This window comes from Kitasatospora sp. NPDC001603 (assembly GCF_040298365.1).
Taxonomy (GTDB): domain Bacteria; phylum Actinomycetota; class Actinomycetes; order Streptomycetales; family Streptomycetaceae; genus Kitasatospora.
This window is the reverse complement of record NZ_JBEPAA010000013.1, coordinates 1-57,671: the sequence shown is the minus strand read 5'-3', so window position 1 is coordinate 57,671 and position 57,671 is coordinate 1. Positions and strand designations below refer to the sequence as shown.

34 protein-coding genes and 2 pseudogenes are annotated in these 57,671 nt (G+C 74.7%); 16 read left to right on the top strand and 20 right to left on the bottom strand.

Going from position 1 to position 57,671, the window contains the following annotated elements; all coding sequences use genetic code 11:
- The first annotated feature begins 3 nt into the window (after nt 1-3).
- Genes ABT263_RS11480 through ABT263_RS11470 form a run of 3 tightly spaced genes read left to right on the top strand, consistent with a single transcriptional unit; the run spans nt 4 to nt 1,936 of the window.
- Nucleotides 4-636 (top strand): isochorismatase family protein, encoded by a 633-nt coding sequence (locus tag ABT263_RS11480; RefSeq protein WP_352290102.1) that lies wholly within the window; start codon nt 4-6, stop codon nt 634-636.
- A complete protein-coding gene (locus ABT263_RS11475) occupies nt 633-1,451 on the top strand; it encodes an ABC transporter ATP-binding protein (protein WP_329491527.1) in 819 nt (272 codons plus the stop codon). The genes ABT263_RS11480 and ABT263_RS11475 overlap by 4 nt, the downstream gene beginning before the upstream one ends.
- Nucleotides 1,448-1,936 (top strand): GNAT family N-acetyltransferase, encoded by a 489-nt coding sequence (locus ABT263_RS11470; RefSeq protein WP_352290100.1) that lies wholly within the window; start codon nt 1,448-1,450, stop codon nt 1,934-1,936. Before ABT263_RS11475 ends, ABT263_RS11470 begins: the two co-directional genes overlap by 4 nt.
- A gap of 66 nt (nt 1,937-2,002) precedes the next feature.
- Here ABT263_RS11470 and ABT263_RS11465 read toward each other — a convergent pair whose 3' ends face one another.
- From ABT263_RS11465 to ABT263_RS11405, 13 genes and pseudogenes are all read right to left on the bottom strand, one after another.
- Nucleotides 2,003-3,115, bottom strand: a complete 1,113-nt coding sequence (locus ABT263_RS11465) for a FecCD family ABC transporter permease (protein ID WP_352290098.1) — start codon at nt 3,113-3,115, stop codon at nt 2,003-2,005.
- Nucleotides 3,112-4,173, bottom strand: coding sequence for a FecCD family ABC transporter permease (locus tag ABT263_RS11460; RefSeq protein ID WP_352290096.1), 1,062 nt, complete (start codon nt 4,171-4,173; stop codon nt 3,112-3,114). The genes ABT263_RS11465 and ABT263_RS11460 overlap by 4 nt, the downstream gene beginning before the upstream one ends.
- A complete protein-coding gene (locus tag ABT263_RS11455) occupies nt 4,170-4,997 on the bottom strand; it encodes a siderophore-interacting protein (RefSeq protein ID WP_352290094.1) in 828 nt (275 codons plus the stop codon). The genes ABT263_RS11460 and ABT263_RS11455 overlap by 4 nt, the downstream gene beginning before the upstream one ends.
- Before the next feature lie 118 nt (nt 4,998-5,115).
- A complete protein-coding gene (locus ABT263_RS11450) occupies nt 5,116-6,843 on the bottom strand; it encodes an ABC transporter ATP-binding protein (protein ID WP_352290092.1) in 1,728 nt (575 codons plus the stop codon).
- The gene (locus tag ABT263_RS11445; protein WP_352290090.1) at nt 6,836-8,680 is read right to left on the bottom strand and encodes an ABC transporter ATP-binding protein; all 1,845 of its coding nucleotides are present in this window, start codon (nt 8,678-8,680) and stop codon (nt 6,836-6,838) included. The genes ABT263_RS11450 and ABT263_RS11445 overlap by 8 nt, the downstream gene beginning before the upstream one ends.
- Before the next feature lie 89 nt (nt 8,681-8,769).
- Nucleotides 8,770-8,994: an MbtH family protein gene (locus ABT263_RS11440; RefSeq protein WP_352290088.1), complete on the bottom strand. Its 225-nt coding sequence runs from the start codon at nt 8,992-8,994 to the stop codon at nt 8,770-8,772.
- Nucleotides 8,995-9,030: 36 nt separating this feature from the next.
- Nucleotides 9,031-18,771, bottom strand: coding sequence for a non-ribosomal peptide synthetase (locus ABT263_RS11435; protein ID WP_352290086.1), 9,741 nt, complete (start codon nt 18,769-18,771; stop codon nt 9,031-9,033).
- Nucleotides 18,768-31,253: a non-ribosomal peptide synthetase gene (locus ABT263_RS11430; RefSeq protein ID WP_352290084.1), complete on the bottom strand. Its 12,486-nt coding sequence runs from the start codon at nt 31,251-31,253 to the stop codon at nt 18,768-18,770. The genes ABT263_RS11435 and ABT263_RS11430 overlap by 4 nt, the downstream gene beginning before the upstream one ends.
- A 188-nt stretch (nt 31,254-31,441) precedes the next feature.
- Nucleotides 31,442-32,431 (bottom strand): ABC transporter substrate-binding protein, encoded by a 990-nt coding sequence (locus ABT263_RS11425; protein WP_352290082.1) that lies wholly within the window; start codon nt 32,429-32,431, stop codon nt 31,442-31,444.
- A gap of 91 nt (nt 32,432-32,522) precedes the next feature.
- Nucleotides 32,523-32,783 (bottom strand): phosphopantetheine-binding protein, encoded by a 261-nt coding sequence (locus ABT263_RS11420; RefSeq protein WP_352290080.1) that lies wholly within the window; start codon nt 32,781-32,783, stop codon nt 32,523-32,525.
- A gap of 67 nt (nt 32,784-32,850) precedes the next feature.
- Nucleotides 32,851-34,221: a lysine N(6)-hydroxylase/L-ornithine N(5)-oxygenase family protein gene (locus ABT263_RS11415; protein ID WP_352290078.1), complete on the bottom strand. Its 1,371-nt coding sequence runs from the start codon at nt 34,219-34,221 to the stop codon at nt 32,851-32,853.
- Between the two features lie 136 nt (nt 34,222-34,357).
- Nucleotides 34,358-35,323, bottom strand: a complete 966-nt coding sequence (argB, locus tag ABT263_RS11410) for an acetylglutamate kinase (protein ID WP_502885787.1) — start codon at nt 35,321-35,323, stop codon at nt 34,358-34,360.
- A 335-nt stretch (nt 35,324-35,658) separates the two neighbouring features.
- Nucleotides 35,659-35,778 (bottom strand): annotated as a pseudogene (locus ABT263_RS11405) (siderophore-interacting protein); the annotation flags it as partial.
- Between the two features lie 406 nt (nt 35,779-36,184).
- On the opposite strand from ABT263_RS11405, the gene lanL (ABT263_RS11400) reads away from it, so the two are divergent.
- The 3 genes and pseudogenes from lanL (ABT263_RS11400) to ltrA all read left to right on the top strand — a co-directional run bounded on the left by lanL (ABT263_RS11400) (nt 36,185) and on the right by ltrA (nt 42,000).
- Nucleotides 36,185-39,025, top strand: a complete 2,841-nt coding sequence (gene lanL, locus ABT263_RS11400; protein ID WP_352290076.1) for a class IV lanthionine synthetase LanL — start codon at nt 36,185-36,187, stop codon at nt 39,023-39,025.
- A gap of 525 nt (nt 39,026-39,550) precedes the next feature.
- Nucleotides 39,551-39,886: pseudogene (locus ABT263_RS11395) on the top strand (transposase); the annotation flags it as partial.
- Nucleotides 39,887-40,476: 590 nt separating this feature from the next.
- Nucleotides 40,477-42,000, top strand: a complete 1,524-nt coding sequence (gene ltrA, locus ABT263_RS11390) for a group II intron reverse transcriptase/maturase (protein WP_352290074.1) — start codon at nt 40,477-40,479, stop codon at nt 41,998-42,000.
- Nucleotides 42,001-42,290: 290 nt separating this feature from the next.
- Here ltrA and ABT263_RS11385 read toward each other — a convergent pair whose 3' ends face one another.
- The 5 genes from ABT263_RS11385 to ABT263_RS11365 all read right to left on the bottom strand — a co-directional run bounded on the left by ABT263_RS11385 (nt 42,291) and on the right by ABT263_RS11365 (nt 45,981).
- The gene (locus ABT263_RS11385; protein ID WP_352290072.1) at nt 42,291-43,211 is read right to left on the bottom strand and encodes a phosphotransferase family protein; all 921 of its coding nucleotides are present in this window, start codon (nt 43,209-43,211) and stop codon (nt 42,291-42,293) included.
- An 11-nt stretch (nt 43,212-43,222) separates the two neighbouring features.
- Nucleotides 43,223-44,020: an aminoglycoside phosphotransferase gene (locus ABT263_RS11380; protein ID WP_352290225.1), complete on the bottom strand. Its 798-nt coding sequence runs from the start codon at nt 44,018-44,020 to the stop codon at nt 43,223-43,225.
- 68 nt (nt 44,021-44,088) lie between these two features.
- Nucleotides 44,089-44,223, bottom strand: a complete 135-nt coding sequence (locus tag ABT263_RS11375; protein WP_352290070.1) for a hypothetical protein — start codon at nt 44,221-44,223, stop codon at nt 44,089-44,091.
- Nucleotides 44,224-44,227: 4 nt separating this feature from the next.
- Entirely contained in the window at nt 44,228-45,334 is a 1,107-nt protein-coding gene (locus ABT263_RS11370) for a radical SAM protein (protein ID WP_352290068.1), read from the bottom strand.
- Nucleotides 45,335-45,477: 143 nt separating this feature from the next.
- Nucleotides 45,478-45,981 (bottom strand): ATP-binding protein, encoded by a 504-nt coding sequence (locus tag ABT263_RS11365; protein WP_352290066.1) that lies wholly within the window; start codon nt 45,979-45,981, stop codon nt 45,478-45,480.
- A gap of 264 nt (nt 45,982-46,245) precedes the next feature.
- On the opposite strand from ABT263_RS11365, the gene ABT263_RS11360 reads away from it, so the two are divergent.
- A complete protein-coding gene (locus ABT263_RS11360) occupies nt 46,246-47,565 on the top strand; it encodes a helix-turn-helix domain-containing protein (RefSeq protein ID WP_352290064.1) in 1,320 nt (439 codons plus the stop codon).
- A gap of 24 nt (nt 47,566-47,589) precedes the next feature.
- On the opposite strand, the gene ABT263_RS11355 is transcribed toward ABT263_RS11360, so the two are convergent.
- Complete coding sequence (locus ABT263_RS11355) at nt 47,590-48,402, bottom strand: alpha/beta hydrolase (protein WP_352290062.1); 813 nt, start codon at nt 48,400-48,402, stop codon at nt 47,590-47,592.
- A gap of 207 nt (nt 48,403-48,609) precedes the next feature.
- Between ABT263_RS11355 and ABT263_RS11350 the strand changes: the two genes are divergently transcribed.
- Nucleotides 48,610-49,089 carry an NUDIX domain-containing protein gene (locus ABT263_RS11350; RefSeq protein ID WP_352290060.1) on the top strand — a complete coding sequence of 160 codons (480 nt, stop codon included), beginning with the start codon at nt 48,610-48,612 and terminating at the stop codon, nt 49,087-49,089.
- A 131-nt stretch (nt 49,090-49,220) separates the two neighbouring features.
- On the opposite strand, the gene ABT263_RS11345 is transcribed toward ABT263_RS11350, so the two are convergent.
- Entirely contained in the window at nt 49,221-49,379 is a 159-nt protein-coding gene (locus ABT263_RS11345; RefSeq protein WP_352290058.1) for a hypothetical protein, read from the bottom strand.
- A gap of 251 nt (nt 49,380-49,630) precedes the next feature.
- On the opposite strand from ABT263_RS11345, the gene ABT263_RS11340 reads away from it, so the two are divergent.
- From ABT263_RS11340 to ABT263_RS11305, 8 genes are all read left to right on the top strand, one after another.
- Nucleotides 49,631-50,536: an immunity 49 family protein gene (locus ABT263_RS11340; protein ID WP_352290056.1), complete on the top strand. Its 906-nt coding sequence runs from the start codon at nt 49,631-49,633 to the stop codon at nt 50,534-50,536.
- A 104-nt stretch (nt 50,537-50,640) separates the two neighbouring features.
- Nucleotides 50,641-50,964: a plasmid stabilization protein gene (locus ABT263_RS11335; protein ID WP_352290054.1), complete on the top strand. Its 324-nt coding sequence runs from the start codon at nt 50,641-50,643 to the stop codon at nt 50,962-50,964.
- 414 nt (nt 50,965-51,378) lie between these two features.
- On the top strand, nt 51,379-51,606 hold the full coding sequence (locus ABT263_RS11330; RefSeq protein ID WP_352290052.1) for an amphi-Trp domain-containing protein: 228 nt from the start codon (nt 51,379-51,381) through the stop codon (nt 51,604-51,606).
- A gap of 333 nt (nt 51,607-51,939) precedes the next feature.
- Entirely contained in the window at nt 51,940-52,371 is a 432-nt protein-coding gene (locus ABT263_RS11325) for a hypothetical protein (protein ID WP_352290050.1), read from the top strand.
- Nucleotides 52,372-52,643: 272 nt separating this feature from the next.
- Complete coding sequence (locus ABT263_RS11320) at nt 52,644-53,231, top strand: lytic polysaccharide monooxygenase auxiliary activity family 9 protein (protein WP_329491508.1); 588 nt, start codon at nt 52,644-52,646, stop codon at nt 53,229-53,231.
- A gap of 353 nt (nt 53,232-53,584) precedes the next feature.
- Nucleotides 53,585-53,752, top strand: a complete 168-nt coding sequence (locus tag ABT263_RS11315; RefSeq protein ID WP_352290048.1) for an SflA family class IV lanthipeptide — start codon at nt 53,585-53,587, stop codon at nt 53,750-53,752.
- A 162-nt stretch (nt 53,753-53,914) separates the two neighbouring features.
- Nucleotides 53,915-56,635 carry a class IV lanthionine synthetase LanL gene (gene lanL / locus ABT263_RS11310; protein ID WP_352290046.1) on the top strand — a complete coding sequence of 907 codons (2,721 nt, stop codon included), beginning with the start codon at nt 53,915-53,917 and terminating at the stop codon, nt 56,633-56,635.
- Nucleotides 56,636-56,959: 324 nt separating this feature from the next.
- Nucleotides 56,960-57,526, top strand: a complete 567-nt coding sequence (locus ABT263_RS11305) for a hypothetical protein (protein WP_352290044.1) — start codon at nt 56,960-56,962, stop codon at nt 57,524-57,526.
- Nucleotides 57,527-57,671: the final 145 nt, after the last annotated feature.

Here is a 57,671-nt window from a genome sequence, read left to right as displayed (position 1 = left end):
ACCATGGCTCTGCCCACCATCGCCCCGTACGATCCCCCGCGGGTCGACCAGCTCCCCGCGCCCAAGGTCCCGTGGCGGGTCGACCCCGCCCGGGCCGTCCTGCTCGTCCACGACCTGCAGAACTACTTCCTGTCCGCGTTCCCCGCCGAGGGCCCGCCGCTGGCCCCGGCCCTCGCCCGGACCGCCCAGGTCCTGGAGTACGCCCGCGGGAACGGCGTTCCCGTCGTCTACTCGCACCAGCGCGGTGGGCAGACCCCCGAGCAGCGCGGCCTCCAACTGGACTTCTGGGGGCCTGGGTTGCCCGCCGACGCGTGGGCGCAGGCCGTCCCGGAGGCGGTCGCCCCGGCCGAGGGCGACACCCTGCTGCTCAAGTGGAAGTACAGCGCCTTCGCCCGCACCGAACTGGCCGACATCCTGGCCCGGACCGGCCGCGACCAGCTGGTGCTGGTCGGCGTCTACGCCCACATCGGCGTGCTGATGACTGCGGCCGACGCCTGGAGCCGCGACATCCAGGCCTTCGTGGTGGCCGACGCCACCGCCGACTTCTCCGCCGAGAAGCACCTGGAGGGCCTGCGCTGGGCCGCCGAGAAGTGCGCCGTCGTGCTGACCACCGACCAGCTCCTGGAGGCCTCGTGACCGCGCCCGAGGAGTCCGGGCGGCTCTACGCCGACCACGTGACGCTGCGCTACGGCGACCGCGCCATCGCGACCGACCTGTCGATCGGCGTGCCGGACGGCTCCTTCACCGTCATCGTCGGCCCCAACGCCTGCGGCAAGTCCACCCTGCTGCGGGCGTTCGCCAGGCTGCTCAAGCCGGCCGCCGGCCGGGTCCTGCTGGACGGCGAGCAGATCAGCGCGCTGCCCTCGAAGGAACTCGCCCGCCGGCTGGGCCTGCTCCCGCAGAGCTCCACCGCGCCCGACGGCATCACCGTGGCCGACCTGGTCTCCCGCGGGCGCTACCCGCACCAGGGGCTGTTCCGGCAGTGGTCCAGGGAGGACGACCGGGTGGTCGCGGAGTCGATGGCCGCCACCAACGTCGACACCCTCGCCGCCCGCTTCGTCGACGAGCTCTCCGGCGGCCAGCGCCAGCGGGTCTGGCTGGCGATGGCCATCGCCCAGCAGACCCCGCTGCTGCTGCTCGACGAGCCGACCACCTTCCTCGACATCGCCCACCAGGTCGAGGTCCTCGACCTGTGCGCCCGGCTGCACGAGGAGCAGAACCGCACCCTCGTCGCGGTGCTCCACGACCTCAACCAGGCCGCCCGCTACGCCAGTCACCTGATCGCCATGCGGGACGGCGCGGTGGTGGCCCAGGGCCCGCCCGGCGAGATCGTCACCGCCGAGCTGGTCGAGAAGGTCTTCGACCTGCCCTGCCAGGTGATCGAGGACCCGCAGACCGGTACCCCGCTGGTGGTCCCGATGGCACCCGGACACCGGTCGAGGACCAGGTGAACCGCACCGTTACCGGAACCCTGCCGGTACGGCGGGCGACGGCGGCCGACGCGGCGGCGCTCTTCGCGCTCTCCGAGCCGTCCATGGTCTCGGGTGAGCTGCGCCGCCGCCGGCCGGCCGACTACCGCTCGCCGCAGGACCGCTTCCTCCTGGTCGACGGCCCGTCCGGACCGGACGGCTGCGTGGCGCTGCGACTGCTCGCCCCCGAGCTCCCGGCCCACCCCGCCCCCGGGCTGGTGCACAACTTCTGCGTCCGCGAGGGCCTGCGCGGCGCGGGCCTCGGCTCGCAGCTCCTGGACGCCCTGCTGGACGAGGCCGGGCGGCACGGGGTGCGCACCCTCGTCACCGCCAGCACCGGCGGCGGAGCGCTCTTCCGCCGTTACGGCTTCGAGGAGATCCCGGCCGCGCTCGCACCGCGGGCCTGGGCCGACCGGCTGGACCCGGCCCGCCGCTCCCTGGTCTTCCTCAGGACGCTGGAGGGCTGAGACCGCCGCCGGACAGCCGAAGTCCCCGGGCCCGTGATCGGACCCGGGGACTTCGGCTGTCCGGGGTCAGCCGCGCGAGGCCCGCCACTGACCGGCGATCAGCCAGACCAGGTAGCAGCCGCCCACCACGCCGGTGAACACACCGACCGGCAGCTGGGTGGGGGCGAGCAGGCGCTGCGCCGCCAGGTCGCTGACGGCCAGCAGCACCGCGCCCAGCAGCGCGGAGCCCACCAGGTTGGGGCCGGTGGCCCGGGTCAGCCGGCGGACGGCCTGCGGGGCGATCAGCGCCACGAACGGGACCGGGCCGGCCGCGGCGGTGGCGGCGGCCGTCAGCGCGACGCCGATCAGCACCAGCCAGATCCGCACCCGCTCGGTGCGCACCCCGAGCGAGGAGGCCGCGTCGTCGCCCATCTCCAGCATCCGCAGCGGGCGGCCGAGCAGCACCGCCGCCGGCAGCAGGACGGCCAGCGCGAGCGCCATCGGCCCGCAGTGCTCCCAGCCGCGGGCGTTGAGGCTGCCGGTCAGCCAGACCGCCGCGCTCTGCGCGTCGCTGAACGAGGCCCGGGCGATCAGGTAGGCGTTGAGCGAGGAGAGCAGCGAGCTGACCCCGATGCCGACCAGCACCAGCCGGTAGCCCTGGGTGCCGCCGCGCCGGGCCAGCAGGTAGACCAGGAACGCGGTGACCAGCCCGCCCACCACGGCGCCGAAGGCGACGGTGGCGGCGCTGCCGCCGATCACCAGGATCACCGCCAGCGCCCCGGTGGCCGAGCCGACCGTGAAGCCGATGACGTCCGGGCTGCCCAGCGGGTTGCGGGCGAGCGTCTGGAAGAGCGCGCCGGCCAGGCCGAGCGCGGCGCCCACCAGGAGGGCGGTCAGCAGCCGCGGCAGCCGCACCTCCATGACGATGTAGCGGTCCGCGCGGACGCCGCCGCCGGTGAGCACGTCGATCACGTCGGAGACCGGCAGCGGGTAGTCACCGGCCGTCAGCAGCCAGGCGCAGACACCGAGCAGCGCGAGCACCAGCAGCCCGCCGACCACCGTCGCCCGGCGGTGCCAGCGCAGCGAGCGCCCGCCGGGCAGCCGCAGCGCCCGCAGCGGGACGGGGGGCCGGGCGGCGGGGCCGTCCGGCCCGGTCACGACGGGTGCGGCGGGCCGGGGGACCGTCAGGGGGCTGTTCACAGTCGGGCGATCCTTCGGCCGCGGACGAGGGCGATGAAGAGCGGCGCGCCGATGAAGGCGGTGACCACGCCGGCCTGGAGCTCCGCCGGGTGCAGGAGCACCCGGCCGAGGATGTCCGCGCCGACCAGCAGCACCGGGGCCAGGACCGCCGAGAGCAGCATGATCCAGCGCTGGTCCGGGCCGCAGACGTGGCGGGCGAGGTGCGGAACGGCCAGGCCGACGAAGGCGATCGGGCCCACCGCCGCGGTGGCGGCGCCGCACAGCAGCGTGACGGCGACCAGGCTGAACGCCCGGGTGCGGGCCGGGCGGGCGCCCAGCGCGTGCCCGGCGTCGTCGCCGAGGGCGAGGGCGTTCAGCGGACGGCCCAGCAGCAGGGCGAGCGCTCCGCCGGCCGCCAGGAACGGCAGCACCTGGCCGAGCACCGCGGAGTCGACGCCGGCCAGCGTGCCGACCTGCCAGAACCGGAACCGGTTGAGGGTCAGCGGATCGAGCAGGATCAGGCCGTTGACGAAGGCGGTCAGCACGGCGGTGACGGCGGTTCCGGCCAGCGCGAGGCGCGCGGGGGTCGCCGAGGCCCGGCCGCCGCCACCGAGGATCTGCACCACCAGGGCCGCGACGGCGGCGCCCGCCAGGGCGAACCAGATGTAGGAGTGGAAGCTCCGCAGGTCGAACAGGGCCGTCCCGGCCGCCACGGCCGCGGCGGCGCCGCCGTTGACGCCGAGCAGGCCGGGGTCGGCCAGCGGGTTGCGGGTGAGCGCCTGCATCATCGCGCCGGCGACCCCGAGGGCGGCGCCGACGGCGATGCCGAGCAGCGTGCGCGGGATCCGCGCGTGGTGCACCACGATCCAGTCCTCGGACGTGGGCTCGTGGTGGAACAGGACGTGCAGGACCTGGCCGGGCGGGATGTAACGGGCGCCGATCGCGATGCCCGCGAGGGCGAGCAGGGCCAGCAGCACCAGTGCTCCGAGGAGCCAGGCCAGCCGTCGGCCGGTGCCGATCCGCCCGGGCGGGGTGGTCTTCGCCCCGGCCGCGGCGCGCGGCGCAGTGGCGGTCGTCATGCGTGCTCGTGCTCGCCCTCGTGGTGGTCGTGGTTGGCGACGCCACGCTTCCAGTAGCCGTCCACGTCGACCTGGTGGCGGTCCAGGCCGCGCTCCGCCCGCAGGTGACGGCGGATCGGCTTGAGCGCGTTGGCCTCACCCGCGACCCAGGCGAAGCCCAGGCCGGGCGGCAGCTGCGCCGCGCGGACGGCCCGCTCCAGCAGGTCGGTGCTGCCGGCCGGGGCGTCGCCGCGGTGCAGCCAGGTGACGGTCGCGTCGGTGGCGGTCTCGAAGACCTGCTCGTGCTCGGGCCCGGGCACCTCGGCGAAGGCGATCACCTTGACGCCGGCGGGGAGCATCTCCAGCCAGCGGCCGAGCGCCGGGATGGCGGTCTCCTCGGCCGCGAGCAGGTACCAGTCGTGGACGAAGGGGATCTCCTCCGACCCGCGCGGGCCCAGGACGCCCAGCCGCATGCCGGGTTCGGCGGCCTCGGCCCAGCTGGAGCCGACGCCGGTGCCGTGCAGCACCATGTCGATGTCGAGCTCCTGCTCGGCCCGCCGGTAGTGGCGCACGGTGTAGTCGCGGGTGATCGGCTCGACCGGGGCGTCCATCCAGGTGTCGTTCTCGACCACCGGCGCGACCGGCAGGGCGGCCCCGTCCTCGGCGAAGCAGAGCTTCACGTGGTCGGTCGGGGCCTGCTCGCAGAAACCTTCGAGCTCGGGACCGCCGAAGGTGACCCGCACCGTGCCGGGCGTGACCCGGGTGACCCGCCGGACTTCCAGCAGGCGGTACTTCAGCGGGTGGCGAACGATCCGCATGCGCGGTGGCGCGGTCTCTGTGGTCATCGGTCAGCCCAATCCGGTGGGAGGTGTGCGCAGGCCGGGAGGCGCGGGAGCCGCCCCCCGGTGAACGGGGAGCGGCACCAGCACTCACTTCTGATTAGGTTAGCCTAACCTCGTATTGTCAGACCAGTCGCGTCGCCCTGATCGGCAGCCCACCTGCCGGTTCGTCACCGACCAGGTGGCCGCCGTCCAGCCGGACGACGCGGGGCAGCCGCGCGATGGTGGCCGGCCGGTGCGCGATCACGATCAGCGTGCAGTCCGCCCGCAGCTCGTCCAGGGCGTGCTCCAGCCGGGCCGCGGTGGCCGGGTCGATGTCGGCCGTCGCCTCGTCGAGGACCAGGACGGCCGGGTCGGCCAGCACCGCGCGGACCAGGCCGAGGATCTGCCGCTCCCCCGCCGACAGGTTGCCGCCGCGCAGCCCGACCTCCGCGTCCAGACCGCCCGGCAGTTCGGCGAGCCAGGCCCGCAGGCCCAGCTGGTCGACCGTCCGCTCGATGGCAGCGCGGTCCGGTGCGCCCTGGACCAGGGCCAGGTTCTCGGCCACCGTGCCGGTGACCATCCGCACCTCCTGCGGCACCAGCACGATCCGGCGGCGCAGCTCCGCCTCGGGCACGGCCGCGAGGTCGGTGCCGGCGAAGCTGACAGTGCCGGAGTCCGGCTGGTAGAGGCCGCAGAGCAGCTTGGACAGCGTGGTCTTCCCGGAGCCGGTCTCGCCGACGACCCCGGTGCGGCTCCCCTCGGGGAAGTCCAGGCTGATCCCGTGCAGGGTGCGGCCGTCCGCCCGGTAGGCGTACTCGACGCCCTCGCAGCGCAGGTCGCCCCGGGCCGGCAGGCCGGGGGCCGTCTTCGGGCGGTCCGCGGGGGCGGTCGCCGCCAGCAGGTCCAGCAGCCGGGCCAGGCCGGTGCGCGCCGTCTGCACCTCGCCGACCAGCTGCGAGAGGTCGGCGAAGGAGTCGAAGAGGTTGCGGCTGGCGAGCACGAAGACGACCACGGCGTCGATGGTCAGGGTGCCCCGCACGACCAGCCAGCCGCCGACCAGCAGCAGCACCACGAGGGCCAGGCCCTCGATCAGGCTCACCAGGTCGATCCGGTTCTCCACCCGCAGCGCCCGGCGGGCGGCGTGCACCGCCCGGGTGTTCTCGCCGTCGAAGCGGCGCGTCCACCCGGCCAGGCCGCGCGAGGTCTGGAGGGCCTCACGGGCGGTCAGGGTCTCGGAGAAGGTGGCCGCGACGGTGGCTTCCGCGCCGGCCTTGGCGCCGAAGGCCGCGCCGGCGTCGCGCTGGAACCAGCGGGTGACCAGCAGGGTCAGCGGGACGAAGACGACCAGCTGGACGAGGAGCAGCACCCAGGAGTACCAGGCCAGCATCACCAGGGTGAAGACCAGGGTCGCCACCGAGGCGACCAGGCTGCGCAGGTGCAGCCGGACGAACGCGGCCAGCGCGGCGACCTCGCCGGTCGAGCGGCGCAGCAGCTCGCCGCTGCGGTGGGTCTCCAGGAAGCGCAGCGGCGCGGTCGCCAGGTTCTCCACGCACTGCTCGCGCAGGGTGCGGACGACCTGCTCGCCGCCCTGGATCAGCAGCAGTTCGCCGACCCGGGCCAGCACCAGCTGGCCGACCGCGAACACGGCGAGCAGCAGGACGGCCAGGCCGAGGCCGCCGCGGTCCTCGTGGTCGAGCGCGTAGGCGGCCACGCCGACCAGCGGGGCGACGGCGACCAGCGCGGCGGAGTCGGCGAGGCCGACCAGCAGCGCGACGACGAGCCGGGCCCGGTGCGGGCGCAGGTACGGCGCCGCCCGGCGCAGCACCCCCCGGTGGTCCGCCTCGTCCTGGAGCAGGGGCTGCTCAGCCATGGGCCGCCTCCGCGGTGGTCGCAGTCATGGCGCTCTCGGGCCTTTCGGTCGGGTCGGCTCCGGGGGTGCCGGGGGTCGTCGTGACGGTGTCGTCGGACGCTTGGGAGCGCAGCCGGACCACCCGGTCGGCGGCCTCCAGGACGGCGCCGCGGTGCGAGGCGAAGACGACCGTGCGGCCGGCGGCCCAGCCGCGCAGCCGTTCCAGCACGAGCTTCTCGGTCGTGGTGTCCAGCGCGGAGGTCGAGTCGTCCAGCAGCAGCACCCGGGGGTCGCCGAGCAGGGCGCGGGCGATGGCCAGCCGCTGGACCTGGCCGCCGGAGAGGGCGGTGCCGCCCTCGCCCAGCTCGGTCAGGTAGCCGTCGGGCATCGCGGTGAGCTGGTCGTGGATGCCGGCGGTCCGACAGGCCTCGTGCAGCGCCGCGTCGTCGAACTCGCGGCCGAGCCGGAGGTTGTCGGCGACGGTGCCGGAGAGCAGGACCGGCCGCTGGGACACGTAGGCGATCCGCGAGCGGACCTCGTCCAGCCGGACGTCGCGCAGGTCGACGCCGCCGTAGGAGACGGTTCCGGCGTCCGGGTCGTCGAGGCGGACGGCGAGGCGCAGCAGGGTGCTCTTGCCGGAGCCGGTGGCGCCTTCCAGGGCGACGAACTCGCCGTCCCCGACCGCCAGGTCGACCGGGCCGAGCACGGTCCGGCCGTCCCGGACGGCGGTGGCGCCGGCCAGCACCAGGGTGCCGGAGGCGGGCAGGTGCACGGCCCGGTCGGGGGCGGGTTCGGCGACCACCGGGCGGATGCAGAGGGCCTCGTCGATCCGGGCGGCCGCGACGTCGGCCTGGCCGCGCTCCAGCAGACGGTCCACCAGGACCCGGGTGGCGAGGGTGATGATCGCCATCCAGGAGGTGTAGGCGACCAGGTCGCCGATGGAGAGCCGCCGGTCGAGGACGGCCAGGCCGCCGATGCCGACGCCGGCCGCGACGGCGAGCCGGGGGACGAACGGCGCCACGGCCGCCCAGCCGGCCTCCACCCGGGCGGCGACGACGGTCCGGTCGGTGACGTCGGCGCTGGCGGTGTGGTGGCGGTCGACCAGGGGCCGGTGACCGCCGGTGCCGCGCAGGCCGGTGCCGACCTGGAGCAGGTCGGCGACGGCGTCGGCGCGTTCGCTGTGGGCCCGGGAGAGCTCACCGCTGGCGGCGGCGAACCGCTTGGGGAAGTGGAGGTTGACCCAGACCAGGAACGGCAGGGTCGCCAGGGTGACCAGCAGCAGGGTCAGGTCGAGGGCGGCGAGGGCGGGCAGCAGGACCACGAAGGTGGTGGCCAGCACCACCCAGACGGCCAGGCCGTGCACCCACTCGCGGACCAGGTCGGTGTCGCGGGTCGCGCGCATGGCGAGGTCGCCGTGCCCGCGCGAGGCGAGCGCGGCCCGGTCCAGGCCGGAGAGGTGGCGCAGCAGCCGGCCCCTCAGGTCGGCGCCCACCTTGGCATCGGCGTAGCCGGCCCAGTACTGCCAGCCGTACAGGCCGACGAACTGGACCGCGGCGGCGCCGGCGGCGGCGCCGGACCAGAGCAGCAGGGCCCCGCCGTCGCCGGGCTTGATGCCCTCGTCCAGGGCCTGGCTGACGCACCACGGCACGGCCAGGAGGGCGATCTGGCGGATCGCCGCCGCCACCATCGCCGCGGCCACCGTGGCCCGGTGGGGCCGCAGGGAGCTTCGTAGCAGGGCGCGGGCCCGACGGCGGCGCTCCGGGGAGAGTGCTCCGGGCGCCAGGTCCTCGTCCGCGAGTTCCTCGGCCGTCAGGCCGTCCTGGGGCCCCGCGGCGGGTTCCGTCTGTCGGTTGCTCACATCGCTCACTCGATCGCTCGCCCGTCTGGTCACTGATTCGAATACGGGGCGGGGGGACGGCCCGGTCGGGCCGTCCCCCCTGTGGTGGGTCAGACGCCGGCGGCGGCCGTACGGGCGACCAGGCTGGCCGGGCGCATGTCCGTCCAGTTGGCGTCCACGTAGGCGGTGCACGCCTCACGGCTGTCCTCGCCGTGCACGACCGTCCAGCCGGCCGGGATCTCGGCGAAGGCGGGCCAGAGGGAGTGCTGGTTCTCCGCGTTGACGAGCACGAAGTAACGGGCGTCGTCGTCCTCGAACGGGTTGGTGGCGCTCATGTCGTCTCCTTGGGGTAGTGGTCGGTGGACGGGCGGTCAGCCGGAACAGGCCGGCGTGCTCTCAGGCTCCTCGCCGAGCGAGGCCGTGACGAGACGGTCGACGAGGAACTCGGCGAGCGCCGCCACGGTCGGCCGGGCCAGCAGGTCGGCGAGGCCGAAGTCACCGGCGAACTCCGCCCGGATCCGCTGGAGCAGCGACATCGCGAGCAGCGAGTGGCCGCCGAGGTCGAAGAAGTTCTCGTCGATCCCGAGTGCGGGCAGGCCCAGCACGTCGGTGAACGCCGCGTGCACGGCCTGCTCGCTCGGGTACCTCGGTCCGCGCAGCGGTCCCGACGCGGTGAAGTCGGTGGCGCTGGGCGCGGGGAGGGCCTTGCGGTCGAGCTTGCCGTTGACGGTCAGCGGCAGCTCGTCGAGCACCACGAATGCCGACGGCACCATGTACTCGGGCAGCCGGGCGGCCAGCATACGCCGGACCGCGGCGGCCTCGATAAGGGTACCCTCACCCGGCACCAGGTAGGCGACCAGGCGCTTGACGCCGGGGGTGTCCTCGCGGACCAGCACGGCGGCCTGGGCCACGGCCGCCTCCAGGGCGATGGCGTCCTCGATCTCGCCGGGCTCGACCCGGTAGCCGCGGATCTTCACCTGGTCGTCGGCACGACCGAGGAAGTCCAGCAGACCGTCCTGACGCCAGCGCACCACATCGCCGGTGCGGTACATCCGGCCCCCGGGCTCGCCGAACGGGTCCGCGACGAAACGCTCCGCCGTCAGCCCCGCCCGGTTGAGGTAACCCCGCGCCAGACCCACACCCGACACGTACAGCTCGCCCGCCACACCCACCGGAACCGGCCGCAGACAGGCGTCCAGAACGTACGCCCGGGTGTTCCAGATCGGCCGGCCCACCGTCGCGGTCGCCGAGTCCAGCGTCCCGCCACCGAGGGTGTTGATGGTGTACTCGGTCGGCCCGTACAAGTTGTAGCCCATGACTCCCGGCGTCTCGCGCAGCCTGGTCCAGAGCGTCTCCGCCACCGCCTCACCACCCAGCAGCACCAGCACCGGACGGTGCCGGTCCTCGTCCAGCAGACCGGCCTCCACCAGCGCCTGCGCGTACGAGGGCGTCACGTTGATGACATCGATCCCGTGGACGTCCAAGTAGTCGGCCAGGCCCTGGGCGTCGCGGCGCAGGGCCTCGTCCAGGACGTGCACCTCATGGCCCTCGACCAGCCAGAGCAGTTCCTCCCAGGACATGTCGAAGGAGAACGAGACGGTGTGCGCGATCCGCAGCCGGCGACCACCCGCGGACTCGACCACCGGATCGAAGATCGCCTCACGATGGTTCAACTGCATGTTCGTCAGACCCCGGTACGGCGTCACCACACCCTTCGGCCGACCCGTCGAACCCGAGGTGAAGATCACATACGCCGGACTGTCCTGATCCACCACCACACCCAGCGGACCCTCCGGCAACGCCGCCAACTCCGCCACCTCCTGCTGCGAGTCCAACAACAGCACACCCCCGAACGACGGCATCAGCGCGGCAGCCGTCGAATCCGTCACCAGGCAGACCGGAGCGGTGTCCTCCACCATGAACGCCAACCGCTCCACCGGATAGTCCAGCTCCAACGGCAGATACGCCGCACCCGTCCGCAGCACCGCGAACAACGCCGCCACCATCTCCAGCGAACGCGGCAACCCCAGCGCCACCACCCTCTCCGGCCCCGCCCCCCGCGCCACGAACAACCGCGCCAACCGGTTCACCCGGGCATCCAGCTCCGCGTACGACCACGACACCCCACCGAACACCAACGCCGTCTCACCCGGCACCGCCACCGCACGCTCCGCCAGCAGATCCGCCACCGTCGCCCCCGGCAACCCACGACCCGTCGCCACCCACTCCCCCAACACCAGACCGCGCTCACGCACCGTCAACACATCCAGGGCGCCGATCCGGCGGCCCGGGTCGGCCGCGACCTGCTCCAGCAGGGCCAGCAGCCGCTCGACCAGGGCCTCGGCGGTGGTGCGGTCGTAGAGGTCGGCCGCGTACTCGAAGGCGATGTCGATCTCCTCCGTGGTGGAGGTCTCCTCGAAGTTGAAGTCGAGTTCGAACTTCGCGGCGCCCAGCTCGAAGGGCAGGATCCGGCTCTCCAGGCCGAGCAGGCGTCCGGCCTGGCCGTCGTTGTGCTGGTAGCCGAGCATCACCTGGAACAGCGGGTGCCGGCCGGGCACGCGCGGCGGGTTGACCGCCTCGACCAGCCGGTCGAACGGCAGGTCCTGGTGGGCGAAGGCCGCCAGGTCGGTGTCCCGGGTGCGGGTCAGCAGCTCGGCGAAGGTCGGGTCGCCGGACAGGTCGTTGCGCAGGACCAGCGTGTTGACGAAGAAGCCGACCAGCCCGTCCAGCGCGCTGTCGGAACGCCCGGCGACGGGCGCCCCGAGGGGGATGTCCGTACCGGCGCCCAGGCGGTGCAGCAGGGTGGCCACGGCCGCCTGGAGCACCATGAAGGTGGTGGTGCCGGTCGCCCGGGCGGCCTCGCGCAGACCGCGGTAGACGGCCGGGGGGACCTGGCCGCGCACGGTGTCGCCGCGGTAGCCGGCCACCGGACGGCGCGGGTGGTCGGTCGGCAGCGGCAGCTCCTCCGGCAGCCCGGCGAGTGCCTGCTTCCAGTACCCGGCCTGCCGGGCGTGCAGGCTCCGCTCGTCCTCGGGCGAGCCGAGCAGCTCCTGCTGCCAGAGCGTGTAGTCGGCGTACTGGACCGGCAGCGGCGCCCAGTCGGGGGTGCGGCCGTCGGTGTGCGCCGCGTAGGCGCCGGTGAGGTCCTCGATGAAGGGGAGCATCGACCACTCGTCGCCCGCGATGTGGTGGAAGAGCACCACCACCACGTGGTCCTCCGGGCCGAGCTCCAGCAGGCTGACCCGCAGCGGCAGTTCGGCGGAGAGGTCGAAGCCGTACCGGACGGCGCTCCGGAGGTCGGCGTCCAGCGTCGACTCGGAGGAGCGGACCAGGTGCACGGCCGCCTCGGCCGCCGGGGCCTCCAGGATCCGCTGGTGGACGTCGCCGTCGCGCTCGGTGAAGACGGTGCGCAGGCTCTCGTGCCGCTGCGTCACCGAGCGGACGGCGGCGCCGAGGGCGGCCCGGTCCAGCGGTCCGGTGACCCGCACCACCAGGGGCACGTTGTAGGTGGCGCCCGAGTCGTCGAGGTTCTGCAGGAACCACATCCGGCGCTGGGCGTGCGAGAGCGGCAGGTCGGCCGGGCGCTCGCGGCGGCCCAGGGCGGGGCGCGGGTCGTCGCCGGCGCCGGCCCGGTGGGCGAGGCCGGCCGGGGTGGGTGCCTCGAAGAGGTCGCGGACGGTGAGCCCGGCGCCGCCGGGCAGTGCGCGGACCCGGCCGATCAGCCGGGTGGCCAGCAGGGAGTGGCCGCCGAGGTCGAAGAAGTGGTCCTCGGGGCCGACCTCGGTGAGGCCGAGCACCTCGGCGAAGGCGCCGCAGAGGATCTCCTCCCGGGCGTCGCGCGGGGCGCGGCCGGGGCCGGTCCCGGTGCCGGCGGGCGCGGGGAGGGCCTTGCGGTCGAGCTTGCCGTTGACGGTCAGCGGCAGCTCGTCGAGCACCACGAACGCCGACGGCACCATGTACTCGGGCAGCCGGGCGGCGAGTTCGTTGCGGACGGCGGCGAGGTCCACGGCCGTCGCGGCGGGGACGAGGTAGGCGACCAGGCGCTTGACGCCGGGGGTGTCCTCGCGGACCAGCACGGCGGCCTGGGCCACGGCCGCCTCCAGGGCGATGGCGTCCTCGATCTCGCCGGGCTCGACCCGGTAGCCGCGGATCTTCACCTGGTCGTCGGCACGACCGAGGAAGTCCAGCAGACCGTCCTGACGCCAGCGCACCACATCGCCGGTGCGGTACATCCGGCCCCCGGGCTCGCCGAACGGGTCCGCGACGAAACGCTCCGCCGTCAGCCCCGCCCGGTTGAGGTAACCCCGCGCCAGACCCACACCCGACACGTACAGCTCGCCCGCCACACCCACCGGAACCGGCCGCAGACAGGCGTCCAGAACGTACGCCCGGGTGTTCCAGATCGGCCGGCCCACCGTCGCGGTCGCCGAGTCCAGCGTCCCGCCACCGAGGGTGTTGATGGTGTACTCGGTCGGCCCGTACAAGTTGTAGCCCATGACTCCCGGCGTCTCGCGCAGCCTGGTCCAGAGCGTCTCCGCCACCGCCTCACCACCCAGCAGCACCAGCACCGGACGGTGCCGGTCCTCGTCCAGCAGACCGGCCTCCACCAGCGCCTGCGCGTACGAGGGCGTCACGTTGATGACATCGATCCCGTGGACGTCCAAGTAGTCGGCCAGGCCCTGGGCGTCGCGGCGCAGGGCCTCGTCCAGGACGTGCACCTCATGGCCCTCGACCAGCCAGAGCAGTTCCTCCCAGGACATGTCGAAGGAGAACGAGACGGTGTGCGCGATCCGCAGCCGGCGACCACCCGCGGACTCGACCACCGGATCGAAGATCGCCTCACGATGGTTCAACTGCATGTTCGTCAGACCCCGGTACGGCGTCACCACACCCTTCGGCCGACCCGTCGAACCCGAGGTGAAGATCACATACGCCGGACTGTCCTGATCCACCACCACACCCAGCGGACCCTCCGGCAACGCCGCCAACTCCGCCACCACCTCCGGCGAGTCCAACAACAGCACACCCCCGAACGACGGCATCAGCGCGGCAGCCGTCGAATCCGTCACCAGGCAGACCGGAGCGGTGTCCTCCACCATGAACGCCAACCGCTCCACCGGATAGTCCAGCTCCAACGGCAGATACGCCGCACCCGTCCGCAGCACCGCGAACAACGCCGCCACCATCTCCAGCGAACGCGGCAACCCCAGCGCCACCACCCTCTCCGGCCCCGCCCCCCGCGCCACGAACAACCGCGCCAACCGGTTCACCCGGGCATCCAGCTCCGCGTACGACCACGACACCCCACCGAACACCAACGCCGTCTCACCCGGCACCGCCGACGCACGCTCCGCCAGCAGATCCGCCACCGTCGCCTCCGGCAACCCACGACCCGTCGCCACCCACTCCCCCAACACCAGACCGCGCTCACGCACCGTCAACACATCCAAGGTGCGAACCGGGCGGTCGGGGCGCTCCAGGATCTGCTCCAGGAGGGCCAGCAGCCGCTCGGCGTGCTCCTCGACGACGGCCCGCTCGAAGACGTCCGGGCGGTACTTCCACTCGAAGGTGAGGTGCTCGCCGGGGTTGGTGATGAAGATCAGCGGGAAGTGCGTCGCGTCGACGTCCGTCACCTGGCGCAGGCCGAGGCGCTCGCGCAGGCGGTCCCGCAGGCCCTCGTCGGCCGGGGTGTTGCGGAGCACCTGGAGGGTGTCGAACAGCCGGCCGAAGCCGGTGCCGCGCTGGATCTCGCCCAGCCCGGTCTGATGGTGCGCCAGCAGAGCGCTCTGCTCGTCCTGGAGGCGGGTGAGGAAGGCGGCGACGCCCTCCTCGCCGTCCAGCCGGGCCCGGACCGGCACCGTGTTGAGGAACATGCCGATGGTGGCGTCGATGCCGGGCAGCTCGGCCGGGCGGCCGGAGACGGTGGCGCCGAACACCACGTCCTCGCGGGCCGTCAGACCGGCCAGCAGCAGGCCCCAGGCGCCGGAGAGCACGGTGTTGAGGGTCAGGCCGTGCTCCCGGCCGAAGGCGGCCAGCCGCTCGCCGAGCCCGGCGGGGGCCTCGACGACGACCTCCTCCGGCAGCAGCGCGGCCCGCTCGCGGGCCTGCGGGGCGAGCAGCGTCGGCTCGGCCAGGCCCTCCAGCGCGGAGCGCCAGGCGGCCCGGCCTGCCTCCTGGTCCTGGCCGGCCAGCCAGCGCAGGAAGTCCCGGTAGGGCAGACCGGCGGCCGGCGGGCGCTCGCCGGCGCAGCGGGTCAGCACCTCCTGGAGGAAGAGCCCGGAGGACCAGCCGTCCCAGAGCAGCGCGTGGTTGGTGATCAGGACGCGCTGACCGCCGTCGGGGGCGAGCACCGAGACCAGCCGCAGCAGCGGCGGCGCGGCGAGGTCGAAGCGGGTGAACGCCTCGCGCTCCTTGAGGAGGCGCAGTTCGGCCTCGAAGTCGTCCGTGCCGAGCGCCGACAGGTCGACCTCGGTGAGCGGGACGTCGACGGCGCGCGGCAGGAACTGCACCGGGCGCTCCAGGCCGTCCTGGAGGAAGCCGGCCCGCAGGTTGGGGTGGCCGTCCAGCACGGCGGCCACGGCGGCGCGCAGCACCTCCAGCGGGATCCGGGCGGTCAGCGAGAGCACGTCGCGCGAGGTGTGGACGTCCAGCGCCTGCTCGTCGTACCCGGCCTCGAAGAGCAGGCCCTCCTGGAGCGGGGAGACCGGCCAGACGTCCTCGATCTCCAGCTTGGGCACGGCGGCGCGGACGAGGGCCAGTTCGGCCTCGGTCGCCGGGGGCAGCTCGGGCAGCTCCGGGGCGGCGCCGGCCGCCTCGCGGCGGTCGGCCAGCTCGGCGAGGGCGGCCGGGGTGCGGCCCTCGAACACGTCGCGCGGGCTGAGCGAGAGCCCCTCGGCGCGGGCGGCGCCGATCAGCCGGATCGAGGAGATGCTGTCGCCGCCGAGGCGGAAGAAGTCGTCCTCGACGCCGGCCCGCGGCAGGCCGAGGACCTCCGCGTACAGGTCGCAGAGCAGCTGCTCGGTCTCGGAGCCGGCGTCCCGGCCGGCCGCCAGGCCGGTGTAGGCGAGCGCCTCGTCGGGCAGTGCGGCCCGGTCGAGCTTGCCGTTGACGGTCAGCGGCAGCGCGTCCAGCACGGCGAAGGCGGACGGCACCATGTACTCCGGCAGCCGGGCGGCGAGCGCCCGGTGGAGTTCCTCGGTGTCGAGCAGGGCGCCCTTGGCGGGGACGGCGTAGGCGACGATGCGCCGGACGGCGCCGGGCCGGACCAGCACGGCGGCCTGGGCCACGCCCGGCTGCCCGGCCAGCGCGGCCTCGATCTCGCCGAGTTCGATCCGGTAGCCGCGGATCTTCACCTGGTCGTCGGTGCGGCCGAGGTACTCGACCTCGCCGTCGGCCCGGCGGCGGACCAGGTCTCCGGTGCGGTACATGCGCTCGCCCGGGGCGAACGGGTCGGCGACGAACCGGCCGGCGGTCAGGCCGGGCCGGTCCAGGTAGCCGCGGGCCAGCTGCGGGCCGGCCAGGTACAGCTCACCGGGCACGCCGGCCGGGACCGGCCGCAGCAGGCCGTCCAGCACGTGGGCGCGGGTCCCGCGCAGCGGGCGGCCGATGACCGGGGCGGCGCTGTCCGCCAGGTCGGCGACCAGGGCGTCGACGGTGAACTCGGTCGGGCCGTAGTAGTTGACGGCGGTGACGCCCGCCTCGCCGCGCAGCCTGGTCCAGAGCGGCTCGGGCAGCGCCTCGCCGCCGAGCAGCAGCACCGCCGGGCGGTGCTCGCCGGCCAGCAGGCCGCTGTCAAGCAGCTGCTGGGCGTACGAGGGGGTGACGTCGAGGGCGTCGACGCGGTGGGCGCGGGTGTAGCCGACCACCGCCTCGGCGTCCCGGCGGTCGTCCTCGCCGAGGACGTGCAGCTCGTGGCCGCCGATCAGCCAGATCAGCTGCTCCCACGAGGAGTCGAAGGAGAACGAGGCGGTGTGCAGGGCGCGCAGCCGGGCCCGGCCGGTGGCGCGCAGCGCGTCGGCGAAGGTGGTGGCCAGGTGGTCGTGGATCAGGTTGCCGAGGCCGCGGTGCGGGATCACCACGCCCTTGGGCCGGCCGGTGGAGCCGGAGGTGTGGATGACGTACGCGGCGGCGTCGGGGTGGACGGGACCGCCGCGCTCGGCGTCGGTGAGCGGGCCGGCGGGCAGCGCGGCGAGGTCGGCGGCGGTCCGCGGGTCGTCCAGCAGCAGGACGGCGGCGCCGGGCACCTCGGGCAGCCGGGCGGCGACCTGGGCGGTGGTCAGGACGACGGCGGGGCGGGCGTCCGCCAGGAGCAGGGCGAGCCGCTCGTCCGGGTGGTCGAGGTCGATCGGCAGGTAGGCGGCGCCGGCCCGCAGGACGGCGAGCAGCGCGGTGACCGACTCGGCGGAGCGCGGCAGCGCGAGGGCGGCGATGTCGTCGGCGCCCAGGCCGTGGGCGCGCAGCAGCCGGGCCAGCCGGTCGGCGGCGGCGTCCAGTTCGGCGAAGGAGAGCTGGACGGGGGCCGGGCCGCCGGTCAGGCCGGGGCCGACCAGGGCCCGGGCGTCCGGGGTGCGGGCGGCCCGGTCGGCGAACAGGTCGGCGGCGGTGGCGTCCGGGACGCGGTGCTCGCCGCCGGAGACGGTGGCGGGCAGCGCGGCGCGCTCGGCGGCGTCGAGCAGGTCCAGCCGGGCGAGCGGGGTGTCCGGGTCGGCGGCGAACGCGGCGAGCAGGCGCAGGAAGCGGTCGGCGATCCGGCCGGCCTCGGCCTCGGTGAACAGCTCGGGCCGGTACTCCAGCTCCAGCCGCAGCCGCTCGCCGGGCAGCACGGTCAGGCCCAGCGGGTAGTGGGTGGCGTCGCGGGCGCCGAGCGCGGTGACGGCCAGGCCCTCGACGGTGCCCAGGCTCGTACGGAGCGCGTCGCCGCCGCCCTGGTAGTTCTCGACCACGAGCAGGGTGTCGAACAGCGCGCCCTCGACGTCGGCGAGCCGCTGGATGGCACCGAGGCCGAGGTGCTGGTGGGCGATCAGCTCGGCCTGCTCGCGCTGGACGGCGGCGGCGGCGCCGGCCAGGGTGGCGCCGGGGGCGAGCCGCACGCGCACCGGCACGGTGTTGATGAAGAGGCCGACCATGGTGTCGGCGCCGGGCAGGTCGTCGGGGCGGCCGGAGACCGTGGTGCCGAAGACCACGTCGGCGGTGCCGGTGAGCGAGCCGAGCAGGACGCCCCAGAGGGTGTGGGCGAGGTTGCCGAGGGTCAGGCCCCGGCCGCGGGCGGCCTCGGCGACGGCGGCGGAGAGCTCGCGCTCGGCGTGCAGGGTGACCACGGCCGGTTCGACGGCGGTGGCGACGCCGGCGCCCGGCGCGACCGGGTGGGTCTGGGCGAAGCCGGCCAGCGCGGCGCCCCAGGCGGCCTCGGCGGCGGCGGTGTCGCGGGTGGCGAGCAGCGCCAGGTGGTCCTTGTAGGGGCGGACGGCGGGCAGCGCGGCGAGGTCGCCGGCCGACCCGTAGAGCGCCAGCAGCTCGCGCACCAGGATCGGCATCGACCAGCCGTCGAGCAGCAGGTGGTGGCAGGTGATGACGAGCCGGGAGCGGTCCGGCCCCAGCCGGAGCAGGGCCAGCCGCAGCAGCGGCGGGGCGTCCAGCTCGAACCGGTGGTGCCAGTCCTCGTCCATCGCGGCCAGTACCGCGGCGTCCTGCTCCGCCCCGGCCGGGGCGGTCAGGTCGACCACCCGCAGCGGGGTCTCCACCTCGCGCTGGACGAACTGGACGACCGCCTCCGGGTCCTCGTACCAGAACCCGGCGCGCAGGTTGGCGTGCCGCACCAGCAGCGCGTCGACGGCGGCGGCCAGCCGGGCGCCGTCGACCGGGCCGGCCAGGTCGAGGTGCGACTGCACGACGTAGACGTCGCGCGCCTCGTCGTCGTAGAGCGCGTGGAAGAGCAGCCCCTCCTGCAAGGAGGAGAGCGGGTAGACGTCCTCCAGGGCCGACGCGGCCGGGGCCTGGGCCTGCGAGTCGTCGATCGGTGCGGTGGAGTCGTTCGTCACGGGGTTCTCGGTCCTGGGGGTGGGGTGGCGGTCGGTGGGGTCGGGGGCGGCGGCGCCGCCCGGTTCGCGGCTCATCGGCGGCGCCTGCGCAGCCGCGACTCCAGCCGGTCGATCTGGGTCTGCTTGAGCCGGACGAGGTCGAGGTCGGACGGCGTCACCCCGCCCGCGTCGCCGCCGGCGGCGTGCCGGGCGAGCGCGTCGAGCGCGGCGAACCAGGAGTCGGCCAGCGCCGCCACCTCGTCCTCGCCGAACAGCGCGCCCGGCCAGCTCCACTCGACCGTCAGCTCCGGGCGGCCGTCGGGGCCGGGGGCGACGACCGCGTCGATCTCCAGCGGGTAGCCGGCCGGCATCAGCCGGTCGGGGCCGGCCGCGGCGGCGACGGCGGTGCGCTCGTCCTGCGGGGCGAACGCCCAGCCGCCCTGCGGTCCGGCGCCGGTGTCCGTCCGGCCGCGGTAGTTGAACAGCACCTCGGAGCGGGGCACCGCGGCCAGCAGCGGCGCGGTCTGCGCGTTGAGGTGGCGCAGCAGGCCGAAGCCCAGGCCCCGGTCGGGGGCGGCCCGCAGCTGCTCCTTGACCTGCTTGAGCGCCTGGCCGGTGAGCGCGCCGCCGGTCATCGCCTCGGCCGGGTCCAGCCCGGTCAGGTCGAGCCGGACGGGGTGCACGGTGGTGAACCAGCCGACGGTGCGGGCGAGGTCAGGGGTGAGCCCGGCCGCCTCGCTGCCGCCCCGGCCGTGGCCCTCCAGGTCGACCCGGACGGCCGGTGCGGCGCCCGGGCGGGCGGCGGCCACGCCGAGGGCGAGGCCGGCCAGCAGCACGTCGTCCACGCCGGCGCCGAAGGACTGCGGCAGGACGGTCAGCAGCGGCTCGGTGCGGTCGGCGGGCAGGGTGCGGCGCAGCGTGCGCAGGGTGGCGACGGTGTCCCGGGCCGGGTCGGCGGTGAGGCCGCCGAGCGGCCCGGCCGGACCGTCGAGGACCTCCCGCCACTGCCTGGCCTCGGCGATCCGGCCGCGCTCGTGGGCGTGCGCGAGCAGCTGCTCGGACCAGGCCCGCAGGCTGTGGGCCTCCGGTTCGAGGGCCGGGCGGCCGCCGGCCGCCAGCGCCTCGTAGGCGGTGCGCAGGCCGGGCAGCAGGGTGCGCCAGGAGACGCCGTCCACGGCGAGGTGGTGGACGGTCAGCAGCAGCCGGCCGTCGGTGTCCGGGCCGGCGTCGAACCAGACGGCGCCAAGGACCCGGCCGGTGCCGGGGTCGAGCGCCGCCGCGGCCGCGTCCGCCTCGCGGGTCAGCAGGGCGGTCCACCCGGCGGGTCCCGCCTCCCGCGCGGCCCGGGCGTCGACCCGGCGCAGGGTGCGCGGGTCGGTCAGGGCGGGGGCCGCGTCGGCGGCCAGGACCTCCTGGGTCCAGAGGCCGTCGGTGCGGTCCAGCCGCAGCCGCAGCGCCGGGTGGCGGGTGGCGAGGGCCGCCAGCGCGTCCCGCAGGGGCTGCTCCCGCAGCCCGGCCGGGACGGTCAGCAGGACGGACTGGTTGAACCGGTCGATCGGGCCGCCGCGTTCGCGCAGCCAGTGCACCACCGGCAGGACGGGCAGCTCGCCGTCGGCGGGCGGCGCGAAGGCCGACGGGCCGGCGGGGGCGGGTGCGGCGGGCGTGCCCAGGCCCTTGGCGGCAGCGAGCGCGGCCGGAGTCGGGTACTGGAAGACGTCCTTGGCGGCGATCGGGAAGCCGGCCGCGCGGGCCCGGCTGACCAACTGGATGGAGACGATGCTGTCGCCGCCGAGGGCGAAGAAGTTCTCCTCCTCGCCGACCTCGGGCAGGCCCAGCACCTCGGCGAAGACCCTGGCCAGCGAGCGGCCCGGGGTCTGCCCGGCCGCCGCGGGGGCGGCGGCCGCGCGGCGGGCCGGGTCGGGCAGCGCCTTGCGGTCGAGCTTGCCGTTGACGCTCAGCGGCAGCGCGTCCAGCACGGTGACGGCGGCCGGGACCATGTGCTCGGGCAGCACCGCGGCCACCGCCACGCGGACGGCGTCGCCGCCGACCGAGGCGCCCGGCTGCGGGACGACGTAGCCGAACAGCTGGCGGGCGCCGCCCTCGGTGACGGCGCGGGCGGCGACGGCCGCCTGGGCCACGCCCGGTGCGGCGGCCAGCGCGGCCTCCACCTCGCCGAGTTCGATCCGGAAGCCGCGGATCTTCACCTGGTCGTCGGTGCGGCCGAGGTACTCGACCTCGCCGTCGACCAGCCGCCGGACCAGGTCTCCGGTGCGGTACATGCGCTCGCCCCGGGCGAACGGGTCGGCGACGAACCGGCCGGCGCTCAGGCCGGGGCGGCCCAGGTAGCCGCGGGCCAGCTGGACACCGCCCAGGTACAGCTCGCCGGGCACGCCGACCGGGACCGGCCGCAGCCGGCCGTCCAGCACGTACAGGCGGGTGTTCCAGACGGGGCGTCCGATCGGGACGACGCCGGAGCCGGCCCAGGCGCGGTGGTAGGTGACGTCCACGGCGGCCTCGGTGGGCCCGTAGAGGTTGTGCAGCTCGATCTGCGGCCAGAGGGCCGCGAAGCGCTCGACCGCCGCGGGCGGCAGCGCCTCGCCGGAGCAGAACACCCGGCGCACGCCGGCGAAGCGGTCGCGGACGGTGCGGTCGGCCTCGGCCACCGCGGTGAAGGCGGTGAGCATCGAGGGCACGAAGTGCGCGGTGGAGATGCCCGCGCCGGCGGCGAGCGCGGCCAGGTACTCCGGCTCCCGGTGGCCGCCGGGCCTGGCCAGGACCACCCGGGCGCCGCTGACCAGCGGCAGGAAGAACTCCCAGACCGACACGTCGAAGCCGGCCGGGGTCTTCTGCAGGATCCGGTCCTGCGGGGCGATGCTGTAGACCTCGCGCATCCAGTCGAGCCGGTTGACGACCGCCCGGTGCGGGACGACGACGCCCTTGGGGCGGCCGGTCGAGCCGGAGGTGAAGATCACGTAGGCGGGGTGCTCCGGCTCCGGGGCGACCGGCTCGGCCTGCGGCCCGTCGGCGTCGACGCCGAGCACCGGCACGCCGGGGACGGCCGGCAGCGCGCCGGCCGTGCCGGGCAGGGTGAGCACACAGACCGGGGCGGCGTCCTCGACCATCGCGGCCAGCCGGTCCGCCGGGTACTCGGTGTCCAGCGGCAGGTAGGCGGCACCGGACTTGAGCACCGCGAGCAGGGCGACCATCAGCTCGACCGAGCGCGGCACGGCGACCGCGACGATCCGGTCCGGTCCGGCGCCGTGCGCGGCGAGCACGCGGGCCAGCCGGCCGGCCCGCTCGTCCAGGCCGCGGTAGGTCAGCTCCGCTCCCTCGAAGGCCACCGCGACCGCGTCGGGCGTGGCGGCGACCCGCTCGGCGATCCGGGTCACCAGGGTGCCCGGCGCCACCTCGCGGTCGGTGGCGTTCCACTCCCCCGCGAGGCCGCGGCGCTCCTGGGCGCCGGTCAGCTCGACCCGGGCGGCCGGGCGGTCCGGCGCTGCCAGCGCCTGCTCCAGCACCCGCAGCAGGCGGGCGCCGAAGAGCCGGCCGGTGGAGCGGTGGAAGAGGTCGTCGGCGTAGATGACGGTCAGGTCGGTGTGGTCGCCGTCGGCGGACTCCACGAAGGTGAAGGCCAGGTCGAAGCGGGCCGCGTGCACCGGGTCGGGCAGCAGCGTGGTGCGGGCGCCCAGCAGGCGGTCCAGGCCGCCGGCCTCCTTGCGGTGCTGGACCATCACCTGGAACAGCGGGTGGCGGCCGAGCGAGCGCTCCGGGTTGACGATCTCGACCAGCCGGTCGAACGGCAGGTCCTGGTGGGCGAGCGCGCCCAGCACGGTCTCCCGGGCGCGGGCCACCAGGTCGTCGAAGGTCGGCTCGCCGGAGAGGTCGTGACGCAGCACCAGGGTGTTGACGAAGAAGCCGACGACCGGCTCCAGCACCTCGTCGGCGCGCCCGGCGACCGGGGTGCCGAGCGCCACGTCGGTGGTGCCGGCGAGCCCGCCGAGCAGCAGCGCGGCGGCCGCCTGGGTGACCATGAACGGGGTCGCGCCGCTGCGCTGGGCGTAGCCGCGCAGCGCCCGGTGGAGGGCGTCGGGCAGCCGCAGCCGTACCGCGCCGCCCCGGCCGGTGGCCTCGGCGGGCCTCGGCCGGTCGGTCGGCAGGGCGAGTTCGGCCGGCAGGTCGGCCAGCCGCCGCGTCCAGTAGCGGGCCTGGGTGGCGGCGCTGCCGTCCTGGTCGGCGAGCAGGTCGGCCTGCCAGAGCGCGTGGTCCGCGTACTGGAGCGGCAGCGGCTCGAAGACCGGCGCCGTGCCGGCCAGGCGGGCGGCGTAGGCGTGGTCGAGGTCGCGCAGCAGCACCCCCTCGGACCACTCGTCGCCCGCGATGTGGTGCAGCGCGACGCTCAGCACCGACCGCTGCGGCCCGGTGCGGAGCAGGGTGGCGCGGACCGGGATCTCCTCGGCGAGCTCGAAGGCGTAGGCGCCGGCGGCGGCGACCGCCCGGTCGAGCCGGCCCGCGGCGACCTCCTCCACGGTGAAGGGCACGCCGGCCTGCTCGGGGGTCAGGATCCGCTGGTGGGGCCGGCCGTCCCGGTCGGGGAAGACCGTCCGCAGCGCCTCGTGCCGGGCCAGGACGTCAGCGAAGGCGGCGCGCAGCGCGTCGGTGTCGACGGCGCCGTCGATCCGCAGCGCGCACGGGATGGTGTACGCGGTGCTGGGGCCCTCCAGCCGGTACAGGAACCAGAGCCGGGCCTGCGCGGCGGAGAGCGGCAGCGGCTCGGGGCGGGGCCGCGCGGCCGGGGCGGGGCGGCCGGTGGCGGCGGTGGCCAGCCGGGCGGCCAGGGCCGCGGCGGTGCGGCTCTCGAAGAGGTCCCGCACGGCGACCTCGACCCGCAGCGCGGCGCGGAGCCGGCCGACCACGCGGGTGGCGAGCAGCGAGTGGCCGCCGAGGTCGAAGAAGTCGTCCTCGACCCCGGCCTGCGGCAGGCCGAGCACCTCGGCGAAGACGCCGCAGACCACGGCCTCGCGCTCGTCGCGCGGGGCGCGGCCGGCGGGCGCCGCGAAGGCGCTCGCCTCCGGCTCGGGCAGGGCGTGCCGGTCCAGCTTGCCGTTGACGTTCAGCGGCAGCACCGGCAGCGGCACGATCGCGGCCGGGACCATGTACTCGGGCAGCGACCCGGCCAGCGTCCGGCGCAGGGCGGCCGGGTCGGCCTCGCCGCCGGGGGCGGGCACGACGTAGCCGATCAGCCGCTTGACGCCGGTGGCGGTGGCGCGGGCCAGCACGGCGGCCTGGGCCACGCCGGGCAGGGCGGCCAGCGCGGCCTCGACCTCGCCGGGCTCGATCCGGAAGCCGCGGATCTTCACCTGGTCGTCGTCGCGGCCCAGGTAGTCCAGCGTGCCGTCGCCGCGCCAGCGGACCACGTCGCCGGTGCGGTACATCCTCCCCCCGCCTCCGGCCGGGGGTGTCCCCATGCCGTCGCCGAACGGACAGGCGACGAAGCGGCCGGCGGTCAGGCCGGGGCGGTTGCCGTAGCCGCGGGCCAGGCCCTCGCCGGCGATGTACAGCTCGCCGGGGACCCCGGCCGGGACGGGCCGCAGCCGGGCGTCCAGCACGTAGACCCGGGTGTTGCCGATCGGCCGGCCGACGCACGGGGTGGGGCTCTCGTCCAGGGCCGCGCCCAGGGTGTCGACGGTGTACTCGGTCGGGCCGTAGAAGTTGTGGCCGAGCACGCCCTCGGTGTCGCGGATCCGGCTCCACAGGGCGTCGCCGACGGCCTCGCCGCCGACCAGGAAGAGCAGCGGGCGGTGCTCCGCCGAGTCGAGCAGGCCCCATTCGACCAGCTGCTGGCCGAACGACGGGGTGACGTCCAGGGTGTCGATCCGGTCGGCGAGCAGCCGGGCGACCAGGGCCTGCGGGTCGCGGCGCAGGTCCTCGCCGTAGACGTGCAGCTCGTGGCCGCGGATCAGCCAGAGCAGCTGCTCCCAGGAGGAGTCGAAGGAGAACGACGCGGTGTGCGCGGCCCGCAGCCGACGGCCGCCGGCGGCCCGCTCGGCCCGGGCGAAGACCGTCCCGCCGTGGTGCTCCAGCATGTTGGCCAGGCCGCGGTGCGGCACCTGGACGCCCTTGGGGCGGCCGGTGGAGCCGGAGGTGTGGATGACGTAGGCGAGGTCGTCGGGGTCGGGGCGGACGGGGTCGGCGTCCAGCGCGCCGAGCCGGCCGGTGGTCAGGGTGCCCAGGCCGTGCCCGGCGAGGACCGGGCGGGTGCGGGCGACCTCGTCGGTGGTCAGGGTGACCAGCGGTTCGGCGTCGGCGAGCATCAGCGCGATCCGCTCGTCCGGGTGGTCGAGGTCGACCGGCAGGTACGCGGCGCCCGACTTCAGCACCCCGAGCAGGGCGGCCACCAGCTCGGCCGAGCGGGGCAGCGCCAGCGCGACCACCCGGCCGGGGCTGGCGCCGAGCGCGGCGAGGTGGCGGGCGGTCAGCTCGACCCGCCCGGCCAGCTCGGCGTAGCTCAGGCGCCGGTCGCCGAAGACCACGGCGGTGTCGTCGGGGGTGGCGGCGGCGCGGGCCTCGAAGGCGTCGACGACCGTCCCGGCGGGGACCTCGCGGCCGGTGGCGTTCCAGCCGTGCAGCAGCGTGTCGCGCTCCCGCCCGTCCAGGATCTCCAGCTCGCCGACGGGCGTCCCGGGCCGGGTGGCGACGGTCTCCAGCACCCGCAGCAGGCGGGCGCCGACGGCGGCGGCCTGCTCGGCGGTGAACACGTCGGCGCGGTACTCGACGGTGAGCCGCGGCGCCTCGCCGGGGAGGGTGAGCACGGTCAGCGGGTAGTGGGTGGCGCCCCGGTTGCCGATGCCGGCGACCCGCAGGCCGCGGGCGGTCAGCCGGTCGGGGTCGACCGGGTAGTTCTCGAAGACCAGCAGGGTGTCGAAGAGGGTGCCGTGCCCGGCGAGCGCCTGGATGTCGGCCAGGCCGAGGTACTGGTGGTCGAGCAGCGCGGACTGCTGGGCCTGCAGCCGGGTGAGCGCCTCGACGGCGGGCTCGTCCTCCTCGGGGCGGAAGCGGACCGGCACGGTGTTGCTGAACAGGCCGACCATGGACTCCACGCCGGGCAGGTCGCCGGGACGGCCGGAGACGGTGGCGCCGAAGACCACGTCCGCGCGGCCGGTGAGACGGCCGAGCAGGATCGCCCAGGCGCCCTGGACCAGGGTGTTGAGGGTGAGTCCGTGCGCCCGGGCGGTGCCGGTGAGCGCCGCCGCGAGCTCGGCGGACAGCGGCAGGTGGATCTCGGCGCCGGCGGCGGCCGGGCCGCCGGCCGGGCGGCCCAGGGTGTCGGCGAGCAGGGTCGGCGCCTCCAGGCCCGCCAGCGCCTCGCGCCAGGCGAGCGTGTCGGCGCCGGCGTCCCGGGCGGCCAGCCAGCCGAGGTGGTCGGCGTACGGGGTGGTGGCGGGCAGCGCGGCGCTCGCGCCGCCGTCGCCGTAGGCGGTGACCAGCTCGCGCAGCAGGACCGGGGTGGACCAGCCGTCCATCACGATGTGGTGGCGGGTCAGCACCAGGCGGTGGTGGTCCGCGCCGAGGGTGACGAGCGCGCAGCGCACCAGCGGCGGCCGGGCGAGGTCGAACCGGCGGGAGGCCTCCTCGTCCTCGATCCCGGCGACCGCGGCGTCGCGCCGGTCGGCGGGCAGGGCGGTGAGGTCGTGCTCGGTCCAGGGCACCGTGACGGTGTCCGCCACCAGCTGGAGCGGGTGCTCGCCGATCGCGGTGAAGCCGGAGCGCAGCGCGGAGTGCCGGTTGACCACGGCGTCCACGGCGCGGCGCAGGGCCGGCCGCTCCAGTGGGCCGCGCAGGTCCAGCGAGGTGAGCGAGGTGTAGAGGTCGTCGGTGCCCTCCTCGCGCTGGTAGAGGGCGTGGAAGAGCAGGCCCTCCTGGAGCGGGGAGAGCGGCAGGACGTCGACGGTGCCGGGGTGTTCGGCCGCGATCCGGTCCAGCAGCGGCTGACTGACGGCGGCCAGCGGGACGTCGCTGGGGGTGAGCCCGCCGGCGTCCGGCCGGGCGGCGTACGCGGCGAGGGCGTCCAGCGCGGCGAACCAGCGCTCGGCGATGTCGCGGACGGCCTCCTCGGTCAGGACGCCGTGCGGCCAGGAGAGGGTGACGGCGAGTTCGGCGCCGTCGGGGCCGTCGTGGACGAAGGCGCCGACCTCCAGGGCGTGGGCGGTGGGCAGCGCGGGGTCGGCGCCGGCCGCGACGGCGTCGCCGGCCTCGCGGGCGACGGTCCAGTGCGCGCCGTCCGCGGTGAAGCGGCCGAGGTAGTTGAAGAGCAGCTGCGGCTGGTCGGCGTCGGCCAGGGCGGGGCCGGAGACCGGGTCCAGGTGGCGGAGCAGGCCGTAGCCGGCGCCGGCGTTGGGCAGGGCCCGCAGCTGCTCCTTGACCAGGGCCAGGGCGCGGCCGGCGGCGGCGCCACCGGTCAGCGCCTCGTCGAGGTCCAGGCCGGCCAGGTCGAGGCGGGCCGGGAACTCGGTGGTCAGCCAGCCCACGGTGCGGGTGGTGTCGGCGCCGGGGACGAGCTGGTCCTCGCGGCCGTGGCCCTCCAGCCGCAGCAGCAGGTCGGCGCGGGCGCCGGCGCCGTGCCGGTCACGGCGGCGGCCGAGCAGGGCGAGCGCGAGACCGGCGAGCAGGGTGTGGTCCACGCCGGCCCGGTGGGTGGCGGGCACCGCGGTGAGCAGCGGGGCGGTGCGGGCGGCGGGCAGCGTGAGGCGCAGCCGGCGGGTGGTGGCGGCGGTGTCGCGGGCCGGGTCGAGCGGGCGGTCGCCGAGCAGCGGGCCGGCGCCGTCGGCCAGCACGGCCTGCCAGCCGGGCAGTTCGGCGCGGATCCGGTCGCCGGTGGCCGCCTCGGCGAGGCCGAGGGCCCAGCCGCGCGGCGAGGTGGCGACCGGGTCGAGCGGGCGGCCCTCGTAGGCGGCGCGCAGGTCGGGGAGCAGGATGCGCCAGGAGACGCCGTCCACGGCCAGGTGGTGGGCGGCGAGGACGAGCAGGCCGTCGGTGTCCGGGCCGGCGTCCAGGTGGACGGCCTGCAGCACGACGCCCTGTTCGGGGTCGAGCCGGTCGACGGCGGCCTCGCGCTCGATCGCGGCGGCGGCGGACAGCTCGGCCGGGGCGACGGTGAGGTGGCGCAGCCGCTCGGCGGCGGGGGCGCTGCCGGCGGGCCGGATCTGCTGGGTCCAGGTGCCGTCGGCGGCGATGTCCAGGCGCAGCCGCAGGGCGTCGTGGTGGTCGGTCAGGGTGTCCAGGGCGGCGGTGAGCCGGGCGCGGTCGAGGCCGGCCGGGACGGTGACCACGGTGTGCTGGCTGAACCGGGTGACCGGGCCGCCGCGCTCGCGGAGCCAGGAGCTGATCGCGGTGGCGGGCAGCGGGCCGGTGCCCTCGACGCCGGGCCGGCGGACCGCCGGGGCGGTCTGCTCGGCGACGGCGGCGATCCGGGCGACGGTGCGCCGTTCGAAGACCACCCGGGGGGTGAGGGCGAGGCCGGCCCGGCGGGCCCGGCTGCCGAGCTGGATGGCGGAGATGCTGTCGCCGCCGAGGGAGAAGAAGTTGGCGTCGACGCCGACCGTGTCCAGGCCGAGGACCTCGGCGACGAGGTCGGTGAGGATCCGCTCGGTCTCGGTGCGCGGGGCGCGGGCGGCGCCGTCGCCGGCCTGCCGGGGGGCCGGCAGCGCCTTGCGGTCGAGCTTGCCGTTGAGGCTCAGCGGGAGCGCGTCGAGGCCGACCAGGACGGCCGGGACCATGTGCTCGGGCAGGGTGGCGGCCAGGGCGGCCAGCAGGTCGTCCGGGTCGGCGGGGGCCGGCGCGACGTAGCCGACCAGTTGGCGGGCGCCGCCGGGGGTGAGCTCGCGGGCGGTGACGGCGGCCTGGGCGACCCCGGGCAGCGCCTCCAGGGCGGCCTCGATCTCGCCGAGTTCGATCCGGAAGCCGCGGACCTTGACCTGGTCGTCGGTGCGGCCGAGGTACTCGACGGTGCCGTCGGGGGCCCAGCGGACGAGGTCGCCGGTGCGGTAGAGCCGCTCGCCGTCGGCGAACGGGGAGGCGACGAAGCGCTCGGCGGTCAGGCCGGGGCGGCCCAGGTAGCCGCGGGCCAGCTGGACGCCGGCCAGGTACAGCTCGCCGGGCGCGCCGACCGGGGCGGGGCGCAGCCGGGCGTCCAGCACGTACAGGCGGGTGTTCCAGACGGGGCGTCCGATGGGGACGACGCCGGCGCCGGGCTCGGTGGGGTGGTGGGTGACGTCGACGGCCGCTTCGGTGGGCCCGTAGAGGTTGTGCAGCGGGACGTCGGGCAGCGCGGCGTACCAGCGCTCGACGACGTCGCCGGGCAGGGCCTCGCCGGAGCAGAAGGCGCGCCGCAGGCCGCCGCAGCCGGCGGCGGCGGTCGGCTCCTCCAGGAAGGCGCGGAGCATGGACGGCACGAAGTGCAGGGTGGTGACGCCCGTGTCGGCGATCAGGGCGGCGAGGTAGGCCGGGTCCTTGTGGCCCTCGGGGCGGGCCAGGACGACGGCGGCGCCCTCGCAGAGCGCCCAGAAGAACTCCCAGACCGAGACGTCGAAGCTGGCGGGGGTCTTCTGCAGGACGCGGTCCTCGGGGGTGAGGCGGTAGGCGTGCTGCATCCAGGCCAGCCGGTTGACGATGGCGCGGTGCGGGATCACGACGCCCTTGGGGCGGCCGGTGGAGCCGGAGGTGTAGATGACGTAGGCCGCGGAGTCGGGGTCGACGGCGGGCAGGGCGGTCGTGGTGGCGCCGGCGGGGGTGTGGCCGGGGCCGATCAGGACGGCGGCGGCGCGGGCGCTCTCCGGCAGCCGGTCCAGCACCTCGGGGACGGTGACGACGCGGACCGGGCGGGCGTCCTCGATCATGTGGGCGAGCCGGTCGGCCGGGTAGTCGGCGTCCAGCGGCAGGTAGGCGGCGCCGGCCCTGAGGACGGCGAGCAGGGCGACCATCAGGTCGGCGGAGCGCGGCACGGCCACGGCGACCACGGTCTCCGGGCCGGCGCCGGCGGCGACCAGCGAGCGGGCCAGCGCGTCGGAGCGCTCGGCGAGCGTGGCGTAGCTGAGCGTCTCGCCCTCGAAGACGACGGCGGGGGCCTGCGGCGTGGCGGCGGCGCGCTCGGCGATCCGGCTGACCAGGGTGCCCTCGCGGACCTCCCGGGCGGTGGCGTTCCAGTCGTGCAGCACGGCGGCCCGCTCGGCGTCGGCGAGCAGCGGCTGGTCGCCGATCGGCCGCTCCGGGTCGGCGGCGAGTCGGGCGAGCAGGCCGGCGCAGCGGTCGGCGTGCAGTTCCAGCGCGGCCCGGGTGTAGAGCTCCGGGTTGGCCCCGAACTCCAGCACCAGCCGGTCGTCCGGGGTCTTGGTGACGGACAGCGAGAGGTCGTCGACCGGGCCGGAGGCCAGGGTGACGGTCTGTCCGGGGCTGCCCGCGAAGTCCAGCGCGAGGTCGAAGGGCTTGATGTTGAGCAGCGGCCCGTGGAGCCGGTGGTCGGTGCCGACCAGGCCGAGGTCGCGGCGGATCTCCTCGCCCCGGTGGCGCTGGTGGCGGCGGGTCGCGGTGAGCTCGGCGGCGGCGCGGCGCATCAGCCCGGTGTGGCTGTCCGTCCCGGCGACGGCGATCCGTACGGGCAGGATGTTGACGGCCATGCCGGGCACCCGCAGGGTGCCCGGGGCGGTGCGGGCCATGAAGTGCATGCCGAGCACGACGTCCGGCGTCCCGGTCATCAGGTGCAGGTAGCCGGCGAGGGCCGCGGCGGCCGCCTCGGCCCAGGTCGCGCGGGCCGCCCGGGCCGAGACGAGGACGGCGGCCGAGTCCTCGGCGGTCAGCTCGACGCGGTGGTACCGGGCGGCGGGCGCGGCCTGGGCGGTCGCCTCGGTGAGGCCGACGACGGCGGGGCGGTCCGCGAAGCGGGCGTTCCAGTACTCCCGGCCCTCGGCGGCGGCGGGGCCGGCGAGGTACTCGCGCTCGGCCTCCACCAGGACGGCGAGCGGGCGCAGCGGGCTGTCGGGCACGTCGGTGCCGGCGGCGAGGGCGGTGTACACCTCGGCGACCCGGCGGGTGAGGAGCGCGACGCTGTAGCCGTCGACGACCAGGTGGTGGAACCACTGGAACCAGAGGTGGCGCTGCTCGCCGACCCGGACCAGCAGGGCGCCGTGCAGCGGGCCGGCCTCGGGGCCCTCCAGCGGGGTCGGGACGGCGAGTTGGGCCCGGACGAGCGCGGTGGCGGCGGCCACCGGGTCGGCGGCGGCGCTGGTGTCGAGCCGGGGCAGCTGCCAGGCCTCGGCGTCGAAGGCGGTGGGCAGTTGGACGGTGCGGCCCTCGTGCTCGGCGAGCCGGACATGCAGGCCGTCGGCCTCGGCGAGGGTCCGGCGCAGCGCCCGCTCCAGCAGCGCGGGGTCGAACGGCCCGGTGATCTCGACGTACTGGCCGACGTTGTAGGCCGGGTTGTCCGGGTCGATCCGCTGTGCGGCGAGTACCCCTGCCTGTGCCGCCGTCAGCTCCTGGAGGACTGCGGCCGGCTCGACCTGCGTGGTGTTGGTGCCCGCCTGAGGCATGGTCGGCCCTTCCCGGTTCGGTGCGGCCCCGCCGACGATGCAAGCCCGGGGCGCTCGCTGGTGCGCTGTGGTGCGTGGTGGTGCGTGCTGGTGCGCTGGTGCGCCCTGGTGTGCTGGTGCGCTCTGGTGTGCGCGGTGCTGGGGCGCGGGGCGGCCCGCCGGGAGGTGCCCGGCGGGCCGGCCGGGGCCTAGAGGCCCTTGAGGATGGTCTCGATCTGGCCGAGCACGTCGATCGAGGTGCCGTACCGGTCGCTGGTCGCGTAGGTGACCGGGATGACCTTGTTCGCCTGGACGGCCTTGAGGTTCTTCCAGGACGGCTGCTTGTCGAGGTCCTTGGTGTCCTGCGGGACCTCGCCGGTGGCGGCCATCCTGGGCACCAGGATGATGTCGGCGTCGGCGAGCACGTCGAGCTTCTCGGTCGAGTAGGTGACCTCGTGCTCCTTGGTGTCGCCGGACGCCTGGGAGAAGGTGGCGCCCACGTCGCTCAGCACCCGGCCGACCCAGGAGCTGCTGGTGTCGACGAGGAACTCGCCGCCGCCGTAGGAGGACGCGATGGTCCACTTGACGGTGTTGAGCTTGCCGGCGTAGTCGGCCTTGATCTTGGCGGCCTTGGTGTCGTAGTCCGACTTCAGCTTCTTGAACTCGGCCTCCTTGCCCACGGCCGTGGCGATCTTCTCCTGGGCGGTGTACAGGTCGACCGGCTTGTCGATGCCGAAGTAGAGGGTCGGCGCGATGCCTTCGAGCTTGCTGACGCCCCAGTCGAAGGCGGTGGCGCCCTCGACCACGATCAGGTCGGGCTTGAGGGAGGCGACCTTCTCGACGTTGATCTCGATGCCGGAGCCGATGGCCTCGATCTTCTTGGCGGCCTCGGTCTGCGAGGGCAGCAGCTCCATCGGGTTGTTGTCGTCGATGGTGCTGGTGCCGACCGGCTGGACGCCGAGGTCGAGCAGCGCGCCGGTGGCGTAGGAGACGGAGACGATCCGCTTGACCCCGGCCGGGACGGTGACCTTGCCGTTGGTCGCCTCGATCACCTGGGCGGCCTTGGCCCCGCCGGACGCACCGGAGGCGGCCTCGCTCCTGCTGTCGCCGTTCGAGCCGCAGGCGGTGAGGCCGAGGGCGGCGACACCGGCGACGGCGGCGATTCTCAGACCACGGGACGGCAGGGCACGGGTGTTCATCGTTCTCCTTGGGGGTACTGCGTGGCGTGCGCGGGGGCGCTGGGCGTGCGGTGGGCGGGGCGAGGGGTGAGCCCCGCGGGCCGCTCGGGGGTCAGGCTGCCGAGAGGTGGGCGGACCACACCCGGACGGTCGGGGCGCCGAGGTCGGCCAGGTCGGCGAAGTCCACCCGGGCGCCCCGGGCGCGCCACTTCTCGATCAGGTGCATCAGGCGCATCGAGTCGAGCCCGAGGTCCCGGAGGTCGTCGTCGTCACCGACCGCCGCCGGCTCCTCGCCGAGGAGTTCGGCGATGTCGGCGCGGATGCTCTCGGTGTCCAGGACGGGGGCGGACCCGGACGGGGTGGTGTCGGTCATGGCGTGGTTCTTTCGCTTCCAGGTCGAGGGGGAGTTCGCCGGTGCGGCCCGGCAGGCCGGCGGACCGTCAGCCGGTCACGCCGAGGCGGCCGTCCTCGGCCCGCAGCTGGCGGCCGGTGTGGCGCAGCAGCAGCGAGTCGCAGATCTCGCCGGAGCGCACCGCCAGGGTGGAGAGCAGCGACGAGGTGATGCCGTGGGTGTGCTCGGTGCCGCCCTGGAGGTAGATCCCCACCTCGACGTGGTCGTCGGTCAGCACCCGGTGGTCGCGGTCGACCCGGAGGCGGCCGAGCTGGTCGGTGCGGCAGGTCGCGCCGAGGTCGCCGAGGAGGTCCCGCGGGTCGACGTGCTCGTAGCCGGTGGCGAGCACCACCGCGTCCGACTCCAGAGCCATGGTCTCGCCGGTGGTCAGCGAGCGGATCTCGGCGACGGCGCCGTCGGCCAGCTGCCCGACGCCGGTGAGCCGGGTGGCGTTGAGGATCCGCAGCCGCTCCCGGCCGGCCACCTTCTCCTGGTAGACCGTCCGGTAGAGCTGCTCGATCAGGTCACCGTCGACCACCGAGTAGTTGGTGTTCGCGTGGTAGTCGAGCAGGGTCCGCTTGGCCTCGTCCGGCGCGGCGTAGAACTCGTCCACGGCGGACGGGTCGAAGATCCGGTTGGCGAACGGGCTGTCGTCGGCCGGGCTGTAGCCGTAGCGGGTGAGGACGGCGCAGATCTCCGCCTCGGGGAAGGTCCGGTGCAGGAACTCGACGGCCTCGGCGGCCGACTGGCCGGCGCCGACCACCGTGAAGCGGCGGTGGCGCAGCTCCGCGCGCCGCTCGATCAGGTCGGGGGCGCGGAACAGCAGGTCGCGGGTGTGGATGACGCGGTCCCCGGCGGTGACGCCCTCGGGCATCCGCGGCTTCAGGCCGGTGCCCACCGCGATGTTGCGGGCCAGCCGGACCTCGCGGTCGGCCGGGTCGGTGACTGACCGGGACTCCACCTCGACGACCTCGACCCGGCCGTCCGGGGTGGTCACCGGGCGGACCGCGGTGACCTCGCGGCCGTAGGCCGTCCGACCGGCGAACTCGGCGGCGCACCACTCGAAGTAGTCGTGGAACTCCAGGCGGGTCGGGTAGAAGGACTTCTGGTTGATGAAGTCCGCGAGCCGGCCGCGCTCCTGGAGGTAGGTCAGGAAGGTGAAGCGGCTGCGGGGGTCCCGCATCGTCACGAGGTCCTTGAGGAAGGAGACCTGCATGGTCGCCCCCTCCAGCAGCATCCCGCGGTGCCAGCCGAACGTCGCCTGCTTCTCCAGGAAGCCGACCTTGAGTGCCTGCTGAGGGTCCCGGCGGTTGTGCTCGTCGACGGCGATGGCCAGGGCCAGGTTGGCGGGACCGAAGCCTATGCCGACCAGGTCGTCGGCGCCCTCGCCTCGGTCGATTGCGCCGTTCTCGCTCGACATGATCGATCCTTCCGTTGCTTCTTGCTTCTCGGCCCCGCCGGTGTCCGGTCGACCGCCGCGGCGGCCGTCCGTCACTCGCCCACTTGCCATAGGTAAGGCTTACCTAAGTTCTATCACGTGATCGGGTGAGTCAAATTCAGATCGTGCCCGAACCGACCATCGCGACCTGCCGCCCTTCCGCGCCGGCCGCCTCGTCCCGGCGCACCAGCGGCGCGTCGGGCACCACCTCGGTACCCACCGGCGGCCCGCCGAAGGCCGCCAGCACCCCGTGGCGGACCCGCCCGTCCAGCACCCGCGCACTGCCCACGCCGGCCCGGACGGCCCGCAGGCAGCCCTCCATCTTCGGGACCATGCCACTCGCCAAGTTCGGTAGGAGTTCGGCGAGTTGGGTGGCGGTCAGCGAGGGGACCACCTCCTGCGAGCGCGGCCAGTCGCGATAGAGCCCCGCCACGTCGGTGAGCATCACCAGCAGCTCCGCGCCCAGCGCGGCGGCCACCGCGGCGGCGACGGTGTCCGCGTTGACGTTGTAGACGTCACCGCCCACGCCGCGCGCGACCGGGGAGATGACCGGGACCCTGCCGTCCGCCAGCAACGTGCGCACCATCGAGGGATCGACGGACGCGATGTCACCCACCTGCCCGATGTCCACCCGCTCGCCGTCCACGACGGCGTGCCGCCGGACGGCCGTCATGGTGTGGGCGTCCTCGCCGGTCATGCCGACCGCGAAGGGGCCGTGGCGGTTCACCAGGCCGACCAGCTCGCGCTGCACCTGACCGGCCAGCACCATCCGGACGACGTCCATCGCCTCCGGCGTGGTGACCCGCAGGCCGTTGGTGAAGTGGGACTTGATCCCGAGGCGCCCCAGCTGGGCACTGATCTGCGGACCGCCGCCGTGCACCACGACCGGCCGGACACCCGCGTAACGGAGCAGCACGACATCCTGGGCGAAGGCCGCCTTGAGGCCCTCGTCCACCATCGCGTTCCCGCCGAACTTGATCACGACGATCTTGCCGCGGAACCGCTCCAGCCACGGCAGCGCCGCGAGGGGGCCACCCGTGCGCGAAGTTCCAGCAACCCCGGTGCGACGTGCGCGCCCGGCCAGGCCGTTCTCCACCGATCCCCCTGCACTCAGGATGCCCGCACCGGGATGTGCGGCATTCGCTCCCCTCCACCCCGCCACCCGGCTTCGCGAGTGCCGGAGGGAGTGCGGTTCGGTCGCTCCAGAACCACTTAGGCAAGGGTAACCTTACATTTCTTCACCCTTCCCGTCACCATCCCGTACGAACGTCGCCCGCCCGTGCGAAACCGGGGCGCCCGGAGCACGGTCCGCCCGGACCGCCCCACCGCGGCGACGCGGTCACGGGCGCCAGTAGCCGAGCGCGGGCAACCGCCCCTTCGGGAGGGCGAGTTCCCGGCGGGCGAACTGGGTGGGCACCGAGAAAACCAGACCCGCACCCACCTGGTCGGATGAACACCGGTGGCCGCGAGCAGCCCGCCGTCCGTGAAGCGCACCCGGCGGCAGTTCTCGGTGACGTCCTCGACGCCGGTCACCGTCAACGCGAAGTCCCTGCCCCGCCTCGGCTTGAGGACGACGCCCTACCAGCAATGGCCGTGGCCCGCGACAGCCTCCAGCTCGGGCAAACATTAGGGAAGGCTAACCTCGCTGTCGGGATGGTGGACGTCGACCCTCCGGCCACCACCCGCCTCCCGGCCGGCCGTCAACCACCGTTCGGGGGGCGGGTGGTGGCCGCTACCTGGGTGGCGTCCTCGGCTGCCGGTCGTACCGCGGGACCGGAAGATACGTGCGCGGCCCCCATGGTCCGGCCGCCCGGCGGGCGCGAGGATCGAGACCGCCCGGCGGGGCCGGCCCGGACCGCCGCCCTCGCCCGAGCCGCTCCACACCCGCTCCGCACCCGCACCGACCTGTACCGCACCGACCCGCTCCGGCTTGGGAGGCCCGAGGATGTCCGAGGTACCCGCGGCCTCCGGCCACCAGGACGCGACGCTCTACCGCGACCTCGTCGAGGCCGAGTTGCGCCGCCGCGGCGCCGACGGCTGGACGGTCCGGGCCGAGGACCCGTGGTGCCTGGTCTCCCACGACGGCGCCCCGGCGCGCGAGCAGGGCTGGAAGCTGCACCTGGGCGCCACCCCGCTGTCGGCACCCACCGTCCTCGCCCGGGCCGTCCGGGTCCTCGCCGCCGAGCGGGCCCCGTTCAAGTTCGCCGCGACGCCGGCCCGGGTGGCCGAGCTGGTCTCGGCCCGGGCCGACCGGGGCGGCGGCGGCAAGTTTCTCACCGTCTACCCCGTCGACGACGAGCAGTTCCGACGGCTGGCCGAGGCCCTGCACCGGGCCACCGCGGCCCTGCCCGGCCCCGGCATCCTCTCCGACCGCCCGTACCGGCCGGACAGCCTGGTGCACTACCGGTACGGCGCGTTCCGCCGCGACGAGCGGCTGACCGCCGACGGCCTCCTCGAAACGATGCTGCGCACCCCCGAGGGCGGCTTCGTCCGGGACCTCAGGCTCCCCCGCTTCGCACCGCCCCCGTGGGCGCCACCGCCGTTCCCGGCAAACGAAGCTGACGGCCGACCACGTCCCAGCGGCAGCTCCCCGGGCGGCTCCCGTGTCCTGCTCGACGACCGGTACGAAGTGCGCTCCGCGATCCGGTACTCCTACCGCGGCGGGATCTACCTGGCCACCGACCGCCGGACCGGCCGGGAGGTCGTCGTCAAGGAGGCCCGGCAGCACGTCGGCGCCACGCTGGCGGGCGCGGACGCGACCGACCTGCTGCGCCACGAGGCGCGGATGCTCGACCGGCTGGCGGAGCACGGGCTCTGTCCGCGCGCGCTCGGCCTCGTCCACCAGGGCGGCAACCTCTACCTCGTGCAGGAACGCGTCCCCGGTCAGGACCTGCGCGCCTGGACGGCCGGCCGCCCGGACACCGAACCGGCCACCACCCGGCCGACCCCGGCCGGACCGGCCACCCCCGGGCGGACCTCGGACGAGCCGCCCGCCGACCGGCCGACCGCGACCGGACCGGTCACCACCGGACCCGTCACCACCGGGCGGATCGCCGAGCAACTGGTCGCGCTGGTCCGGCAGGTGCACGCGCTCGGCCTGGTCCTGCGCGACCTCAGCCCGGGCAACGTCATGGTCACCCCGGACGGCACCCTACGGCTGGTGGACCTGGAAGCCCTCGCCCACTCCGGCGACCGGGTGCGGCGGGTGGAGACCCCCGGGTACACTGCGCCCGAGACCGCCTCCGCGCCGCCGTTCGGACCGGCGCCGGGGCCCGAGGCGGACCTCTTCAGCCTCGGCGCGGTGCTCTTCCACCTCCTCACCGGCGCCGACCCCGTGCTCGCCCCGGACCGCCCCGCCCGGCGCGGCCGGGACGAGCGGCTGGCCGCGCTGCTCACCCACGCCCTCGCCGACCGGCCGCACCTCCACCCGTACCGGCCGCTCGTCCTGACCCTGATGGCCGAGGACCCGGCCCGGCGCGCCCTCCCCGACACCCCGCCGCTCGCCACCCGCGGCGGCGGGCCCGCCCCCGTCCCCGCCTCCGGGCTCGACCCGGCCGCCGCCGAACCCGTCCCCCCGGCCGCCACCGGGTTCGAACAGCGGCTGCTCGACGACGGGTTGGCCTGGCTGCTGCGCACCATGACCCCGGACGACCGGCAACGGCTCTGGGCCCCCGGGGAGTCCGGCACCCGGACCGATCCGCTGAACGTCCAGCACGGCGCCGCCGGAGTGCTCGGCGTCCTGGTGGCGGCCGCCCGGGCCCTGGACCGGCCGCGGCTGCGGGACGCCGTCGCCACCGCCGCCCGGTGGACCCACGACCGGGTCGACCCGGCATCACCGGGCCTGCCCGGCCTGTACTTCGGACGCTCCGGGACGGCCTGGGCCCTGCTGGACGCGGCCCGCCTGCTCGACGACGACGCCCTCGCCGCCCGGGCCGCGGACCTCGCCCGCCGGATCCCCGTCGACGGGCCCAACCCGGACGTCTGCCACGGAGTGGCCGGGGCCGGCCTGACCCAGCTGCACTTCTGGCTGACCACCGGCGACCCGGAGTTCCGCCGGGGCGCCGTGACCGCCGCCGACCACCTGCTCGCCGCCGCCCGCGCGGGCCGATCGGGCGTGCTCTGGCCGGTACCCGCCGGCGCCGACTCCGCGCTGGCCGGCATCCACCACCTCGGCTTCGGGCACGGCGCGGCCGGCGTCGCCACCTTCCTGCTGCGGACCGGTCTGGCCACCGGGCGCGAGGACTTCGTCCGGGCCGCCGAGCAGGCCGGCGAGACCCTGCTGCGCGCCGTCCGGGTCGAGGACGGCGCGGCCGGCTGGGCCATGGACGACCGGCGGGCCCGCGCCAGGACGCACCCTCCCCAGTGGTGCAGCGGTGCCTCCGGCATCGGCACCTTCCTGGTCCGGCTCTGGCGGGCCGGCGGGGACCCGCGCCACCGCGAGGCCGCCGAGCAGGCCGCCGTCGCGGTGCACCGGTCGCGCCACCGCGCCTCCCCCGCCGCCTGCCACGGCCTGGCCGGGAACGCCGAGTTCCTGCTCGACCTCGCGGCCGCCCTGACCGAACCACGCTACCGGCGGTGGGCCGCGGACCTGGTCGCCGCCGCCCACGCCCGCAACGTCGTGCACGACGGTCTGCTCCTCGTCCCCGACGAGACCCTCTCCCGCGTGCACGCGGCGTACAACACCGGACTGTCCGGCCTGCTCGGCCTGCTGACTCGGCTGCGGCACGGCGGGACCCGACTCTGGCTCCCCGCCGGGGAGCCGCCCCTCGACCCGGAAGGGAGGTGACTCGACATGACGACGGACGTGACGACCCTGCAGAACCTGGAGCTGGAGGAGGACGCGGTCTGGCCGGACTGGATCTGCCCGATCATCAGCTGCTGGTCCTCCGACTGGCAGGCCGACTAGCTCCTCTCCGCCCCGCTCGGGTGTGGGCCGGCCTCCGGGCCGGCCCACACCCCTGTCGAGGAGGCGGTGCGGGCCCGGCGCGCTCGGCCCGTCGCGCCCGTCGCGCCCGTCGGGAGGTCCGGCCGGGCGGCGGCCGGGACGGGACCACACCTTCGAGTGGCGCGGTCCGGAAACGCCGCCGGACCGGCGGGCCGTCCGGCCATCATCGGTGGACCGACGAACTCCGATGTGACCGGGAGAGCACCGTGCGCGTCCGCACCACCGCCAGTCCCCCTGCCGCCCCGCCGCCGTCGCGCTCCGGCGCGTCCCGCCCGAGCACGGCCCGAACCGGGCTGCCGGTTGGCCGACTTAGTACTGCAACGGTGCTTACCGTGACTACTGTTGGGTTCGCTCGTTGGGCTGTTCATGGGTGGGGACATATCCGAGGTCGATGCTCGTCGGTGGTCAGACGGGTTGGCCGGGTTGCATGAGCGGTTTGGGCACCGGTTCGCGCGGAGCGAGTCGCGGGAGTCGGCGTTGGCCTACATGCGGGGCATGCTGGCGCCGCTGGAGCGCAAGAACGGGTGGACCGTGGCCGAGGAAGCCGGCCATGACGGACCGGACCGGATCCAACGCCTACTGAACCGCATCGACTGGGACGCGGACGCGGTGCTCGACGACGTACGCCGGTACGTCGTCGAGCACCTGGCCGATCCCGGTGGCGTGCTGATCGTGGACGACACCGGGTGTGCGCCACGAGGCGCTGAGGATCGAGTGGGAGGAGGAGCCCACCGCTGGTCATCGCAGTGACCGGTTGAAGCTGGAGACAGGCTGGACCCCAGGTCGGGGGCGAGGCCGGAAGCAGTCTCGACAACGTAGGGGCGGATCGAGACCACCAGACGGTCCGTGCCCGCAAGCGAAGACGGAATGGGTGTAAGGAAACTGAACCAGTGCTTGAAGCCCCGTGAGTCGTCAGCGGCCTGCCGAACCTGGTGGATGGGCCGCGCCGCGGTGCTGGAGAGTGCTCTATCCGGTGGCCTCTCCTCTCTCGTCGCCTCTATCCCGTGGGCGCCGGGAGGCCCGGACCAAGACTGCGATGTGCGGTCCGTGGCGATGCCGCCGGGGTAAAGCTGGGCACCGAAGCCGTTGCAGAGATCCTCAGTGAACGTGGGAAGCGACTTGGCATCGCCCTCCCCGCCCGGCAGCCGGCCGGGCGGCGGGCAGGCGCGACGCTCGCCGATGATGCCGGGTCGTGGCGGAGTCGCCGTAGTACTCCGAGGACGGGAAAGCCGTCCGCATGGGGAAGGGCGACAGCGTGATGGCAGCAGGAGTGCTGTCGGGGAGGGACGTTGTTGAACAACGACGCGCCGCCGCAAGTTTGGCCGAGCATTTTCGCGGCCGAGCGGCGGGTACTCGATCATCAACTCAAGCTGCACCGATGGGCAAGGAGCGATCCGGATCGCCGGTTCGCTGATGTATTCAACTTGATCTGCGACCGGGCCACGCTGTTGGTGGCCTGGGAGCGGGTGTCCGGCAACCAGGGTGCCAGGACAGCGGGCGTGGACGCGGTCACCCGCTACCACGTCGAGGAACGCCTGGGAGTGATTCCGTTCCTGGAGGAGCTCCGCTCCTCGCTCAGGGACGGGACGTTCCAAGCGCTGCCGGTCAAGCAGGCGGTGATCCCCAAGAAGAACGGCAAGGTCCGTTATCTGGGGATTCCGACCCTTCGCGACCGGGTCGCGCAGATGGCGCTCAAGCTGGTCCTGGAACCGATCTTCGAGGCCGATTTCTACCCGTCCAGCTACGGGTATCGGCCAGGACGTCGGGCCCAGGATGCCATCGCCGAGATCCACCATCTCACCAGCAGGCCGTCGAACTACGAATGGGTCATCGAGGGCGACATCAAGGCCTGCTTCGACAACGTCGATCACCACGTCCTGATGGACCTGGTGGCCGAGCGCATCAAGGACCGCAAGGTCCTGCGACTGGTCAGCGCATTCCTGCGGGCCGGGGTTGTCGAACTGCACGGTGGGCTCGCGGAGACCCTCACCGTGACTCCGCAGGGCGGGGTCGCCTCCCCGCTGCTGGCCAACATCTACCTCTCCGTCCTGGACCGGCACTTCGCCCGGATCTGGGACGAGGAGATGTCCCCGGCCTGGCGTCGGCAACACCGACGCCGAAGGGGACTGCCGAACTTCCGGATGGTCCGATACGCGGATGACTTCGTCGTGCTCGTGCACGGCACGAGGGAGGACGCGGAAGCGATCAAGACGGAGATCGGCATGCTGTTGGCCGACAGGCTGAAGATGACCCTCTCGGAGGAGAAGACCCACATCACCCACATAGACGACGGCTTCGTCTTCCTCGGCTTCCACATCCAGGCGAAGACCCGGGGCGACGGTCGCCGCGTCGTGCTCACCATCCCGTCCAAGCCAGCCCTGGCATCGGTGATGCACAAGATCAAGAAACTGACGGAGCGGGGCACGACCCTGCTCTCGTTGGAGGCGGTGCTGCGGACGGTCAACCCGGTCCTGCGGGGCTGGGCGGCCTACTTCCGCTACGGCGCATCGAAGAAGACGTTCTCCTACCTCGGCCACTACGCGTGGTGGAGGATGATCCTCTGGATACGTCGCAAGCACCCCCGTTTGACCTGGAAGAAGCTGCGGCGGCTGTTCTTTGGAGCCGACTGCATCACCGAGGGCGGGATCGTCCTCTACAGCCCGGCGAAGATGCGGGTCGAACGCTACCGCTATCGCGGAGCGCAGATCAGCACGCCCTACAACATCGACGAGGTCAACCCGGACGGAGCACGCTTCCGCCGGACCAGCCACGACGATGCGGCGTTCGTCGGCCAGGTCAGCGAATACCTCGCCTGATCCACCGGATCACGTGGAGAGCCGGATGCTCGGCCAACGGGCACGTCCGGTTCGGCGGGCGGGGACGGGAAAACCGACACCCGAAACGGTGCACGGCGTCCCGTCCCCGACCCAACTCCCGAAGAAGGGCGTGCGGTCGGCCGGTGTCCAGCGGCAACACTCGGGCACCGCGAGCCGTACCGAGAATTGCCAGGGGCCGCTGACGCGGGCCGGGGACCGCGTTCAGCCAGGTGGTCGGTTCTCCTGGTCGTACAAGCACTTCGCTTTGACCGAGCGTCAGGCAGGGGTTGTCATGCCGCGAGGAGGTCGACCGCTGCTGCCAGATGGCGCCGGACGACCTTGACGGACCCCAGGTCTTTGGCGGGGTCGTTGATCCAGGTTCTGGCTTGCGTGAGGAACCATTCGACCGCCCAGACCCGGTGCCAGCCCAGTGCCCACCGCTCCGGGGGCAGACCGCCGCGGCGCGCGAGCGCGTCCGGGTGGCCGCCTGCGGCGATGTAGGCGCCGATGAGTGCGTGCAGGCGGGCCGGATCAGGTGGCTGTGCTTTGGCGAGTCCTTGCCAGGCGGCGATGTCGAGGAGGCCCGGGCCGGCGAAGGAGTGAGCGAAGTCCAGCAGCCGGGGGCCGAGTGGGCCGATGTGCAGGCTGGAGGAGTGGTACTCGGAGTGGACCCAGCCAAACGGGGCGGTGTGTGCACCGGCCGCGCGCTTGTCGGCAGCACGTTCGAGGGCGTGCAGGTAGCTGGTGAGGTCGTCGGTTCCCTCCGTCCAGCGGTCGGCGGCTTGCAGCCGCTGGAGGTGGTCCAGGGCGTTGCCGGGAAGGGCTGCCAAGGCGCTCTGATCCAGCGTCGGTAGGCAGGTCGGCGGGTTGGCGGCGTGCAGGACCGCGGCGGCGGTGGCGGCCTCGCTGTCGTCGGCCTCGCGTAGCGGGTCGCCCAGGTCTTCGAGCACCATCACGAGCAGGCCGCCGCCCTGGGCCGAGCCGAGTACGCGCGGCACCGGGACACCGGCCTGTGCGGCGGATCGCAGAATCCGGTCCTCACGGGTGAACGGCTCGCGCGCGTACTTCAGAATCGCAGTGCTGCCGTCGGCGTGGGTCAGCCGTTCGACCCCGGACATCGACCAGACGCGTAGCGGAAGGCGGGCCGGCGCCGGGCCATTGGTCGAACTGGTGATCTCGCTCAGGAGGCCAGTGATCAGTGCCGGGTCCATCGGTGTGCCGATCACTCGGCAGGGTGGCGTCGGTGGTCACGCCAGGCGATAGCTGAAGCGGCCATCTGCCGTTTCCACGCGGATGCGGGTTCGTGAGCCTGGACTTCCTGCCAGTGCCGGGCGTTGGCCTCCGCGAAGGCCAGCAGCACACCGGGGTCGGCCACCTGGAATGCCGGCAGGCGTGATGCCCACTGCTCGGCCTGCTGGGGGGTGTGTCCGGCGTCGATCAGGCGGACGGCCCACACGGCGGGGTCGGCCCAGGCCGGCCCGCGGGTGGGCCAGGCCCAGTCGATCAGGTGGGCGGCATGGTCGATCAGGACGTTGTGCGGAGCCATGTCGGTGTGCAGGAGCGCGTCCCCGGCGAACAGCTCCGGGGTGTCGCTGTAGGCCTCGTACCGCTCCGTGAAGCTCAGCAGCGGGATGTCCGGGCACGGGGTGCGGGCGAGCTCGGTCAGCGCGTCCACGACCAAGGGCAGGTCGGGACTTCCGGGTGAGAAGTCGGCGACGGGGCCCTCGATCACCTCGAAGCCGAGCAGGTCCCAGCCTCCGGCCTGCACGTGCCACAGCACCCGCGGGCAGGACTTGGGCAGGTAGGGGTTCACGGCGGCCTCGCGCAGCTGCGTCTTCACCTGGCGGTGATCGACGGGGATGCCCTTGATGAACACCTCGCCCGAGGCGGTCATGGCTTTCACGGCGACGCCGGAGTTCGCCCCGGTGGACGCGTCGGTGGTGGTCAGGAAGGGGCCGGTGTGCTCCTGCACGGCGGCGCGGGTGGCTGGCGGGAGGTGGTGCCAGGCGAGGCGGGCCATCGACACTGCTGGACTCCAGGGAGGCGGCGGGTGGTGCCCCGGCCTGGGCCGGGGCACCACCGGAGGTGCTAGTACGGCTGGGAATCACTCGACGAGCAGGAGCACATGACGACCTCCAGGACGTCGTCCAGGTCGCCGACGAACATGACCTCCTCGTCCTCGAGGGGCCGCTCGGTGAGCGTAAGCGCTACGGGTACCGGCATGGGTTTACCTCCCTCCGTGCTGGCAGTAGGTGTTGAGCGGGGCCTTCGCCTCCTGGTAGAGCTTGGCCAGCGGCCGGCAGGTGAAGCAGGTGCCGGACAGCGTGCAGCCGGAGCATCCACCGGTGCGAAGCTGGAGGGAGTCGGCGACAGCGCCCAGCTGGCGCAGGCCGTCGACGCCGTCGGTCGTCAGGTCGAACTGGGGGTCGCGGCCGACCTTGCAGATCGACGCCTTCCCCCAGGGGTCGGCGTGGAAGAAGGTGTGCCCGGCGTTGCAGCCCTGGAACGGCTTGCGGGGCATGACGTAGTCGGCGGCCTGGGTGCCCATTCGCTCGCCGCCGCCCTCGATGGTCGGGCTCATCGTGGTGAAGACGTGGTGCGGGAAGCCGTACCGGTCCGCCAGCGCTTGCATCGCGGGGATCTCTCCTGCGTTGCGCTCGGAGACCACGATGTTCAGCTTCAGGGGCAGGCCAGCGTCCCGGGATGCCTCCAGACCCTTGATGAACCGGTCGAAGGCACCCCGGTTGCGGGTCATGCCGTCGTAGGAGGCTGCGGTGGCGCCGTAGACGCTGACCGCGATCAGGTAGGGGCGGTGGCGGGCGAAGAGTTCCTGGATGCGCGGCTTGTACAGCTGGCTGCCGTTGCTGGCGATCGAGACCATCAGCCCGAGCTCGTTCGCGTACTGGTAGGCGGCGGGGAAGTCGCGGTCGATCAGCGGCTCGCCGCCGGTGATCTGGAACCACAGGGCGCCGGAGTCCCGGACGACGTTCAGCATCTTGACCTTGTCGTCCCAGGCCAGGCCCTCGAAGTTCTTCAGGCCCAGGTAGCAGTGCTCGCAGTCGTAGTCGCAGCCCTTGTTGATCTCCCACGACGCACGGCCGTAGCCGAGCTCGGCGTGCTGCCGGACCAGGATCGTCCTGTCGAGCGGCCGCCCGTCCAGGGCCACGCCCCAGGCGTTGCGGGCCGCCTCCGCCAGCCATCCGGGCACCGTGCTCTGCAGCGGTACGTCCAGGAGTTCCCGGTACCGGCCCGCGCCGATCCGTAGGCCCTCGCGCCGGCCGGGCCGGACAGCCACATGGCCGTCCAGGAACGGAGAAACGATCAAGTCGTGCATGGACACTCCCTTGAACAGCGGACGGGCGAGATGACAGAGCACGCAGCGGGACGGGTGTGCGGAGGCCAGCGGCTCGGATCGCTGCACGGTGGCATCGGCACCGCCGAACGTCGGACGCCGTCTGGTCCGAGCCGGTACGCGGCTCACGGAAGGGCGGACGGAACCGGGCTGGTGCCGATGTGGATCCTCGGGCGCGCTCGGCGGATGAGCGAGGCGAGCAGCTCGGCTCTTCGGCGTCCGCGGGCTGGGATTGGCTGCTCGGCCAGAGCGTAGGTCAGCCATACGGCCTTGCCCCGAGCGGTCGGGTGGATCCCCCAGGTCGAGGCGAGGGCGTCGACCAGGAACATGCCCCGGCCGCCTTCGTCCTGCGGATCGGCCTCGCGGCGGCTGGGTGCGACGTTGGAGGCGTCCAGGACTTCGACGAAGACCTTCTGTCCGCGGGCGACCATGGCGAGGGTCAGCAGGTCGCCCTTGCCGTGGAGGACGGCGTTGGTGAGCACCGCGCTGACCAGGAGGGCGAACGTCCCAGCCACGTCCTGGTCGAACCGGTATCCCCAAGCGTGCAGTTGGTCGACGGCCCGGTGCCGGGCGGAGCCGACAGAGGCTGGAGCCGATGCCAGGAACCAGCGCGTAGTGAAGGTGGTCATGAGCCTTCCCTGTTCGTCGCCCTGAACGGTCGCCCGCCCAACAGGTAGCCAGGGCGAAGCGGGTGGATGCCGCCGCCGGGAACGGAATTCTGAAGATCGGGTCACGGTCCCGGCGGCGGCTACCACCAGTGCACCGCTGATCACGCATCAGGTCGAGGTCGGATCGGCGGACACACCACCGGACACATCCGCTCACGGGTAGTGTCCTGTTCCTTGCGGTGCGCGTTTATGAGTAGCGTGGAGATCGGAAGTCGGGGGAACCTCGTGGCCCAACATCATCTAGCCAACGAGACGTTGGTCTCCGCCCGCATCGCGCGCGGATGGCTCACCCAGGAAGACTTCGCCGAGGCGTACTACGCCAAGGCCCAGCAGATGCACGAGCAGGCCCGGATCTCGGTCCGGCAGGTCCGCCGGTGGGAGTCCGGGGTCACCACCTGGCCCAACCGCGATGCCCGCCGCGTCCTGCAGGCCCTGTTCGGCCTACCCCTGGAAGACCTCGGGTTCATCCGTCCCCCGCGCCCCACCGGCCGGCGCACGGCGGCACCCGGCGAACCAATGGAGTTGGAGGACGACGTGCGTCGCCGTACGTTCCTGGGCGGCGCCCTGGCCGCCTCGGTCCCGCTGTTCGACCTGGACACCCTAGAACACCTCACCGCCGCCGCACACGACGCCCGCCGCTACAGCGACCACGAGCTGGTCACACACCTGAGCGGCGCCCTGGACGAAGCCGCCCGCTCGGACGGCCGCACAGGCCCCCACCAAGCCCTGCCCGCCACCTTGGGCGTCCTGGCCGCGATCAACAGCACCGCCCGCGAAGCCCGCCCCGAAGTCCGCCGCAGCCTGCTGAACCTCGGCGCCCGCGCCGCGGAGCTCGCGGCCTGGCTCCACAAGGACGGCGGTGCCCCAGACCACGAAACCGCCTATTGGCACCAGCAGTCCAAGGAATGGGCGACGTTGACCGGCGACGGCGCCATGCACGCCTACGTCCTTCTACGGCAGGCCCAAGCTACCGACCGCCGCGACCCGGCCCGGATGCTCGACCTCGCCCGCGCCGCCACAGGCGGCCCTTGGACCCTGCCGCCGCGCCCGCGCGCTGAAGCCCTCCAGCAGGAAGCCCGCGCACTCGCCATGACCGGTGCCCCCATCGGGGAGATCGACCGCATCCTGGACCGTGCCCAGGACGCACTCGGCCAGGCCGCCCCGGTCACCGGACCTGCCACCTGCACCGGACCGCTCGGCGACAGCTACACCACCGAACGGCTCATGGTGCAGTCCGCCATCTGCTACCGCGAAGCTGGCCAGCCCGGACGCGCCGCCGGCCTCTTCCAGCGCCACCTGGCCACCGACACCTTCGCCCCCAGGGACCGGGCCTTCTTCACCGCACACCTCGCCGGAGCTCTGGCCGCCGTCGGCGAACCCGACGAAGCCGCAGCCGCAGCCCTCCTCGCCCTCAACCTGGCCGCCAGCGCCCGCTTCGGCCAGGCGCTGGCCGAACTGCACCGCACCGCAAGCCAGTTGAAGTCCCACCACAACCGCCCCGCCGTGCAGGAGCTCCACCAGCGCCTCGCCACGCTGGCGGCCTGAATGGGCCACTCGTTACCTCGGCAGTCAGCCGGCCACGAAGGTGCTGACCAGCTTGATGACCTCGCGCTGCCATACCTGCGTCTGGGGATCCAGGTACTGGGGATCATCGTGGACCGCGAACCCGTGCTGCGACCCCTCGATCTCCACCAGCTCAGCCCCGCCGCCGAACAGCGGCCGGCACCGGCGCGACAGCTCCACCGGCACGAAGGTGTCCGCGGTGCCGTGCACCATCAGCACCGGGGCGGAGACCGCGGCCAGCACCGCCGGCAGGTCCCACAACAGCACTTCGTTCAGCAGGGCACGGCCCAACTCGAACGGGGAGCGCTCGGTGAAGCCCTGCGAGTCCAACTCCCGCGCGGCATCGGGCGAGAGGTAGTCGCCGCTCCAGCCGGGGCGAGAGGTGGTGTACCGCTCGCGGTAGTCCAGACGGGGGTTCAGCAGTACCAGTCGGTCAACGTCCTGAGGCCGGTGGCCGGCGAGCAGCGCGCAGGCGCCACCAGAGAAGGACGCCGAGATCACGTGCACCGGGCCCGCCCAGCCCGTCTCGCTTCGGACGTGGTCGCATGCCGCGCGGACATCGTTCACCACCGAGGCGATCGTCAGCTCGGACTCCTTGCCCTCGCTCGCACCGTGCGCGCGCAGGTCGAAGCGCAGGTTCGGCACACCGCCGACTGCCAGACCGTCCGCCAGCCTGGTGAAGAAACCGCCCTCCTCACGGGTGACTCCCGAGCCGTGGACCAGCACCGCCACGCCAGAGGTCGGTCCGCCAGGTCGCGAGAGTGTTCCGTAAAGAGCTGTGCCGTCAAGGGACTTGAACGCTGTCTCGATGTCCGCCATGAGCCAAGGCTAGGTTACCGAGCCGATGGGAATCGCAGTGTCGCTCGTTTGGCTGACCGAGTCCGAGTCAGGCGCGGCGGAGCCACGCCTCTGATCACGGAACGGCAAAATCTTGCGCCCCAACTGAGACACCATCCGCCTTCGACGCCACCGCCAGGTCCACCCTGCGCACCAGGTCATTCGCTGAGACAGGAAGGTCACTGAGACATGCGAACTGTTCATAAGCCGGGCGGCATGGTCGAGGCCTGCGAGTCCCCCGAGCAGGCCGCCGCCCGCGAGCTGCGGGAGGAGCTGGCGCTGGACCTCCCGGTCGGACGGCTCCTGGTGGTGGTGGACACCGCGCCCGCGACGGCCACCGGGCACGGCCGGGCCGTCACCTGCTTCCTGTACGACGCGGCGCCGCTCACGGCCGCGCAGGCGGGCGCGCTGCGGTTCGCCGACGGGGAGATCCGCGCCGCCTCCTGGCTCGATCCGGGGGAGGCGGCGCGGCGGCTGCCCCGGCACCTGGCCGCGCGGCTGACCGCCGCGCTGCGCGCGCTGGAGGACGGCGGCATCGTCCATCTCAGGGCGGGCGTCCCCGCGCCGCCCGCGCAGGGGACGCCCGCGACGGCGGGTGGCCGCGCATCGGCGGCGGCCGCCCGGCAGGATCCGCGGGGCGGTGGCGCGCGACGGTGGCCCGACGCATGAGTCGACCCGCACCGGGGCGAAGCGCCACGGGGCGGAGCGACGACGGATGGAGCGACGGCAGGAATCGCGGTCGCGGTGAGGGTGGTGAGGGTGGGGGCGGGGTTCGGCCGCCGGGAGTCGTGCGGGCGGCCTCAGGCCTCGGGGAACTGCTCCTCCTGGTCGGCCACCCCGGCGGGTTCCAGGAACGGCGCGCGCTCCACGGGCTGCAGGTGGTGGCGGTCCGTCTGGACGGGAACGGTCGCGGAAGGCTCGGAGAAGGGCTGCCACAAGGGGCGCAAGTCGGCGGTCACGATCACCAGTCTGCCAGTCCCGGGGCCCGCCCGGTGCCCGCCCGCCCGCCGACGGCCGGGGCGGCCCCGCGCGACCGTCCCGCGGCGGGGTGCGGCGCGGGCGGATCCGGCGGTGAACCGGCCCCCGCGGCGGGGGCGGTGACGCTCCCCGCCCCGGTGGGTCCGGCCCATCCGGGGCGGGTCGGCCGGGCGGCAACCGCCCTGGTAGCGTCGGGCGGCCAGCCGAAATGATCACAGGAAAGGCAGTAGTCGTGCAGGAAGTGACGTGCCACAAGGTCGGCGAGGACCGCATCGCCCGGGCCCTCGACGACATCCGCGGACAGTCGTTCAACCGCTGGCACTCGCTCCGCTACGACTCGCTGTCCATCCGGGGCCTGAGCCGGCTGCAGGGCGAACTCCTCGACCACGTCGGCGCCCGCACCCTGACGGACCCCGCGCTGACCGGTCCGTCCGGCCGGAACGCCCTGCGGGCGGCCGCCGAGTGCGCGCTCGGGGCATTGGCGCTCGGCAGCTTCCCGAACGGCGACTTCGAGGTCTACTTCCCGCTCAACGACGAGACCCTCGACAGCGGGGACTTCGCCTTCGGCGACGCGGTGGACGACGTGTCCACGGCGCGCACCTGGCTCGACACCTTCGCGCTCTGCGTGACCACGGACCTGCTCCACCGGCCGGAGCGGGTGGTCGGCCCCCTGCTCAAGGACGACTACGCGCCCGCGATCCGCGACGGGGTGCCGTACTCGCCGCTGGAGTCGGTGTCGGACCCCGGCGACCTCGCCGCGATGGACGCGCTGTGCGGGTACCTCGCCGACATGGTCGGCACCTGGCCCGCGATGCGGGTCGCCCCGGAGCCGATCACCAAGCCCGACGCGCGGGCCCGCGCAGAGGCCGCCCGGCGGCTGGACGCGGCCGGTGCCCTCACCCCGGACCAGCGGCTGCTCCGCGTGCTCCTGGACGACGACCGGGCCGCCTTCGAGCACGCCCTGACCGAGCGTCTCCGCCTCCACCGGGACGGCGTGGGACCGGACCCGGAGCCGAGGACCCTGCTGCCGGTCGAGACCGTCGCCCTCGCCGCCCTCGCCGTCCGGGCGCACGGCTGGCAGCTGGAGACCCGCTCCGGCTACCTGCCGGAGGGCCTGCTGGCCGACCCGCAGGAGTAGCCCTGCCAGACGCGCGATACGGGCCGGCGGGAACTCCCGCGCCTTCCGCCGGTTCGCCGAGCGGCGACCGGGTAGGCGCGCGCCGACAGGAGAGGAGAACCGCGATGCCCCGAGGATCGAGCCCCAAGCGGGAGCGCCAGTACGAGCACATCAAGGAGAGCGTGCTGGAGCGCGGCGAGAGCGAGGACGTGGCGGAGGAGATCGCCGCCCGGACGGTCAACAAGGAGCGGGCCAGACACGGCGAGGCGCGGACCGCCAGCCGGAGTTCCACCCACGACATCTCCTCCGGCCGGCGGGGCGGACTGCGGTCCCACGAGGGCGCCGGGGGCCGCACCTACGACCAGCTGTACAACGAGGCCAGGCACCGCAACATCAAGGGCCGTTCGAAGATGAACAAGCGGGAGCTGGAGCACGCGCTCGGCCGCTGACTCCGCCCGCCGCACACCCCGGAACGAGACCCGCCGCACCCCGCCGCACCCCCGAAGCGAGAGGTGACCGTGATGACCAGACCGACACCCCCGGACCCGGACACCGAGCCGTTCCCGCACCCGGCCCCCGGGCCACGCCATCCGGGCGAGGAACCCGTACCCGTGCCTCCCCCCGTCCCACCGTTCCCGGACCCGGATCCGGCACCCCCGCCGCGATTCGGACCCGCCAGGGCGTGAGCCGCCCGGGTGACAGGTCTGGGCGGGCCGATCGCGGGCGGTCCGGGGTCACGCCCGGGAGGCACGGGACCGCGGAGAGCGACCGGTGGCGGCCGGCCCGACCGGACTGCCCGGGCGGCGGCCGGGCGGCGGGGTCACACTGGACGTATCCGCCGTCCCCCGGGTTTGGAGGCCTCCGTGAGTGAGCTCAAGTTCGAGCAGAAGGCCTCGCTGACCCGGCTCGAAGCGGCCGACCGGCTCACCGCGCTCGCGGACGCGCTGCGGCACGGCACCAGCGCCGAGCTGGACCTCGGCCCCGGCACACTGACCGTGCGCGTCCCCGACGAACTCCAGATCGAGATCGAGGTCGAGGTCGAGGACGGGCAGATCGAGCTTGAGGTCGAGCTCAAGTGGCGGACCGAGTAGGCCGACCCGACGGCGCCACCCCGGGCCTGCCCCGGCCCGGCTTCCGGCCGGTCGCCGCCGGGCGCGCGACCGGGAGCAGCGACGTCGTGGCACGGTGGCGGCTCCGCCCGGCGGGCGCCGCGGCGGCCGGCGGCGAACCCGACCACGTCTGGTACGCCGCGTACGGCTCGAACATGTGCGCCGAGCGGCTGGCCTGCTACCTTCGCGGCGGCCGGCCGGCGGGTGGCGCCCGGACGTACCCCGGCTGCCGCGACGGGCGGCCGCCGGAGCGGGCCGTGCCGGTGACGCTCCCCGGGCAGCTGTACTTCGCGCTGGAGTCGACGGTCTGGGGCGGTGGCACGGCCTTCTACGACCCGGACCGCCCCGGCGTGGTGCCCGCGCGCGTATCTGCTGACCACCGGGCAGTTCAGCGACATCGCCGCCCAGGAGAGGCACCGGCCGCCGGGGGCCGACCTCTCGCCGGCCACCGCCCTGCGCACCGGGCGGGACCGGCTGTGGCCCGGCCGCTACGGGACGCTGGTGTGCCCCGGCTCCCTCGACCACACCCCCGTGCTGACCCTCACCGCCTCCGGCGGCCTGGCCGACGCCGACCTGCGGGCACCCCGCGCCGCCTATCTGCGCACCATCGCCGCCGGACTGGTCCAGGCCCACGGCTGGGACCTCGGACGGATCGCCGACTACCTCGGCACCCGCCCGGGGGCCGACGCGCAGTGGACCCCCACCGCCCTCCGTCGGGCCCTGGCGGAGACCGCCGGCGACGACTGAGGACCGCACCGCGCTCCCGCCGGACCGCCGGACCGCTCCCGAACATACCGGCCGGCCACCCCGTCGCCGCGCAGGAATGACGAACGCCCCTCTGGGGAAAGGGCGTTCATGACGGCGAATGGTTCAGACCATTGACGGCCCGGGGCCACAACTCCTACGGTGGGGACCACACCGACCTGGCGCAGGCATGCCAAGAGATCGACGGCCGCCGCACCCCCACGCGCGCGCCCTGCGTCGGGCGCACACTCCATCCACCCCCACGGAGGAGCACCATGCGCAAACGTCATCTCGCCGTCGTGGCCGCGGCCGCGGTCGCGCTGCCGCTCACGCTGGCCCTGCCGGCGCAGTCGCACGGCTTCATCAACCTGCCGCCCAGCCGGGCGGCCCTGTGCGGCGCGGGCGTCGTCACCAACTGCGGCGACATCCAGTGGGAGCCCCAGAGCGTCGAGGGCCCGAAGGGCTTCCCCAGCCGCGGACCGGCCGACGGCACCATCTGCGCCGGCGCCGACCCGCGCTGGGCGCCGCTCGACGCCCCGCGCAACGGCAACTGGCCGACCACCAACGTGACGGCGGGCCAGCAGCTCACCTTCACCTGGAACATCGAGGCCCGGCACGCCACCACCACGTTCAAGTACTACCTCACCAAGCCCGGTTACGACGCGACCCAGAAGATCACCCGGGCCAACCTGGACCTGACCCCGTTCCTGACCGTCAACTACAACGGGCGCCAGCCCGCCGCCACGACCACCCACACCGGGACCCTTCCCAGCGGCCGCACCGGCCACCAGGTCGTCGTGGCGGTCTGGGAGATCGCCGACACCAACAACTCGTTCTACTCCTGCACCGACGTCAAGTTCTGACCTGACGCCAGTGCCGCACCGACGCCCGTCGGCCCCCTGCCCGGCACAGCTGTCCGAGACCCGGCCCGGTGCACTCCGCCGCACGGCGGAGTGCACCGGGGCGGGGCGACCCGGGGCGGGGCGACGGGCCGGGACCGTGTGCGCGAACCGCCCCCGACCTCGCCCCCGCCGTGCCGAACCGGCGGGCACCCGGGGTGCCGGTGGTGCCACTGGGACGGGTGCGAAGCAGCGCGGCCCGACGGTCCGAAAGGGTCGAACATCTGCGCCGTCGCACCTCTATGGCGGGCCCGAACGAATGGCTAGCATGGGCGGCCCGCACGGGAATCAGCCAAGGTGAATGGGAGGAACCACCCATGAGTGCACTGGTACTGGACATCCGCGACGCCGGCCTACTGGACATCGACGACGAGGTGATCGCGTTCGAGGACGAGTTCGACGCCGACCTCGCCCCGGCGGCCTGTCTCGACGACCCGTTCGTCACCTACGTCCCCACCCGCTTCGACTGCGCGGTGGACGCCTGACCCTCGCCGGACACCCGGCCTGCGGGCGGGCGCCGCCCGAACTGCCGTGCGCCGCAAGCCCGCAGGCCACCGCACCGGCTCGCACGCCGTACCTTCTCGCACCTGCCCGCCGACAACCCGGCGGGGTACCCGTGCGACCGGACCCCGGGACGTGGTGGACTCGTGCCGTCAGCAGCAGCACCCACCGGCGCGCGGCCGGACCCCGGCACCGCCGGGGCGCTGCGGGCCCGGATCGCCGCCCTGGTCGCGGCCGCCCCGGGATCGCGCCGCCAACTGCACGGCGCCGACGACTGGTTGTATCTGCACGACCCCGACATGCCGGCGCTCCCGCACGGCTGGAAGCTCCATGTGTCGGCCCGCCCCGACCGGTTCCCGCACCTGCTGGACGTGGTGGTCCCGATCCTGCTGCGGCGCACCTGCGACGCCAAGTTCGCCGCCGGCACCGCCGTGCTGCGCGAGCTGAACACCGGACTGCGCGACCCGGCCGCCGTGGGCAAGGCCGTCACGGTCTACCCGTGCCCGGGCGAAGAGGCCGCCCTCGCGGACGAGTTGGCGAACGCGCTGACGGGCTGGACCGGCCCCCGGGTGCCCAGTGACCGGCAGTTGCGGGCCGACGCCCCGGTCTACTACCGGTACGGCCTGTTCCGGGTCGCCGCCGAGGACTCGACGCTCGTCATGACCGGCCCGGCCGGCGAGACCTTTCCCGCCCCGGCGGCCCCCCACTATCGCCAACCACCCTGGGTGAGCGACCCGTTCGCACCGCACACCGCCCCGCGACCGACGAGCACCCGGATCGGCGACGGCGGCCGCTACCGGATCACCGCCGGCATCACCCGCGCACCGGGCGGCCATGTGTACCGGGCGGTCGACGTGGTCACCGGCCGCGAGGTGGTGGTGAAGCAGGCCCGCGCCTTCGTCGCCGAGGACGCCGCCGGCATCGACGCGCGGGGCAGGCTCCGGCACGAGCGGCGGGTCCTGACCGCACTGGCGGGCGTGGGCGGAGTACCGCGCCTGGTCGACTACGTCCGGCACGGCGAGGACGAGTACCTGGTGAGCAGCGCCTGCGGCCGGCGCGACCTGCGTCGCGACGTGCTCGAAGGCGGCCCCTACGAGGCCCGTGCCGCCGGGCCCGGCGGCACGCACGGGCCGGGCCGCGACTGGTGGTCGCTGGCGCGCGGACTGCTCCGGGCACTGGACGCGGTGCACGCGCGCGGCGTGGTGATGTGCGATCTGAAGCCGGCCAACGTGGTGCTCGACGCGGCGGGCGGGTGCGCGCTGGTCGACTTCGGCATCAGCTCCCTCGACGGCGAACGGCCGGCCGGGACGACCCGGGGGTACGGACTGCCCGGCCCGGCGACCACGACCGCCCACCCCACCGACGACTACTACGCGTTGGGGACGACGCTGCACTACGCGGCCACCGGTCTCGACCCGGTGGTGATCGACCCGGACCGGGCCACCAACCGCGACCGCACGCTGGCCTGCCTGGCCGGTGCGCTGCCCGACCCGCAGCACCCGGCGGTCTCGCTGGTCGCGGGCCTGCTCGGCTTCGACCCGGCGGAGCGAGCGGCGGCCGCGGACGCCCTGCGCCACCACGCCGCGCCGCCCGGCACGGGCCTTGCGGGCACCGTGGGCGAGCGCAGCGACCGCGCTCGGCGCGTTCCCGCGCCGCCGCGTCCGCCCCGGGTGACCGCCGGACTGCTCGGCGAGGTCGTCGACCACACCGTCACCACCTGCGTGCGGCTGGCCGGCGAGCTGGTCACCGCCGATGCGCGGAGCAGGGAGCCGCGCGCCCTGCTCTCCTTCTACGACGGCAGCGCCGGGCTCGGTCTCGAACTGCTGCAGCACGCCGACCGCCCCGACGCCCGGGCGGCCGCCGCCGCGCTGGCCCGGTGGACGGCGGCACACTCCGCGATCGACCGGCTCGGCCCCGGCCTGTACGAGGGCCGCACCGGGGTCGACCTCTTCCTCGCCCGGGCGGCCGACATGCTGGGCACCGAGGAGCCGCTCGGCACCGATCCCGGTCCGGGTGACGTCCGCTCCACGGACCAGATCTCCGGCGCGGCCGGCCTCGGAACCGGCCGGCTGCTGCTGGCCGGGCGAGCGCGCGCCGCGGGTCGCGAAGCCGAGGCCGAGCAGCACCTCGCGACGGCCCGGGCCTGCGCCCGGCTGCTCACCGACGGCCGGGCCGACGGGCCCCGGGAGACGCCGAACCCGGGTACCGCCGCACTCGAAGAGGGCTTCGCGCACGGCCGCGCCGGAGTCGCCCACTTCCTCCTCGGCCTGTCCGCCGCGTCCGGCACGACTGCCACAACCACCCTTCCGGCCAGCCACCTTGACCTCGCCCAGAGCGCCCACAGCACCGAAGACGTCGAGGCTGCCGCCGCGGCGCGCCGTCTGGTGGACGCGCTCGCCGAGGACGTCCCCCGGCTCGTGGTGGCCGCCGGCCGGCCCGGGGCCACCCGCCGGTACGGGTCCTGGTGCCGGGGTCTGGCCGGCATCGGCACGACGCTCGTCCAGGCGGGCCGGTACTACGGCGCGGACGAGTTCCTCACCCGGGCCGCCGACGCCGCCCGGGCCTGTCGCGAGTCGGCCCCGAGGACGGCACCCGTCGTCCAGTGCTGCGGGCTCGCGGGCGCCGGGGAGTTGCTGATCGACCTGGCGCTGGCCACCGGGGACGAGCGGCACTGGGAGGCCGCCGAGGAGATCGCCGGGCTGGTCCTGGCCCGCAGCGGCGGCCGCGCGGGCCGACCGGTGTTCCCGGCCACCGGTCCCACCGTCGAGTCCGCCGCCTGGGCGGTCGGCACCAGCGGTGTGCTCTCCTTCCTGCGCCGGCTCCACCGCCGGGGCGGCCCCCGGCTCGGCATGCTGCTCCAGCCCTGAACTCCCGGGCGCCGTAGGGGCGACAGGGCCTGTGCCGGTCCCGGTCCGGACCGCTCCTTCAGTACTCGGCACCAGCCCCGCCACCGGCCCGCCGGGGCACCCCGGAACCCCCCTCGGGTTGGACCCGTACCCACCCCGCCGGAGCTCCGCCCGCCGTCCGCAACCCTTGCGCGCACCACGCCGTGCAACAGTCACGGCCGGCTGTTACCCAGCCGATGGACAGCCGTGACACGACCTCCCGGGGACCGCGACAAGGCCCTCCTACTGTCGGTCGGGACGCGCCGACCGCACGGTGGGCGCACCGCGACAAGGAGAGACGCCCGTATGTCGAAGCACCGCTCCACCCGCACCACCAACTCGACCGCCCGTCGGGCCCTGGCGGGCTGCACGATCGCGGGGGCGGCCCTGTTCGCCACCGTCTCCGGCGGCCAGGCCTGGGCCGACGGGGTCCGGACCCCGTCCCCGACCGCCCCGGCCGTCGACCACCCCGACCAGCCGGCCGCGGCGCCCTCGGCACCCGCCGCCAAGCCCGGCCAGCCCGCGCGTCCCGCCCCGGCCGTCTCCCAGCCGGCGGCCGCCAACGGTGCCCAGCCCGCCCCGGCCGCGCCGTCCGCCAAGGGCGCCCAGCCCGCCCCGGCCGCCCCCGCCGCGCCGACCGTCACCCCCAGCGGCGCGGCGCAGCCCAGCCGCGGCCCCGTCCCGCAGGACAACTCCCGCGCCGACCAGCCGCAGGTCAAGTCGGTGCCTCAGGGCGCCGCCCAGGCCGGCGACGGCAGCGGGGCCCTCGACGACGCCGGCACCAAGCTCGTCGGCGGCAGCGCCGCGGCCGCCGTCGGGGCGGGCGCGCTGGGCTTCGCCCTGCTGCGCCGCCGGGCCGGTGCGCGCGGCTGACGACGGTTCCGGGCACTCCGACGGCTCCGCGGCGGCAGCCGCTCCCGACGGGTCCCCCGTCGCCCGGCGCCCGCTCACGGCCCAGCGCGGCCGCGGGGCGGGGGCCGGCCCGTCCGCGGCGGGCCGCCCGCCCCCCACCCCGGGC

Coding starts and splice junctions, on each gene's coding strand:
- ABT263_RS11480 (WP_352290102.1), top strand. CDS start 4: ATGGCTCTGCCCACCATCGCCCCGTACGATCCCCCGCGGGTCGACCAG.
- ABT263_RS11460 (WP_352290096.1), bottom strand. CDS start 4,173: ATGACGACCGCCACTGCGCCGCGCGCCGCGGCCGGGGCGAAGACCACC.
- ABT263_RS11455 (WP_352290094.1), bottom strand. CDS start 4,997: ATGACCACAGAGACCGCGCCACCGCGCATGCGGATCGTTCGCCACCCG.
- ABT263_RS11450 (WP_352290092.1), bottom strand. CDS start 6,843: ATGGCTGAGCAGCCCCTGCTCCAGGACGAGGCGGACCACCGGGGGGTG.
- ABT263_RS11440 (WP_352290088.1), bottom strand. CDS start 8,994: ATGAGCGCCACCAACCCGTTCGAGGACGACGACGCCCGTTACTTCGTG.
- ABT263_RS11435 (WP_352290086.1), bottom strand. CDS start 18,771: ATGAGCCGCGAACCGGGCGGCGCCGCCGCCCCCGACCCCACCGACCGC.
- ABT263_RS11430 (WP_352290084.1), bottom strand. CDS start 31,253: ATGCCTCAGGCGGGCACCAACACCACGCAGGTCGAGCCGGCCGCAGTC.
- ABT263_RS11425 (WP_352290082.1), bottom strand. CDS start 32,431: ATGAACACCCGTGCCCTGCCGTCCCGTGGTCTGAGAATCGCCGCCGTC.
- ABT263_RS11420 (WP_352290080.1), bottom strand. CDS start 32,783: ATGACCGACACCACCCCGTCCGGGTCCGCCCCCGTCCTGGACACCGAG.
- ABT263_RS11415 (WP_352290078.1), bottom strand. CDS start 34,221: ATGTCGAGCGAGAACGGCGCAATCGACCGAGGCGAGGGCGCCGACGAC.
- lanL (WP_352290076.1), top strand. CDS start 36,185: ATGTCCGAGGTACCCGCGGCCTCCGGCCACCAGGACGCGACGCTCTAC.
- ABT263_RS11385 (WP_352290072.1), bottom strand. CDS start 43,211: ATGGACCCGGCACTGATCACTGGCCTCCTGAGCGAGATCACCAGTTCG.
- ABT263_RS11380 (WP_352290225.1), bottom strand. CDS start 44,020: ATGGCCCGCCTCGCCTGGCACCACCTCCCGCCAGCCACCCGCGCCGCC.
- ABT263_RS11375 (WP_352290070.1), bottom strand. CDS start 44,223: ATGCCGGTACCCGTAGCGCTTACGCTCACCGAGCGGCCCCTCGAGGAC.
- ABT263_RS11370 (WP_352290068.1), bottom strand. CDS start 45,334: ATGCACGACTTGATCGTTTCTCCGTTCCTGGACGGCCATGTGGCTGTC.
- ABT263_RS11365 (WP_352290066.1), bottom strand. CDS start 45,981: ATGACCACCTTCACTACGCGCTGGTTCCTGGCATCGGCTCCAGCCTCT.
- ABT263_RS11355 (WP_352290062.1), bottom strand. CDS start 48,402: ATGGCGGACATCGAGACAGCGTTCAAGTCCCTTGACGGCACAGCTCTT.
- ABT263_RS11350 (WP_352290060.1), top strand. CDS start 48,610: ATGCGAACTGTTCATAAGCCGGGCGGCATGGTCGAGGCCTGCGAGTCC.
- ABT263_RS11335 (WP_352290054.1), top strand. CDS start 50,641: ATGCCCCGAGGATCGAGCCCCAAGCGGGAGCGCCAGTACGAGCACATC.
- ABT263_RS11320 (WP_329491508.1), top strand. CDS start 52,644: ATGCGCAAACGTCATCTCGCCGTCGTGGCCGCGGCCGCGGTCGCGCTG.
- ABT263_RS11315 (WP_352290048.1), top strand. CDS start 53,585: ATGAGTGCACTGGTACTGGACATCCGCGACGCCGGCCTACTGGACATC.
- ABT263_RS11305 (WP_352290044.1), top strand. CDS start 56,960: ATGTCGAAGCACCGCTCCACCCGCACCACCAACTCGACCGCCCGTCGG.